We start from the raw sequence: 55,193 nt of genomic DNA, 5'->3' as shown, positions 1-55,193 counted from the left end.
GGCGCTCACCCATCCCGCAGGGGCCGGTGGCGCCAGGGTGCCGAGAAACGCCTGGAGGCACAGGCCGTAGAGCGCGATCATGGCGATGATCGCGCGCAGGCCGGCCGTCCTTGGCGAGAGATTCCGCATGATGAGGCCTTACGGCACGGGTTCTCGCGCCGTCAACGTGGCAGGTGGAACGATGGTGTCTCAGTGTGCACTCCGGTCGCGAGGGGCTGGGTGATTCTTTACCGGTCCGTTCTCGTGCAGCAGGCAGCTAAAGCGAACGATCGCTTGAGAAATGTTCGATTTCTCATCTAACTGGCGAAATCACTTTTTCTACATTGCTGCGAGGCAAGCCTTCGCAAACTGCTTTGGGGAGAGCCGGATCGGCTCCGCACGCAATCGTCAGGGGGAATGAGTTGACCACATGTGGTATCGATCCTTGTCCTCTGAGGTACAAGACCCACGGCTGCCCTTCGGGCGGGACAGGTTCCCCGTCGTCACAAGCAACTCTCGATCCCGATCTGTAAATCGGGAACGTGTCCTGTTTTACATCTCCTCTGATGACGGTCCTCACGCTGACCGTGCCTTCCCAGGGGTGATAGTCAGACTTCTTCTCGCCGGTGTATCGGATGTGTGTTACTTGGCCGACGACGACAGCATCAAATCCACCAAGGGCAATTTTATCCTGAGGCAATCGCATTACGCGGCAAGCAAAAGTTTGATTTGCACATATCAACTGGATTACTGCAAGGCCGATGGTTGAGTATAAATATTTCATGATAGTCGTCATTCGATTTCTATATTTGAGTTAATTGATGGATGTATATTGAATTTTGATTAATTAGACCAATGAATATCCTGCTTTAAAGTAAAGTGTTGCGCTCGACGACATGGCCGTCGCTTTTTGGAGATGGCTAGCGACCCGTGGGTTACCGGCGTGGGCCGAACGCAGTCCGTTGCCGGGAACATATTTCAAACCAAATCCTGCCCAGCGCAACGTGCCCGCCCGCCTCACACGCCGGCATGTTCGGCGATGTAATGGCCGATGGCGCTGGCCGCGTTGAGCATGTGGGCGCGCATGCGCCTCGCGGCGGCGTCGCCGTCGCCCTCCGCGATGGCGGCCAGGATCTCGCCGTGCTCGGTGCGCGAGGTCCGGATCCGCTCGCCATGGCGCAGCTGCGTGCGGCGAAACCCCGAGAGCCGCGTGCGCAAGGCGAGCGCCTGTTCCAGCAGGAAGCCGTTATGGGTGGCGCCGTAGAGGGCCTCGTGGAAGCCGCGGTTCAGCGTGTCGTAGGCGTCCACATCGCCCGCCTCCACCATCGCCTCCGACTGGGCATGCAGGTCCATGAGGTGGCTGCGCTCGAGCGGCGTCATCCGGTAGGTGGCGAGGCGCACGCACATCGCCTCGAATTCGGCGGTGGCCTCGAACATGTCCATGATCCGCTCCGGCGTCATCCGGGTGACGACGACGCCCCGGCGGGGCCGCAGCTCCACGAGCCCGTTGAAGGCGAGCTGGCGCAACGCCTCCCGCACCGGCGTCCGGGAAGCGCCGAAGCGGTCGGCGAGATCCTGTTCGTCCAGGGCCGTGCCCGCGCTCAGGGTGCCGGCCGCGATCTCGTCGGTCAGGGCGTTGCGGATCAGGTCGGAGAGAAGCCCCCGCTCCTCGGCGATGCCGTCCATGATCGTCGTCCCCTCCCCGCTTGCGTTGCCGGCCCGCCTTACGATGTCCCTCATCCCAGATGAGGCGGATCGTCAAGCGGGAGAGGGATGCTCCTAGCACGCCGGGAATGCCAAGGCCTTGTCACCCGGCCATCTCGTATTCTTTACAGCGACGATAACCCATATCGGTATACCCAGAATTGACTTGATCTCAGGACGGGGTACGCATGGCGCGATACGGGACGGTCCGCGACTTGTCGCTGGCCGCGCGTTCCCACGGTCTCCGCCGATGCGGGGCCGGATGACGAGAGGCGGATCGGATGACCGATTGGCGGGTGCAGCGGAAGGCCAGGGACGCGCGGATCGAGCGCGGCCGCGCCCATGCGACGGGCAAGCTCGTCGCCGCCGCCGCCGTCGTCGACCTGCTGGAGGCGGTGCTGCTGCCCGGCGACCGGGTCTGCCTCGAAGGCGACAACCAGAAACAGGCGGATTGTCTCGCCAGGGGCTTGAGCGCCTGCGACCCGGCGCGGGTCCACGACCTGCACATGGTCCAGTCCGGCATCGTGCTGCCCGAGCATCTCGACATTTTCGAGCAGGGCATCGCCCGGCGCCTGGACTATTCCTATTCCGGGCCGCAAGGCGCGCGCATCGCCCGGATGCTCTATGGCGGGCAGATCGCGCTCGGCGCGGTGCACACCTATCTCGAACTCTTCGCGCGCTACTTCATCGACCTGACGCCCAATGTCGCCCTCATCGCGGGCGTCTCGGCGGATCGTGACGGCAACCTCTATACCGGCCCCAACACCGAGGACACGCCGACGGTGGTGGAGGCGACCGCCTTCAAGAACGGCGTCGTGATCGCGCAGGTGAACGCAATCGTCGACCGGGTGCCCCGTGTCGACATCCCCGGCGACCGGGTGGATTTCGTGGTCGAGGCCGACAGGCCGTTCTACGTGGAGCCGCTCTTCACCCGCGATCCGGCGGCGGTCACCGAAACGCAGATCCTGATGGCCATGATGGCGATCAAGGGCATCTACGCCGAATACGGCATCCGCCGCCTCAACCACGGCATCGGCTTCGGCACCGCCGCCATCGAATTACTGCTGCCGACCTTCGCCGAGCGGCTCGGCCTCAAGGGCAAAATCGCCACCCATTGGGCGCTCAACCCGCATCCGAGCCTGATCCCGGCCATCGAATCGGGCTGGGTCGAGCAGATCCACTGTTTCGGCTCGGAAGTCGGGATGGACCGCTACATCCGCGAGCGGTCGGACGTGTTCTTCACCGGCTCGGACGGAAGCCTGCGCTCCAACCGCGCCTTCTGCCAGACGGCGGGGCTCTATGCCTGCGATCTCTTCATCGGCTCGACCCTGCAGATCGACCTTCAGGGCAATTCCTCCACCGTCACCACCAACCGGGTGGCGGGGTTCGGCGGCGCGCCGAACATGGGCTCCGATCCGCATGGCAGGCGCCACCCCTCGGACCCCTGGATGAAGGCCGGCGAGGAGGCCGGCGGCACCGGCGATCCGGCGCTACGCCGGGGCCGCAAGCTCGTGGTGCAGCTGGTCGAGACCTTCGGCGACAAGCTGGTCCCGGCCTTCGTGGAGCGGCTCGACGCCCTCGAACTGGCGCGCAAGCTCGATCTCGAACTGGCTCCGGTCATGGTCTACGCCGACGATGTGACCCACATCGTCACGGAAGAGGGCATCGCCAACCTGCTCCTGTGCCGGACGCTCGACGAGCGCGAGCAGGCGATCCGCGGGGTCGCCGGCTACACCGATGTCGGGCGCGGCCGCGACCACGCCATGGTCGAGGCGCTGCGCGCGCGAAAAATCATCCGCCGGCCGGAGGATCTCGGCATCGATCCCCTGGACGCCGACCGTTCGCTCCTGGCGGCGCGGTCGATCAAGGATCTCGTGCACTGGTCGGGCGGCCTCTACGAGCCGCCGGCCAAGTTCCGGAACTGGTGAGGGAGCGCCACCCCATGGAAAAGCTGACCTTCCGGCATCGGACGGCGAAGCCCCTGCCCGGCACCAAGGCCCAGGCGATCACCGGCGTGGTCGCCTCGGGCAATCTCGAAGTGCTGATGGAGCGCAGCCTCGCGCCCGACGCATGCATCGTCGAGATCGATACCGCGATCAACGGATACGGACCGGTCTGGGAGGCGGTGGTCTCCGATTTCGTGGCGCGCCGGCAGCCCGGCGGCCTGCGCATCACCATCAACGATGGCGGGGCACGGCCCGACACCGTGACCCTGCGCCTGCTCCAGGGTGCCCGGCTGATGGAGGCCGTGTGATGGCGATGAGCCCCGTCTCCCTCTCCGCCGATCCCCTCGACCAGAGCTGGTACGAGGTCAGCGCCCGCGCCCGCCTCGACGCCCTCGTCGATCCCGGTTCGTTCGAGGAGTTCCTCGGCCCCGAACAGCGGGTGATGAGTCCGCACCTGCCCGCCTTCGACCTGCCGCGCGCCTTCGACGACGGCATCGTGGTGGGACGCGGGAGCCTCGGCGGTTCGCTCGTCCTCCTGGCCGCGCAGGAGGGCCGCTTCATGGGCGGGGCCTTTGGCGAGATACACGGCGCCAAGCTCGTCGGCCTGCTGCGGGCGGCCCTCCAGGTGAGGCCGGCGGCGGTGCTGATCCTGTTCGATACCGGCGGCGTCCGGCTGCAGGAGGCCAATGCCGGCGAGACCGCCATCGCCGAGATCATGCGCGCCATCGTCGACCTGCGCAGGGCGGGCGTGCCGGTGGTCGGGCTGATCGGCGGACGCGCCGGCTGCTACGGCGGCGGCGGCCTCATCGCCGGCACCTGCTCGCGCCTCGTGGTCTCGGAGGGCGGACGCATCAGCGTCTCCGGCCCGGAGGTGATCGAGACCAACAAGGGCGCGGAGGAATTCGATTCCCGCGACCGGGCGCTGGTCTGGCGCACCATGGGCGGCAAGCACCGCCGGCTCATCGGCGGGGCGGACGCTTTCGCGGACGATACGATCCGCGCGTTTCGCGATGCCGCCCGCGAACAGATCGGCAAGGCGCCGGCCTTCGATCTCGCCACCCTGGAGGCCGAACAGGCCCGCCTCGAGGCTCGCCTCCACCGGTTCGGCGACGCCCGCGACGCCACCGAGATCTGGAGCCGCCTCGGCGTGAACGATCCGGCCGCCGTGCCGGGCTTGGACACGGACCGGTTCGACGCCCTTCTCGCCCGCCTGCCGGAGGCGCCCCATGACGCTCGCTGAAATCCTGGCCTCGCTGTTTCCCGAGGGGCATGGCGTCGAGGTCGTGGACGGCCTCATCGGCGGCGACGGGCCTTTCGGAGCGGGCCGTCTCGCGGTCGTCGGGATCGACGGCAACACCCCGCTCGGGATCGAGGGCGCCTGTCTGCTCGCCGGGCGCGTTCTCGATGTGGTGCGCCGGGGCGGCGAGACGCCGATCCTCGTCGCCGTGGATTCGGACAGCCAGCGCATGAGCCGCCGCGACGAGCTGCTCGGCCTCAACGAGTATCTCGCCCATCTCGCCAAGGCGCTGCTCCTCGCCGATGCCAGCGGCCATCCCACGATCGGCCTCGTCTATGGGCACACGGCGGCCGGCGCCTTCATCGCCACCGCCCTGGCGACGCGGGTGCTCGCCGCCCTGCCCGGCGCCCATCCGAGCGTGATGGACCTGGCCTCGGTGGCCCGCGTCACCAAGCTCCCCCTCGACCGGCTGGAGGAGATGGCGACATCCACCTCCGTCTTCGCGCCCGGCCTCGACAACATGGTGAAGGCCGGGGCGGTCCATGCCGTGCTCGACCCATCGACGCCGCTCGGCCCCCAGATCGAAGCCCTCATCGCCGGGAGTTCCACAACGGATGGCCGCGACGCCCTCGGCCATGAGCGCGGCGGGCGGCTCATGGCGCAGGACATCGCCGGGCGGGTTGTGCGGGCGGCGACGGGCGACGTGGCACCCCGTGACTGAGGACGAGGCGTCGGGGCTCGCTCGCCACGACCTCCTGCGTGTCGACCCGGCATCCTGGGAGCGCCTCCTCGCCGGGCGCGGGGATCTCGACGGCGTTCCCCATCTCGCCGAATGGGCCCGTCGCGGCTGGCCGGTCATCGTCCGACGCCGCGATCCCGGCGAGCCTGCGGACCACATCCCCGCCGGCCTGCCGCTGCCGCCTTCCGCCGGCAAGCGCCGGATCGGCCTCGCCTTGCCGGCCGCCGCCGCGAGTCGGTTTGGGCCGGTCACCTTGGAGAGCGCGCGCATGACCGCACCGGAGGCGTGGCGGCCTGTCGTCGATGACGTGCTGGCCCTCAGGAGCGAGTACGGCCTCACGCCAACCGTATTCGGAAGCCTCCTTTGGCAGACGCTCACCGGTCTTCCCTATCTCGGGGCCGGCTCCGATCTCGATCTGCTCTGGCCTCTCTCTGGCCGGGTCGATCCCCGGTTTCTGCAGGCCCTCGCGCGGATCGAGGCGCGCGCGCCCATGCGCCTCGATGGCGAGATCGTCCTGCCCGACGGGGCCGGCATCAACTGGCGCGAACTGCTCGACGCTCCCATCGGCGGAACCGTCCTGTGCAAGGGGCGGGAGAGCCTCGCCCTGCGCCCCGCCGCGTCGTTTCTCGCGGAAGCGGCGTCATGATCGCCCTCGCCCGCTCTCCGGTCAGGGACGCCCGGATTCCGCTCAGCCCCGGCGATATCGCGGAACGCGCGGTCGAGTCCCTGCGCCGCGAAGTCGAGACCTACCCGAAGCCCGGCCTCGTCAGCCATGTGGATCGCGGCAGCCATGCCGACATGGATGCCGGCACCTTTCGCGCCAGTGCCACGGCCCTCCTGCCCTATTTCGCCATGCTGGCGGATGCCGGAGCCGCAGGGGCCGGGATGCCTGCCCTTCGCCGGATCGGCATCGAGGGCGAAACCGCCATGCGGGAGGCGACGGGAGGGGTGAACACCCATCGCGGCGCCATCTTCGGCCTCGGTCTGCTCGCCGCTGCGGCGGGCGCCCTCGCCCACACGGCCTGCCGCTTGCCGCTGGGAGCGCTCGGGCGCCACGTGAGCGAGCGTTACGGCGAGGCGATCCTGGCCGGACCCGTCCTGCTCCATGCGCCGGGCGCGGCGGCGCGGCGGCGCTACGGAATCGGCGGTGCGCCCGCCGAGGCTGCGGCGGGATTTCCGGCCCTCTACATGGTCGGGCTGCCCGCCCTGCGCCGGGCGCGAGGGCTGCGGCCCGGCGACGACGAGGCCGCGCGCGTCGAGGCCTGCTTCGCCCTGATCGCCCATCTTGAGGATACCAACCTGCTCCATCGCGGCGGCGAGGCGGGCTATGCCTTCGCCCGCGCCTCGGCCACCGCCTTCCTCGCCGGAGGAGGCGTCGCGCGGGACGATTGGCGGGCACGAGCGGAGGCCGTCCACCATGCTTTCGTCGCGCGCAATCTCAGCCCCGGCGGCAGCGCCGACCTCCTCGCCATGACCCTGTTCGTCGACGGACTGGAGACGGCATGAGTCTCGCGGTCCTGCTCTCGGGCCAGGGTGGCCAGCATCCCGCCATGGTCGATCTCGTGGCCGATCATCCCGCCGCTCAGGAGATCTTCGCGGCGGCGACACCTCTCCTCGGCGCCGACCCGCGCGACCTCGCCCGGACGGGCGGCCCAGCCCTGCACACAAACCGCACCGGTCAGATCCTATGCTGCGTCGCCGGCCTCGCCGCCTGGACCGTCCTGCGAGACGGGAGCCACGGCCGTGTGGTCCTGGCCGGCTACAGCATCGGCGATCTCGCCGCCTGGGGCTGCGCGGGGCGGCTTTCGCCCGCCTCGGTCCTGCATCTGGCCGCCGCGCGCGCCGAGGCAATGGATGAGGCCAGCGGGCCGGGCTACGGGCTCGCCGGCCTTCGCGGCCTGTCGCGCGCGCGGGTCGCGGCCCTGGTCGAGGAGCACGGCTGCCATCTCGCCATCCTCAACGCCGCCGACAGCGTGGTCGCCGGCGGGGCGGTGGCCGATCTCGAAACGCTCTGTGCTCGAGCTCTCGCCTCGGGGGCGGCGCGGGCGGTGCTGCTTCCGGTCCATACCCCCTCGCACACGCCGCTCCTGGCGGCGGCCAGCGCGCGGTTTCGCGCGGAGCTGGCGCGGGCCGAGATCCTGCCGCCGTCTCGTCTCGGCCCGCCGCCGCCTCGCCTCCTCAGCGGTCTCGACGGTGCCCCGGTCTTCGATGCCGCCAAGGGGCTCGACAAGCTGGCCGAAGCGATCTCGCGGACCATCGATTGGGCGGCCTGCCTCGACGGCATTCGCGAGGCCGGGGCGCGGGCCGTCCTCGAACTCGGCCCCGGACATGCCTTGGCGACCATGGCGCGCGACGCCATGCCGGGCGCGGCCGTCCATACCGTCTCCGACTTCCGCTCCCTGTCCGGGCTCACGGACTGGCTCGCGGCGCAGGAAGGCGCGGGCTGAACCGCCCCGGCTTCCGCCGTGAACCGTATGCCCCGCCAGCGCGTTGAGGAGTCGGGCGGAGGCTTGACCATGTCGAGATGGATCTACGGGGCCGGTATCCTGAGTGCCGCGCTGGCATCGGCGATCCCCTGTGCCGCTCAGAACATGGCGCTGACACCGCCAGCACCCCGGCCGAGCACTGTCCCGAGTGAGCCCGTCCGACATCCCGAGCCTCCTGCGCGACCGCAGCTCCATGCTTTCAGCGGCGAGCTTCCGAACCAGAGGACCGGCCCGATGCGCAACCGTGTGGTCCGCGACATCTGCATCGGCTGCGACCGCTGAATCGGCGGGTCGGGCGAGGGGCGGACATCATCCAGAAACAGAACGGCGCGAAACGGATCTGCTGCGCTCCGACTGCCCCCAAGCGAGGCGTGGCGGATGGACGGAGCGGTGTGCCGAGGGTGCGCCGCCCCGTCCGTCTTCATGACCGCGCGGACGGGTCGCGCGCGAGGAGATGTCCCGAGTTCTCCGCCGGTGGTCTATGGATGTCCCAATGACATCCACCGGAGACGCGTTTGGCTAGCCGCTATGGGCTCGAGATCCGGGCTGCGACCGCTGCCGATGCGGCGGGCCTTGCTGCCCTGTTCCAGGCATCGGGACAGTCCATAGCGGTGAGCGATCTGGCCGAGCGGCTGGAGGCCTTGCGCCTTGGGAGCGGGACGGCCCTCATCGCCGTCGAATGGGGGCCGCCGAGCGGTCTCGTCGTCCTGCACTGGTACCGTTCGCTGACGGCGGCTCAGCCCGTCGCCCAGATCACCGGCCTCCTGGTCGGACCGGACGAGCGCCGACGCGGCATCGGCCGTCTCCTGCTGAAGGCCGCGTCGCAGGCCGCCCGGATGGCGGGATGCACCACCCTCGAACTCGCCGCCGCGCCCGATGAAGAGACTTTGCCGGCCTTCTGCGACAGCACGGGATTCGAGCGGGTCGGATCCTTGTTCACCCGGCCGCTGCGCAAGAAGAGCTGATACCGGTCACTCCGGGAACCGTGCGATTCACCGCGTCGTTGCTTCCAGTGATCACTTCGACCCGATCAAGGAGACCGGCATGACACGGACTCTCATCCGCACGACCCTCGCCTCGGCATTTCTCCTCGGCCTCACCGGTGCCGCCTTGGCGCGCGGCGGCACCGGCGGTGGTGGCGATGGGCTCTCGCCTTACTCGGCATTGAGCGGCAACGACCGCTCGGCCGGTGTGAACAACGGCAATTACCGCGATCCCCGCCTCGACCCCTATCTGCAGACCTATGGCCGGCGCTACGTCGCCCCCCGCCCCTATGGCGGCGCCGGCGAATACGGTTATCGGCCCTCGCGCCGGGGCTATGACGGATACGGGTACTGACGGGGCGACGCAGCCCCGCTCTCAGGCCGGAGCCTTCTGGGCGGTGGCTTTGTCGTCGCCCGGTTCGATGACGATCGGCTCCACCGTCTCCGGCATGTCCTGTGACCGGCATTCCGCCAGGATCGCGTCGGCTCCCTCCTTGCCGATGAGGCCGAGCGAGAGGGCATGGTCGGCCATGATGGTGGTGTCCCCCGCCAGCACCAGGCTGCTGCCGGCCTCGAGGATCGCCTGCGACAGGCGCTCGATCTGCTCGGCCCGGCACGGGTCGCGCGAGACGTTGCGGATGTAGACGGCGAGCACCCGGCCGGGATTCTCCGAGACGATCTTGGCATAGACTTCCGGGTCGTGCTGGCCGCTGTCTCCGATGAGGACGAAGGGCAGGTCGCCGTAGAGCGCCAGCATGTGGCGGATCAGGTCGCGCTTGTGGTCCTCGGCACGGCGCGGCAGCGGATGGCGCCAGGACAGGCCCCATTCCCGCAGGAACAGCACCGGCCCCGCCGGAATCCCGTGCTGCCGGAAGAACTCGCTGAGCATGTCGTAGATGCCCCAGGGGGCGCGGGAGACGTAGAGCATCGGGTTCGACTGGTCGCCGGTGGCGCCCGCATGCAGCGCCCGGCTCAGGGACGCCGCTCCCGGGAACGCGACGCGGTCCTCCGCATCGGCCACGAACAGCCGCCACAGCATCTTGAGCTTGTTGGCCACGCCCGTATGCATGATCGTGTCGTCGATATCGCTGATGACGACGAAACGGCAATTCTCCGGCGGGATGAACACCTGCCCCTGCGCCCGCACCGGCGGATCGGCCACGAGTTCGAGTTCGACGCTGTGCCAATGGTCCTCGCCGGCGGGCACGTTCGGCGGCTTGAGGCTCACCCGGAAATAGCCGTCGCGGTCGGTCACGGCGGTCGTCTCGGCCCCGCCGAAACGCGCGACGACGGACGCATCGGCGACCTTGCGCCTGCGGATGCGCCGGGCGATGTCGCGCAGATCGGCGGCGATGTCGTCGGCCTCGGGGTCCGGGTCGCGGCGTGCCTGCCGGAAGACCCGGCCGATCAGGAAGATCTCCCTCGTCGAGCCGTAGCCGCGATAGGCCTCGATCACCGTCCCGCCCGTCCCCTGCGCCCGGCGCACCGGTCGGGCGGCCAGCGCCAGCAGGCGCCCGCCCGCCCTGCGCCAGCGCGGCGTCGCCCGTTCGGGGGTCGGAGGAGGTGAGGTCATGGGCCGGCCCGAAGCAAGACGATCGTGATCGCGGTCAAGCCGCCGTCGGGGCCGAAGGTTGCGAGGGACCTCTCGGTTCGAGCGTCGTCACAGCCGCTCGATCTCCGCCAGCAGCGTCTCCGAGAGGGTGATCCCTTCCTCGGCGGCACGGGCGCGGGCGGCGAAGCGGCGTGTTCCGGGCAGCCGCGCGCCGTCCTGTTCCGCCACCGAGCGGGCCATCACGGCGAAGCGCTCCAGGGCATTGCCGGCAAAGGCCGTGGCGTCGATGGCGAGGATGAGCTGGCCGGTGGCGGGAGGGCCGCCCTCGGCATCGAGGAAGGACGTGGCTTCGCTGGCGAAACGCGCTCCGGTGAGGCCGGCGGCGAGCAGTTCCACCATGAGGGCGAGGGCCGTGCCCTTGGCATCGCCCAACGGCACCATGGTGCCGGCGAGCGCCGCGACGGGGTCCGTGGTCGGGTTGCCCTCAGCGTCGAGGGCCCAGCCCTCGGGGATCGCCTCGCCGCGCTGCTTGGCGGTGATGATGTTGCCGCGCGCCACCTTCGACAGGGAGAGATCGACGATGACCGGCTCCGCCCCCGGCAGCGGGCAGGCGAAGGCGATGGGGTTGGTGCCGAAGACCGGCCGGGTTCCGCCCCAGGGCGCCATGGAGGCGGGGGCGTTGGCGAACAGGATGGCGACGAGACCCCGTTCGGCCAGGGCCTCCACCGGCCGCCCGGCCGCCCCGCAATGGTGCGAGCGGCGGATGGCGGCCGCGGCGATCCCCTGTGCGCGGGCGATCTCCGGCAGGAGGGCAATGGCCGTGTCGAGGGCCGGATAGGCGAAGCCGTAGGTCGCATCGATGGCGAGCAGTCCCGGTTTCGGCCGCGCGCTCGTGACGACGGCATCGCCGACGACCTTGCCCGCCCGCACCTGTTCGCCATAGGCCAGCAGCCGCATGAGCCCGTGGGTCCGCAGCCCGTCGGCTTCCGCCGCGACGAGGGCGCGGGCGACGCTCTCGGCATTAGCAGGCGCGGTTCCGCAGCGGACCAGGGTGTCCGTGGCGAGGCGATGGGCGGCGTCGAGTCGAAGGATCGGCATGGCGTGGCCTTAAGACAGCTCTCCGTGGCCTGTCGAGGGAGAAGTCCGGCTCCGCACCGGGCATCGCCGGAGCCGGCTCTAAGCTGAACGTTCCCGATGGTATGATTTAAGACAAAGTGGCCAGTGGATAAGCTGAGCCGTGGTCGTCAGCCGGTGTGCGACGTATTCTAAAATGAAAATTTCCGGGGCGTTATTTCATTGAACCATGTGGGCAGTGCGACGTTATTAGGTCAAGTTCGTAAGACGTGAGGAAATAGACTATGCAGATCAAGACATTCGCCATCGCTGCCGCCTTCGCCGTTTCGCTGAGCGGCGCGGCCTTCGCCCAGACGGCCGCTGGCGGCGGAAGCGCCGAGGGCAACATGACCAATCCCGGCAGCGTGAAGAGCAACGGTGAGAAGGGGGCGGAGCGCATGGGCGGCGCCAACACCACCGGCTCCACCATGGCTCCGGGCATGGCGACCGACGTCCCCTCCAATGCGACGCCGGGCGCGCCGGCCGGCTCGAATGGCGGCAACGCCGCCACCGGCAGCGGTGCGGCTCCCAGCGGCAAGTAAGGTTTCGGGGCGCCCGCCACGAAGGCGGATTGCCGGATGTATGAAGATACCGCCCCGTCCGCCGAAAGGCAGGTGGGGCGCCTTCATATGGGGCCGGAAGGTGTTCGGACGGCCAGTACATTCTCTCGAAAAACATGCTCGCGATTTATCGGTGATTAACCAACTTCGCGCTGAATGGGAGGCATCAAGGTTGATGGTTCCCTAAAACGACATGGACGATCGATGTGACCTTCGCGGGGCTCCTGGCGGAGCTTGGCGAGGTCGTTCGAGGGCCGTGCGGGCAGGGTACGCGTATCCGAGTACAGCCCGCATGATCGACGATGCGTCCACCTATCGCCGCCGCCCACGCCGTTCCCGGCCGCGCAGCCGCGTTCTTCTGAAGACGGCCGTCGTCGCGCTGTTCGTCGCGACCTTTCCCCGGTTGACCGGGTTGGACACGCCCGTGCCCGCCGCGACGGCGCCCTACGCCGGCCGGCAGGTCTCCCCCGAGGCGACGCCCGCCGCCGCCGTCCGCAGCTATGCCTGGATGCTCGACCGCTCCCCCGCCTTGGGTGCGCGGACACCGGACTGGCGCGCCTCGGAGCCCATGCAGGTGGCCGGGTTCGCGGCCCCGCAAGCCTCGCCCGTCGAGATCGCCCCCGGTATCGCGCTCGCCGCCGTGGCGCCGGCCTCCTCAGACCTCGCACCCGCTTCACGGCCGCTCCAGCAGACGGCCCGCCTCGTCCAGCCGATGCCCGCCCCGGTGCCGCGCCCTTTCGACCTGAAGCCTCTCTCCCGCGAGCCGCGCCTGGCCACCCGCCGCCCGTCGTCGCGGACGGTGGTGGCGGCCCGGCAGGACGTGGAGGCCGAGCGCTCGTTCTTCGAGACGGTGTTCGGCCGGCGTGATCCCGAACGCAGCCCCGCTCCCGCCCTCGCCTATGCCTCCGCCGATACGGGCGCCATCGATCTCAGCCAGCGCCGGGTCCTCGACCGCGTGCCCGCGACGGCGGGCGGCGGGACCGCGATCTACGACATCAGCGCCAGCACGGTGACCCTGCCGAGCGGCGAGCAACTGGAGGCCCATTCCGGCCTCGGCCAGCACATGGACAACCCGCGTCTCGTCCATGTCCGCATGCGCGGGGCGACGCCGCCCGGCACCTACGATCTGACCGAGCGCGAGGCCCTGTTCCACGGGGTGCGCGCCATCCGCCTCAACCCCGTGGGCGGCAGCGCCGCCATCCACGGCCGCGACGGCATCCTCGCCCATACCTACATGCTCGGACCGAGCGGCGCGTCCAACGGCTGCGTGGTGTTCAAGGACTACAACCGCTTCCTGCAGGCCTATCTGCGCGGCGACATCCGCCGCCTCGTGGTGGTGGCCGGCCATAAGGGGGACGCGCCGGCCTCGTTCACGGCGAGGCTGTTCGGCCGCTGATCCCCGGTCGTCTCCCATCCGGTCGGTACCCGTCCGACATAATCCTGTACGCCACGAGGTTAGCCCGCGACGCGTCCTGCATGTCGCAGGCTAACTTCGTGGCGTGCCGTGACGGAGCGACAGTCCTTCCTGCCGGTACGGCGAATAACTTATGTTTGGGTATGGTATTTTTCGGCATAAATAGCCTGTCTTAATTCATACAAAACGCATTGCGATATGCTCAAGCTCGAACTTGCTTGAACCGGTGCAATCGACATTCTGGAACTCATGGACTCGGCTGGTGTTTTCCATCGGAGACCTCGGCAACGGAATTCGGCCCTGCGGCGTCATGGCCGCCAAGGGTGTTCCCGGGGCTCGTCCTGACAGTCCGGCTTCGAGAGATTGCACGATGAAAGCACTGTGTTGGCACGGCAAGGGTGACATCCGCTGCGATACGGTGCCCGATCCCCGGATCGAGGATTCGCGCGACGTCATCATCAAGGTGACGTCCTGCGCCATCTGCGGCTCGGACCTCCACCTGATGGACGGTCAGATGCCGACCATGGAGAGCGGCGACGTCCTCGGCCATGAATTCATGGGCGAGGTGGTCGAGGTCGGCCAGGGCTTCACCAAGTTCAAGAAGGGCGACCGCATCGTCGTGCCCTTCAACATCAATTGCGGCGAATGCCGCCAGTGCAAGCTCGGCAATTGGTCGGTCTGCCAGCGCTCGAACCGCAATGCCGAGATGGCGGCCGCGCAGTTCGGCTACACCACCGCCGGCCTGTTCGGCTATTCGCACCTCACCGGCGGATATGCCGGCGGCCAGGCGGAATACGTGCGCGTGCCGATGGCCGATGTGGGGCCGATGCTGGCGCCGGAAGGCGTCGACGACGAGTCGCTGCTGTTCCTCACCGATATCCTGCCCACCGGTTGGCAGGGCGCCGAGCATTGCGAGATCAAGGGCGGCGAGATCATCGCGATCTGGGGCGCGGGCCCGGTGGGGTTGTTCGCGATCCAATCCGCCAAGATCATGGGTGCCGAGCGCATCATCGTCATCGAGACGGTGCCGGAGCGGATCGAACTCGCCCGGAAATACGGTGCCACCGATATCATCGACTTCATGAAAGAGGACGTGTTCGAGCGGATCAAGGAGATCAGCAAGGGCGAGGGCGCCGACGGCGTGATCGACTGCGTCGGCATGGAGGCCACCGCCGGCCACGGCGTCGCGGGGATCGTCAGCACCCTGCAGGAGAAACTGACCTCGACCGAGCGTCCCTACGTCCTCATGGAGGCGATCAAGGCCGTGCGCCCCTGCGGGATCGTCTCGATCCCCGGCGTCTACGGTGGCCCGCTTCCCATCAATATGGGCTCCATCGTGCAGAAGGGGCTCACCCTGAAGAGCGGCCAGACCCATGTGAAACGCTACTTGGAGACGCTGACGAAGCTGATCCAGGAGGGCAAGATCGACATGACGTCGATGATCACCCACCGCTCCACCAATCTCGCGGACGGCCCCGACCTCTACAAGACGTTCCGCGACAAGAAGGACGGCTGCGTGAAGGTGGTCTTTCACCCGAACTGACGGCATCGACGGGGATATGGCCCGGAACGAGGCCATATTCCGTCATAGGCCCGGGGCTTCATCGTTATCCCCGCGCCAGGGCGTCCTGAAACTCCGCCTCCGGCAAAAGCGCCCCGCCGGTGGTCCAGACCACATGCGTCGCCCGCGCAGGTGCGGCGGCGTCGAGATAGGGCCGGATTGCGGCGAACCCCGCCGCCGCCGAGGGTTCGAGCCGCAGGCCCGGATCGGCCCAGAGGCGTTTCACCCAGGCGAACAGGTCGGCATCGGCGACCGTGACCACCGCCTCGATGAGCGGGCCGACCGTGCCGGCCACCAGCATCGAGGCACCCGCCACCGCGAGCCCATCGGCGGCGGTGCGGTTGTCGAGGCCGATCTCGTAGACGTCTACCGGGCGTGACAGGCCGGCGGCGAGCTGCACCAGCATGCAGGGCGAGGCCACCGGTTCCACGAAGATGCAGCGGATGGCGTCGCCGAACAGCAGCTTCAGTCCGAGCGTGACGCCGCCGGGCGCGCCGCCGACGCCGCAGGGGAGATATGCGCAGAGCGGATGGGCTGGATCGACCCTTATCCCGGCCTCGTCCAGTTGGCGACGCAGGTCGAAGGCTGCCGCCGCATAGCCGAGGAACAGGTCTACGGAGCTCTCGTCATCGACGAAATGGGCGTCGGCCCGTCCCTCGAAGGCCGAGCGTGCCGCCGCGACCGCGCTGCCGTAATCGCCCCGATGCTCGACCACCCGGGCGCCGATATCCCGTAGGCGCTGCTTCTTCCACGCCTTGGCGTCGTGGGACATGTGGACTTCGACCGCAAAGCCCAGCGCCCGCGCCATGACGCCGACGCTGAAGCCGAGATTGCCGGTGCTACCGACCGCGACCGTGTGCGCGCCGAACGCGTCGCGGGCTTGCGGCTCCGCAAGCCGGGCATAGGAATCCCCCGGCCGTAGCAGGCCCCTCTCGAGCCCGAGCCGCTCGGCATAGACCAGGACCTCGTAGACTCCGCCCCGCGCCTTGATGCAGCCGGTGACCGGCAGATCATGGTCGGCCTTCACCCAGACCGCGCCGCCCGTCGGACCGGCGATGGCCTGCGCGATAGAATCGGAGAGGGGCATCAGGGGCGAGTCGATGCGCCCGGTGTCGAGATCCTCGAAGAGGTGGCGCAAGAGCGGATCGAATCGGCGCCAGCGTGCCTCCGCCGCCTCCACATCGGCCAGGGAGAAAGCCTGGCTCGGCAGGAATTCGGCGGCCGGCCGGAGATGGGGATTGAGCCAGGTGGTGGGCCGGGCCTCCCGCACGCTCGCCGGGATGGCGTCGAGGGAAGGGTTAGGCGGGGTCTCGGCATCCCTGCTCATGCGGTCCGTTCTCCTGTGATCCCGATGGCCCGGGCGCCGTCGCGGCGCTCGATGGACCAGTGCCACGGCCTCGCGCAAGTCTCACCTCAGAGATCCATCGGCGCATTGTCCACCACCTCCTTCATGACGAAGAAGGTCCGCGTCTGCCGCACCCCCGGCAGCGCGATCAGGGTGTCGCTGTGCAGGCGGTTGAAATCCGCCATGTCGGAGACGCGGATCTTGAGGAAATAGTCGAAATCCCCGGCCACGAGATGGCAATCGAGCATGGTCGGCATCGCCTGGGCGGCGGCCTCGAACGCGGCGAAGCTCTCCGGCGTCGAGCGGTCGAGCACGACGCCGACGATGACGAGGGACCCCCGCCCGACCTTCTCCGGCGCGATCCGCGCATGGACGCCGCGGATGTATCCCTCGTCGAACAGGCGCTGCGTGCGGCGGTGGCAGGTGGCGGCGCTGGTATTCACCCGCTTGGCGATCTCGGCATTGTTCATGCGCCCATCGGCCTGGAGCAGGCGCAGGATCTTCAGATCGATCCGGTCGAGCGATGGCGACATGGAAGAACCTTCCGTATTTTCAGCAAAATCGATGGTCTATGCTAAGCTTGACCGGGTATGACCCGCAATCTTGGGGCATATTTCGTCGTCATTCGAGAGCACCTTTCACAAGAGTTTTGCTAGCGTTCGGTTCTCACTGATGCGAGGACGTTGCCAAGCTATGCTGTCGAAATTCGAGCGCTATCCCCTCACCTTCGGCCCGAGCCCGATCGAGAAGCTGTCGCGCCTCACCGACCATCTCGGCGGCGATGTCGAGATCTACGCCAAGCGCGAGGATTGCAATTCCGGCCTGGCTTACGGCGGCAACAAGCTGCGCAAGCTCGAATACATCGTGCCCGATGCCATCGCGAGCGGAGCCGATACGCTGGTCTCCATCGGCGGCGTGCAATCCAACCACACCCGCATGGTGGCGGCGGTGGCCGCCAAGATCGGGATGAAGTGCCGGCTGATCCAGGAAGCCTGGGTGCCGCACGAGGATGCGGTCTACGACCGGGTCGGCAACATCCTGCTCTCGCGCATCATGGGCGCGGAGACGCAGCTCGTGGATGACGGGTTCGACATCGGAATCCGCGAGAGCTGGAAGGCGGCCCTGGAGGATGTGAAGGCCAAGGGCGGCAAGCCCTACGCGATTCCCGCCGGCGCCTCCGTGCACAAGTTCGGCGGCCTCGGCTATGTCGGCTTCGCCGAGGAGGTCCGCGCGCAGGAGGCCGAGATGGGCCTGCGCTTCGACTACATCGTCGTGTGCACCGTCACCGGCTCGACCCATGCCGGCATGGTGGTGGGCTTCGCCGCCGATGGCCGCGCCCGCAACGTCATCGGCATCGACGCCTCCTGCACCCCGGCCCAGACCAAGGCACAGGTGCTCGACATCGCGCAGAAGACGGCCGCCCTCATCGGCGCCCCCGAGATCACGGAAGACGACGTGGTCCTCAACGAGGATTACGCCTACCCGGTCTACGGCGTGCCCTCCAAGGAGACCGTCGAGGCGATCCGCCTCTCGGCGCGGCTCGAGGCCATGATCACCGACCCGGTCTACGAGGGGAAGTCGATGCAGGGGATGATCGATCTCACCCGGAAGGGGTTCTTCCCCAAGGGCTCGAAGGTGCTCTACGCCCATCTCGGCGGCGCGCCGGCCCTGAACGGCTACAGCTACACGTTCCGGAACGGCTGATCGGGACGGTTCACGCCCTGCCGGGCTCCGCCGGCGGCAGGGCGGCGATGAGCTGGCTGAGGAACGCCTGCGCCGCATGCGGCAGCTTGCGGTCCCGCATCAGCTGGACCTGAATGCCGCGCCGCAGGCTCGCCTGCGATTGGATCGGGATGCAGACCAGTTCGCCAAGGCGCACCGGCGTCTGCACCGAGAGTGCCGACATCAGCGCGATCCCCTTCGTCCGCCGCACGAAGGGGAGGAGCGCCGTGAGGATGTTGGAGGTCAGCGTCGGCTCGATGGCGATGCCCTCCGCCCGGCAGGCCGTGTCGAAGACGAGACGCGCCGTGGTGTCGAGGGGCGGCATCGCGATCGGATAGGCCTGGAGTTCGTCGATCCGGATCGACGCCCGGCCGGCCAGCGGATGGTCGGGGGCCGCGAGCGCCACCATCTCCACCGTCGCGTCGTAGATCACCGTGACGAGGTTCGTCGGCGCGAGCACGAAGGTGATGCCGATATCGGCGTCGCCCGCCGCCACCACCTGCGTCACCTGAGCCGGCGGCAGGACCTGAATCTCGAACCGGATACCGGGATGGCGCGCGTGAAACTCGGCGATGGCGTTCGGCAAGAGGTCGAGGGCGAACCCTTCCGCCGTGGCGACGCGGATGAAGCCCCGCGCCAGCCCCTGCAATTCCTGGATCTCGGCCGCGACCTGCTCGGCCCGCACCAGGGTCTGGCGGGCATGCCGGGCCAGCAGCTCTCCCGCCGGGCTCAGGACCATGCCGCGGGGACGGCGCTCGAACAGGACGCAATCGAGCTCCGCCTCCAGATTGGCGATCTGCCGGCTGATCGCCGAGGCCGCGACGTTGAGCTGGGCGGAGGCCGCCGCGATGGAGCCCGTGCGGGCAACGGCGAGGAAATAGCGCAGGCCCGACATCTGCATAGGCACGCTCCATTGCCGAAACGGCACGGCGACCATCGATAAATTCTACTTGCTGCGATGCGGAATGCACAACACCATGGCACGAGGAAAAAAGCGGCAGTGCAGATCGGCTACGGGCCGCCGAGCGGCCGGTAGCGGAAGGAATGCGGATCATGGCCAGACATGTTCCCGCGGCAGGCGCCGCGCTCGCTCTCCTGCTGGGGACGTTCAGCGTGCCGGCGCTGGCCGGCAAGGCCAACGATACCCTGGTCTATGCCTCGGATACCGAGCCGGAAAACGTGAGCCCGTATCACAACAGCGCTCGCGAAGGTGTCGTGCTCGCCCGCAACGTCTGGGACACCCTGCTCTACCGCGACCCGAAGACCGGCGCGTATCAGCCGATGCTGGCCACCGCCTGGAAATGGGTCGACCCGACGACCCTCGAACTGACCCTGCGCGAGGGCGTGACCTTCCATAACGGCGACGTCTTCGGCCCCGAGGACGTGGCCTTCACCTTCAATTACGTGCTGACGCCGGAAGCCCGCACGGTGACGAAGCAGAACGTCGACTGGATGAAGTCGACGGAGGTGGTGGACGCCAAGACCGTCCGCATTCACCTCAAGACCGCCTTCCCGGCCGCTCTCGAATACCTCGCCGGACCGACCCCGATCTTCCCGGCCGCTTACTTCAAAAAGGTCGGCCTCGACGGTTTCGCCAAGGCCCCGATCGGCACCGGCCCCTACCGCATCACCAGCGTCGAGAACGGACGCGGGGTGAAGATGGAGCGCAACGCCAAGTACTGGCCCGGCAGCCCGATCGGCACGCCCAAGATCGGCAAGCTCGAATTCCGCGTCATCCCCGATGCCGACAGCCGCATGGCCGAGCTCGTCACCGGCGGCATCGACTGGATCTGGCGGGTGCCGAGCGATCAGGCCGACCAGCTGAAGGGCGCTCCCAACGTCACCGTGCTGAGCGCCGAGACCATGCGGGTCGGCTTCCTGCAATTCGACACGCTCGGCCGCGCCAAGGAGAACTCACCCCTGAAGGATCCCCGCGTCCGCCAGGCGATCTCCTACGCCATCGACCGCAAGGCGATGGTCGACAACCTCGTCCGTGGCGGCAGCCGCGTCATGAACGCGGCCTGTTTCATCGACCAGTTCGGCTGCACCGACGAGGGCGTGCCGCGTTACAGTTACGATCCGGCGAAAGCCAAGGCGCTCCTGAAGGAGGCCGGCTATCCCGACGGGTTCGAGATCGATCTCGGCGCCTATCGCGAGCGCGACTACGCCGAGGCCGTCATCGGGTATCTCCGCGTCGTCGGCATCACCGCCCGGCTCAACTACCTGCGCTACGCGGCGCTGCGCGACATGATCCGGGGCGGCAAGGTCTCCATCGCCTTCCAGACCTGGGGCTCATTCTCGGTTCTCGACGTCTCGGCCTTCACCGGCGTCTACCTCAAGGGCGGTGACGAGGACCTGACCAAGGATCCCGAGACCATCGCGGCGCTCCAGGCCGGGGACGGCGCCACCGATCCGGCCGCGCGCAAGGTGAAATATGCCGAGGCGCTCAAGCGCATCGCTGCCCAGGCCTACATCCTGCCGCTGTTCTCCTACTCGACCAACTACGCCTTCACCTCGGACCTGACCTTCACGGCGCAGCCCGATGAGTTGCCGCGCTTCTACGCGGCGAGCTGGAAGTAAGGGTCGCATCCGAGGCGCGAAGCGCGGCTCATGGAAGGCGTACCCGTTCACTCATCGCGGATGCAGCCCGCGCCGTCCCCTCTCCCCTCTGCGGGGGAGGGAGAAGCCCGCGGATCGCTCTCGGCAGAGCCGAACAATCGTCCGGACGACGAACGTCACGACCCGTAACGGACCAAAGGAACCGGCCCATGCTCAGGTTCATGCTGCAACGCATTCTCGTCGCCATCGCGGTCGCCGTGACGGTGTCGGTGGCGAGCTTCATGCTGCTGCACCTCTCCGGTGACCTCGCCACCGCCATCGCGGGGCCGGAAGCCACCTCCGCCCAGGTCGAGGCGATCCGGGTCCAGTACGGGCTGAACCAGCCGATGCTGGCGCAATTCACCGCCTGGGCGTGGAAAGCGCTGCATTTCGATTTCGGCAATTCCTTCTACTTCCGGGAAAGCGTCGTCGATCTCCTCGCCTCCCGCATGCCGATCACCCTGTTCCTCGGCGTGGTGGCGCTGGCCGTCGCCCTGTTCGTGGCGATCCCGCTCGGCGTGCTGGCGGCGGTGAAGCGCGACACGTGGATCGACCGGCTCGCTCTATCGGTCTCGGTGCTGGGGCAGGCGATGCCGAGCTTCTGGTTCGGCCTCACGCTCATCATGATCTTCTCGGTGAATCTGCGCTGGCTGCCGGTCTCGGGCAACACGACCTGGAAGCACTTCGTGCTGCCGGCCATCGCGCTCGGCTACTACGCCATGCCCGCCGTGATGCGCCTCACCCGCAACGGCATGCTCGAAGTGCTGGCCTCGGACTATGTCCGCACCGCCCGCGCCAAAGGTCTCCCACCGCGAAAGATCCTGATCCGGCATGCGCTCCGCAACGCCGTGATCCCGGTGATCGCGCTCGCCGCCGTGCAGTTCGGCTTCATGCTCGGCGGCTCCATCGTGATCGAGGCGGTGTTCTCGCTCCAGGGGCTCGGGCAGCTCGCCTGGGAATCCATCGCCCGCAACGACTTCCCCGTGGTGCAGGCGATCGTGCTGGTCCTGGCGATGATCTACATCGCCCTGACCCTGGCCGCCGACCTCCTCAACGCTTTCCTCGATCCCCGGCTGCGCCAATGACCCTTCAGCCGTCTTCCTCCCCAGTGGCTCCCGCCCTTCCCTCTGCCGACCTGCTGGTCCAGGCCGGTCCTGTGCCCGACGCGAACGCGCCGCTGCCGGCGTCGCGCTCGCCCACGGCGCTCGCCCTCCGGCGCGGCCTGCGTCACGGCGGCTTCATGATCGGCGCGATGATCCTCGGCGGGATCGTCCTCGCGGCTCTGGCCGCGCCCCTGATCGCCCCGCACGACCCCTATGCCCAGGACGTCTCGCGCCGCCTGATCCCGCCGATCTGGAACGCGAAGGGGACGTGGGACCACATCCTCGGCACCGACAAGCTCGGGCGCGACTATCTCAGCCGCCTGATCTACGGCAGCCAGATCTCCCTTCTCATCGGGATCGCGGCGGCCTGCATCTCCGGCCTGATCGGCACCGTGCTCGGCATCTGCGCCGGCTATTTCGGCGGCAAGGTCGACGCGGTGGTGAGCTACGTCGTCACCACGCGCCTCGCCATGCCGGTGGTGCTCGTGGCTTTGGCCATGGCCTCCCTGGTGGGCGGTTCGCTGAAGGTGGTGGTCCTGGTGCTGGGCCTGCTGCTGTGGGACCGTTTCGCCGTGGTGACGCGAGCCGCCACCCGCCAGATCCGCGACCAGGATTTCGTCGCGGCGGCCCGCGCCGCCGGCTTCTCGAACACCCGGATCCTGTTCCAGGAGATCCTGCCCAACATCTTCAACGCGCTCATCGTCGTGGCGACCCTGGAGATGGCGCACGCGATCCTGCTGGAAGCGGCCCTGTCGTTCCTCGGCCTCGGCGTCCAGCCGCCCCTGCCCTCCTGGGGGCTGATGATCGCCGAGGGCAAGCCGTACATGTTCTTCCAGCCCTGGGTCATCACCATCCCGGGCGTCGCCCTCCTCGTCCTCGTTCTCGCCATCAACCTCCTGGGCGACGGATTGCGCGACGTCACGGCACCCGAGGGGCGGCGCTGAGCGCTCCCCCTCGCCTCGCATTCACACCCAATTCCGCCCACCCGACACAGAGTGGATCCATGTCCCGACACGATGCGATCGCGCACGCCGCGCGCCACTACGACGGAGGCGGTTTCCGCGCCGTCCTGCAGGATGCCGTCGCCCGCCCGACCGAGAGCCAGACCACGGGGCAATTGCCGGCGCTCCGTGCCTACCTGTCCGACTTTCTCATGCCCGCCATCGCGCCGTTGGGTTTCACCGGTCGCATCCTCGACAATCCCGACGGCGAGCACGGCCCCTTCCTCATCGCCGAGCGCCACGAGGGCGACGCCCTGCCCACCGTGCTGATCTACGGCCACGGCGACACCGTGCGCGGCTATCCCGAACAATGGCGCGACGGCCTCGACCCGTGGGCGATCGTCGTCGAGGGCGACCGCTGGTACGGTCGCGGCACCGCCGACAACAAGGGCCAGCACATCATCAATCTCGGCGCGCTCGAGGCGGTGATGGCGGCGAGAGGCGGACGCCTCGGCTTCAACACCAAGCTCCTCATCGAAATGGGCGAGGAATCCGGTTCGCCGGGTCTGCGCGACCTGTGCCGGGCCGAGGCGCGCGCTCTTGCCGCCGACGTGCTCATCGCCTCGGACGGGCCACGGGTGAGCGCGGAACGCCCCACGCTCTTCCTCGGCTCGCGCGGAGGCTACACGTTCGAACTCATCGTGAACCTGCGTGAGGGCAGCCACCATTCGGGCAATTGGGGCGGCCTGCTGCGCAACCCGGGCACGGTGCTCGCCAACGCCATCGCGACCCTGGTCGACGGGCGCGGCAAGATCCTCCTCGATGCCCTGCGGCCCCCCGCGATCCCCGAGGGCGTGCGCGCCGCGCTCGCCGACATCGCGGTGGGCACCGACCCCACCGCGCCGAGGATCGACGAGGATTGGGGCGAGCCCGGCCTCAATGCGGCCGAGCGCGTCTTCGGCTGGAACACCCTCGAAGTGCTGGCCTTCAAGACCGGCGACCCCGACGGACCGCTCAATGCGGTGCCGCCCCACGCCAAGGCGACACTGCAGCTGCGCTTCGTCGTCGGCACCGACTGGGAGGGCCTGATCCCGGCAGTGCGCGCCCATCTCGATGCGAACGGCTTTCCCATGGTCGAGGTGCGGGCGGCCCGTTCCGAAGTGTTCCGTGCCACCCGCCTTCCCGTCGAGGACCCTTGGGTCGGCTGGGCGCTGGCCTCCATCGAGGCCAGCACGGGCAAGCGCCCGGCTTTGCTGCCCAATCTCGGCGGGTCGCTGCCCAACGACGCCTTCTCCGAGATCCTCGGCCTGCCGACCCTGTGGGTGCCGCATTCCTACCCGGCCTGCCTCCAGCACGGGCCGGACGAGCATTTGCTCGGGCCGATGAGCCGCGAGGCACTGATGCTGATGGCCGGCCTGTTCTGGGATCTCGGGGAGACCGGACCCGGCATCCTGGGCCAGCGCGACGCCAAACGGGAGACCTGAACCATGAGCGAGCCTGTCGTCAGCATCCGCAACCTCACCCTGGCCCTGCCCAAGGGAGCGGACCGGCCGCATGCGGTGGAGGATCTCTCCCTCGACCTGATGCCGGGCAAGATCCTCTGCGTCGTCGGCGAATCGGGCTCGGGCAAATCCATGAGCGCCTATGCGCTCACCGGCCTGCTGCCGCGTGCCCTCACGCCCGTCGGCGGCAGCATCGTGTTCGAGGGGCGGGACCTGCTCACCCTCGGCGAGCGCGACTGGCGTGCCTTGCGCGGGCGCCGCATCGCCATGGTGTTCCAGGAGCCCATGACGGCCCTCAACCCGGTCATGCGGATCGGCGACCAGATCGCCGAGATGTTCGAGGCGCACGGCCTCCTCACCAAGGCCGAGCGTCGGGCCAAGGCCATCGCGCTCGCCACCGAGGTCGGCCTGCCCGACCCGGCGCAGATCGTGCGTGCCTATCCGCATCAGCTGTCGGGCGGACAGCGCCAGCGCGCGATGATCGCAATGGCTCTGGCGCTGGAGCCCTCGATCCTCGTCGCCGACGAGCCGACCACGGCGCTGGACGTCACCACCCAGGCGCAGATCCTGAAGCTCGTCCGCGACCTGCAGCGGCGGCGGGGCATGAGCGTCCTGTTCATCACCCACGATTTCGGCGTCGTCGCGGACATCGCCGACCATGTGGCGGTGCTCCAGCGCGGCAAGCTGGTGGAATCGGGCTCCGCCGACGAGGTCCTGAGGAACCCGCAGCATCCCTACACCAAGGCGCTGCTGGCGGCGGTGCCGAGCATCGTGCCGCCGGAGCGCGCATCACGGGAGGGCGCGCCCATCGCCCTGTCTGCCATCGGCTTGACGAAAACCTACACGTCGCGTCGTGGCCTGTTCGGGCCGCCGCGCATCGTCCACGCGGTCAAGGAGGTGGCGTTCGACGTCCGGCGCGGCGAGACCTTGGGGCTCGTGGGCGAATCGGGCTCGGGCAAATCCACCACGGCGCGCCTCGCCATCCGGCTCATCGACCCGGACCGGGGCACCGTCCGCCTCGGCGCGCTGGATTACACGGCTTTGGGGCCGCGCGCGCTCCGCGCCGAGCGCAAGCGCATCCAGATGATCTTCCAGGACCCCTTCGCCTCCCTCAACCCGCGCCGGACCGTGGAGCAGATCATCACCGCCGGGCCGATCGCCCATGGCACGCCCGTCCGCGAGGCAAGGGAGCGGGCGCGGGAACTCCTCGATCTCGTCGGCCTGTCGCCCAGCGCCGCCGAGCGATATCCAAATGCCTTCTCCGGCGGCCAGCGCCAGCGCATCGGCATCGCACGGGCGCTCGCCATGGAGCCCGACGTGCTGGTCGCCGACGAGGCCGTCTCGGCCCTCGACGTGTCGGTCCAGGCCCAGGTGCTCGACCTTCTCGAGGATCTGAAGCAGCGCCTGAACCTCGCCATGCTGTTCATCACCCACGACCTGCGCGTCGCCGCCAAGATCTGCGACCGGATCGCGGTGATGCATCGCGGCGAGATCGTGGAGCAGCGGCCGACCGCCGATCTGTTCCGCCGGCCGGACCATCCCTACACGCGGGATCTGCTCTCGGCCGTGCCCGGATTGCAGATGGACGTGGCCTGACGCGCGAGAGGCGCTACTTGCGCCAGGCGTCGATCCAGGACGTCACCGGGTCGACCACGTAGGACAGGAGCGAGGTGGCCCAGCCCCTCGCCCTCGCGCCGATCGATGGCTTGCCCTGTCGACGGGCCTCGGCCTCGGCCGCCTGGGCCACCAGCATCGCCGAGACGTAACTGTTCTCCAGGGTCTTGCATTCGGCCAAAGCGGCCTTCTGCGCGGCATGGGTCGGCAGGCCGGCGGGTTGCCCGGAAAAGGCCTGCCGCACGCATTTGTGCCAGCGCCGCTCCAGGAGATCGAGATCGGCGCCTGCTGCCGGCGCGTCCTGAGCCATCGCCTCCTGAGCAAAGGCTCCCGCCGATGCCGCGACGCCCGCCACGAAGGCAGCCGCCATCAGGGCCTGAGCCGCTACCCGGCGGCCCGGTCGAGGATACGTCGTCGTCCGAGGCTCGCTAGCGGGCAAGGGCCCGCGTCTCGTCGAGGACGGCTTCCACCGCGGCGATCGCATTTTCCAGCTCCGCGATGCGGCGCAGCGTGCTGTCGGCCGGCATCGTTTCATGCTCCGCCGCTTCCAGGATCAGGGCGCGCTGACGAGCTTTGAGACGGTCCAGGAGAGATTCGAGCTTAGGCATGAACCGCACTTAACCGCACGTTGCGCGATCGACAACATTTGTTTGCACCGAAATTGACGCCCTGTTGGTGGGGAATGACCCTGAAACACAAGATTCCACCGGAGTGTGGCCAAGATGAAATAGCGCCTGCGTACTTCACCTCCGCCCCGTGCTGTCCGGCGAGGACGGCTAAGGTCGCGTGCTGAACCTTTCCCACGGCCGCGGGTTCACAAAGCCTCGAGGCAACCCCCACCCCGGAAACCGTGATCATGTCGAAGACGATGTCCGCCGACTTCAAGAGCCGCCGCGATGCCGAGACCGCAGTCGAGCACATCGTCCAGGAACACGGGATCGACCGGGGCGCCGTGACCATCGCCCCCGCCGGCGACGACAACACCGCCGGGACCGAGGCGGCGCGGGCCGATATCGAGGATGGCCGCCTGAAGGAAGGCACCGAGGGCGAGCCCGCTCTGGAGGGCGAGATCCGCGTCACCGTCGCGTTCGACGACGGGCTGACCGAGAAGGTGATGACGTCGTTCGAGACCTATGGCGGACGCGCGATCGACGCCGTCTGATCCGGCTCGACGATCAGCGCTGTGACGGCTCGACCCGACCGGAATCCAGCGGGAGGCCGGCGGTGAGCCAGAGCTTGAGGGCGTCGAAGGTCCAACGGGCGCCCTCGATCACGTGATGCGGTGGGCCTTCCTCGCCGGACCGGTCGAGGAAGGTTCGAAACGAGGCCCACATCGCCCCCGTGTCCCGCTTGCCGTAGCCTTCGTAATAGGCGCACCCGCCCGATGCGATCTCCGCCCCGAGGCTGCGGTGAAGGTGATGGGCGATGACCTGCCCGCCCAGGGTCGAGCCTTCCGTGACGTAGAGCGCGCCGAGAAGGGCGGGGCGCGTGTGGAAGGCGGTGCCCGCCGCAAAGCGCGGTAGCGCCTCGATCGTGTCCTTCGTCAGTCCGAAATGGACGAGATCGCGTTCCAGCAAGCGCAGCTTGCCGCGCGGCTGCGCGAAGGCAGGTTCGAAGCTTGCGGCGATTGCGGGCTCGAAGACCCGGTGGAACCCCCACCAGCGGCTGAGGAGAGCGAGGTATCCCTCCCGCGTCGCCATCCGCCGCCGCCAGTCGAGCCGGTGTTCCAGATCCTCGTGACGGTCACGCGTCTCCTCTCGGAGCCGTTCGCTCAATGACGGGGCCGCGGACGCATGGGCCGCGCCGCTCACGGCAGGCCGGCCGGCTCGGGCGCGCCGATCGGGGCGGTCATGATCACCCTCAGCCCCGGGTGATTGTTGGTGTTCTCGATGGTGCCGCCGAGGCGGTCGACCATGGCGTTGAGCATCCGCGTCCCGAATCCGCTCCGCGTGCCGGTCTTGCCCTGGCCCTGATCGGCGACGATCAGGCGGAAGCGGTTGCGATGCTGTTCGAGGCTGATGGCGATCGGCCCGACGGCACCGGCATAGGCGTATTTGTTGGCGTTGATGACGAGCTCGGTCAGGATCAGCCCGATGCTCACGGCGGCATCGGTGGGAATGGTCACGGGGGCGAAGTCGGTACTGAACTGATCCGTCCAGTCGGGTCCCATCGACGATTTCATCTCCGTGACGAGATCCTCGAGGTAGCGCGCGAGATCGATCATCTCGACATTGTCGTCGCTGTAGAGCCGCCGGTGGACCAGGGCCACGGCGGACAGACGGCGCTGCGCCTCGCCCAGGGACTTGCTGAGATCCGCGTTGCCCTCCGCCCTCGCCTGCAGGGACAGGAAGGCCGAGACGAGCTGAAGGCTGTTCTGGACGCGGTGGTTCACTTCCTTGATCAGGTAGTCCTTCTGGACCAGCAGGCTTTCCTTGTCCGCCACGGTGGCGCCGAGTTCGCGGTTGAGCTCGCGGATGCGCCGGGTCTGGCGCGCCTCGTACAATTCGCGGACGATGCGCTGCGCCGCCTCGATCTCGGGAAGGGTCCAGGGTTTGGCATGGCCGTGGACCTCCTCGGTCCAGGCCTCGAAGGAGGCGCGGGGGCTCAGGGTGTCGCCGACGGCGACGGCGGCCTTGTGCGGGTTGCCCGCCCAGTTCACGAGTTCGATCTGCTCGGCCCGGAACCACATCAGGATGATCGGCTCATCCCCCGACAGGACCACGGCGAGGAGACCGCTCGCCAGCGCGCGATAGGCGTCGGCACGCGGGAACCGCTTGCTGAGGGCGTGGGTGTGGAGGGCCTGCGCGCCGCCCACCGTCCGGACCCAGGCGGCGATCTCGCGCAGGTCGGCCTCGTCGGCGCAGCGTCCGGTCCGGTGGAGATCCCTGCCCTGCAGGAGCGCGAAGCCATCGGCCCCGAGCATGCGGCGCAGATCCTCGCTCGTCTCGATGAGGATGTCCGAGAGGGGCGCTTCGCCCAGGACCTTTCCGGAGACCACGTCCTCGGCGCTGCGCAGCTGGAGCCGCTCGCGGTAATCCTCGGCTTCCTCCCGCGACCTGATCTGGCGCGCGACGCTCCCCGCCAGAGCCTGGCAGGCCATCCGCTGCCCGAAGGCGAGGATGCGGGGCGTGCGGTGGTGGCAGGCGACGAGCCCCCACAGGATGCCGTCCTTGACGATGGAGATCGAGGCCGAGGCCGCCACGTCCATGTTGCGCAGATATTGAAGGTGGATCGGCGAGACGCTGCGCAGGTCGACATCGCTGAGGTCGAGCCGGGACAGCTCCTTCGGCCGGATCGGTTGCGGCACATAGGCGACGTCGGGGATCACCCGGACGCGGTTGCGGATGTAGAGCGCCCGCGCCTGTTTCGGGATGTCGGAGGCCGGGAAGTGGTGGTGCAGGAAACTGCCGAGTTCGGGGACCCGGCTCTCCGCGATGACCACACCCGCATCGTCGTCGAGGAAGCGATAGACCATCACCCGGTCGAACCCGGTGACCTCACGGAACGACGTCGCCGCCCGTTCACACAGCGTCTTGAGGTCGGCGGCCCGCTCCAGCGCGCTCCCGGCGCGGTCGAGCCAGCCGAGCAGGCTGGCGGCATCGGTCCATTGGGCGGCCTGCGGCTCGAGCTGCACCAGCCATTGGCCGTCCTGGAAGCGGGCGGTGGCATCCATCGCCGCGTGCAGGCCCTCGACCCGGCCGATCACGACGGTCTCGTCCTGCGGCGCGTCGACAAGGAGAGCGGCATGGGTCGCGCCGAGAAGTTCCGACAGCGTCCGGCCGGTCCATTCCGCGGCCAGCATTCCCTCGATGTCGCCCGCGCCGCCGACCACCCTCTGGTCTTCGGCGCCCGCGATTAGCAGGAGCCCGTGCGGCTGGATCGCCCCCGGAACATGGATCGGCTCTCGGTCGCAGACGGTCAGATCTGGGCCGAGATCCGAGACGTCACCGTCCTGGCGAGGATCCAGGGCCGGATCGGCCGTCCGGGGGGCACTCAGTTGCGTCATACGTCCATTCTGTAGCGTCTGTAGGCCGTCGGAAACCTGAACGGCCAACCTCCCGCATCCCCCGAACCGCGTGTCCGAAAGACAATCCTTCTTGGGCGGCCGAGTAGGAGCCGATTCGCCGACCCCCATCCCGCCGTGTGGAGACACGATACGGGAGGAAATCTGCCGCCCGTCGAAGGTGGGGCGAGGATTTATTTAGTGACTCTACGCAGCTTTGCCATATCGACGCCACACATAGTTTGCCAGTCTTATATGTGTACTTTCATACAAACGGAATTGTGTTGATTGAAGCTCGGCTGTACTGACGGGAGCGACTGTCCCGGATCGATGCCGATCACGCCCCCATCAGGACCGATACGTGGGCGGCCACCGAGTCGCCGAGGCCCTTCAAGTCGTAGCCGCCCTCCAGCAGCGACACGATCCTGCCGTCGCAGGTGCGGTCGGCGATCTCCATCACCTGGGCCGTGGCCCAGGCGAAATCCTCGGCCTCCAGCATCAGGTTGGCCAGCGGGTCGCGCCAATGGGCGTCGAAGCCGGCGGAGATGACGATCAGATCGGGTTTGAACGCCTCGAGACGGGTGAGGATGCGGCTTCGCATCGCCTCCTTGAAGGCGTCGCCATCGGCGAAGGGCTTGAGCGGCGCGTTGACGATGTTGCCGTGCTCGCCCTCCTCGGACACCGCTCCGCTGCCGGGATAGAGCGGCATCTGGTGGGTGGAGCAGAACAGCACCGACGGGTCCGACCAGACGATGTCCTGCGTGCCGTTGCCGTGATGCACGTCCCAATCGACGATGGCGACGCGCTCCGCCCCGTGGACTTTCCTGGCGTGAAGGGCGGCGATCGCCGCGTTGTTGAACACGCAGAAGCCCATCGCCTTGGTGCGTTCCGCATGGTGCCCCGGCGGCCGCATGGCCGAGAAGGCGTTGCGGGCCGCCCCCGTCATCACGAGGTCGACGCCTTGCACCGCCGCACCGACACCGCGCAGGACGCAATCCATGGTGCCGGGCGAGAGCACCGTATCGGAATCGAGATGGGCAAGCCCCTCGCTCGGGACCAAGCGGAGGATGGCGCGGACCCATTCCTCGGGATGGGCGAGGAACACCGATTCGAGGGCGGCGGCGTCCGGCGAGCGACGGTCGAGGCCGGAGAAGTCCGCCGTCCCGAGGGCCTCCCGGACCGCCTTCATGCGCTCCGGCCGCTCGGGATGTCCGTGCGGCGTGCGATGCTCGAACGCGGCCGCATGATGGAACAGGACGGTCATCGACATCTCCCCTCGTCAATCTGGCATTGGGTATACCAGCTTGAGCGAGGGATGACAGGAGCGCGGATCAGGCTCGCAGGCGCCGGAGGGCCTCGGCGTGGAGGCCGGCATTGGCCGCGGCCACGACCCGTCCGTCGAAAGCCGGGGTCAGGGGGCGACCGTCCCAGTCTGTCATCACGCCGCCCGCCCCTTCCACCACCGGCACGAGGGCCATGACGTCGTAGACCTGGAGCCCGGCTTCCACCACGAGATCGCAATGACCGCTGGCGAGGAGGCCGTAGGCGTAGCAATCGCCGCCGAAGCGGCGCAGGCCCACCGCTCCGCTGAGCCGTGCGAAGGCCTCCGCATCCGCGCCCACGAAGATGTCCGGGGAGGTGGCGAACAGGCGGGCCTCGGGAAGGTGCCTGTCGCTCGTCCGGGCGGGCAGAGCGCCGAACCACGCCGCGTCGCCGGTGCCGCACCAGCGTTCCCCGAGTGCCGGCATGTCGATGACGCCGACGATCGGCCGCCCCTCCGAGACCAGGGCGATGAGCGTGCCGAAGAGCGGCATGCCGGTGATGAAGCTCTTGGTCCCGTCGATCGGGTCGATCACCCAGGTGAGCGGCCGTTCGAAATCGCCGCCCTCCTCCTCTCCGAGGATGCCGTGGTCGGGATAGACGCTGCGGATCTCGGCGCGCAGCAGGGATTCGATGGCGCGGTCGGCGGCGGTGACCGGGCTCGCATCCGCCTTGGCTTCCACCGGCAGTTCGGTGCGGAAATAGTGCCGGGCGAGGGGGGCGGCGAAATCGGCGAGGCGATGGGCGAAGGCGATGACATCCGCCTTCGCCCCGTCCCCGGACGGGATCGCCAATGCGTCCACGCCCATCACAGGCGCCTCAGCCAGAGCGGCCAGTCGGGGTGATGGAACAGGGTGCGGGCCCGCATGTGCTTCCAGGTTCCGTATTTGTAATAGTCGAAATCGAGGGTGGAGACGGCCTCCTGGATCATCGCCCAGGTCGCCCATTTGAGATCGCCCAGCGCCTTCAGCACCGCGACCCGCGCGTCGATTGCGGGCGTCCAGCGGCCGAAATAGGCCTCGATCATCTCGCGCTCGATGATGTCGGGGAACGCCATCTCGTCGAACCAGAGGGCGAGCTCGTAGGCGCGCTCGTTGTTGGAGGCGTATTCGAAGTCGACCAGCAGGACCGTGTCGGACGCGTCGATCATGAAGTTGCCGGCCAGCGTATCGTTCATGCACGGCACGAGATCGAGGCCGGAGGCCGTCATGGCCGCCTTCGCCTCGGCCACGCAGCGCATCAGATGGGCCTGGTCGGCGGGGAGCCGGCCGCCCACCTCCGCCACCTGCTCCACATGCTCCTCGATCATCGCGAAGATCGTCTTCGTCAGCCCGAGCGGCGCGGAATCGTTGAAGGCCTTGAGGGCGCGCACGGCGTTGTGGCGGACGGCGGGGCGCAGGAAGTCGAGGTTCGAGGAAGCACGGTAGCCCTCGACGAAGGCGAAGATCTCGACGCCGGCCTCGGGCAGGTAGTCGATCACCTCGACGCCGTAGCCGCAGGCATGGGCGCGGCGGCTGGCTTCGTTGGCATGGTCGCGGGTGATGAACATTTCGGTGCCGCGACCGGGCATCTTCACGAAGACATCCCGCGCGTCCCCGATGGCGACGTGCCAGTTGGTGTTGCTGATGCCACCCGCCACCGGCCGGTAGCGCATCGGCCGGCCCTGCCAGGAGGCGATGCCGGCCAGCACGCCCTCCAAGGCGCGCTCGCCCTCGCTGATGCCGTCGCCCAAGCCTGTCCAACTCATCGCCGTCCAGTGCCCCCCGTCTTGAATGATCGAGTCACAGCCGGCGCAGCCAGCTTTCGAAGTCACGTGCGCCCATGGTCGTGCGCGCATGCAGGAGCCGCCAGGTTCCGTATTTGTAGAACTCGATTCCGCTGCGCGCCGAGGTGACCGCGCGGGTGACGCCCCAGAGGCCGCCCATCACGTCGTCGACGGCGCCGTAGAGGCGGCAGCGGTTGTAGAGGCGCTCGTCGAACCGGCCTGCATAATGCTCCACCGCCTCGCGCCGCTCCGGCTCGAAGGCGCAGGTCTCGTTGAGGAGGGCGCCGACATCGAACCAGGGGTCGTTGTCGCCGGCGAGGTCGAAATCGACGAGACGGACCTCGCCCTCCCCGATCATGACGTTCGAGGCGATGCCGTCGTTGTGGCAGAAGGCGAGGTCGATCCCCGACGCATGGATGGCCTCGCGGACGAGTGCCATCGTCGCCACCAGCCGGTCGGTCCCGTCGGGAAGCGGCGCGTCGGCGGCGCGGGCTTCGGCCGCGAGGCTCTCGATCCGCCCGAAGGGGCAGAATCGATGGCCGAGACGACCGTCACCATGGAGCCGCTTCTTGGCGTCCAGCACCTCGGCCAGGACCGCCCCGTCCTGAAGGTCGCCGACGCGGGCATAGCGCCAGGGCTCGGGCAGGTAGGCGAGGCCGAGCGCTCCGTCCGCCTCGTGGACCACCTCCGGGGCGACGCCAAGGCGCGCGGCCTTGCGGGCCGCCAGCCCGGCCACGGGCGTCACGTCGTCCGCCATGTCGGCGTGGCGTAGCTTGAGGAAGACCGGCTCGCCCTCGCGGAACGCGATCCGGACGCAATCCGAGGCCACGGCCCGGTGAGTCGGGGACGCCACCGGCGCTGCGGCCAGCCCATAGCGAGGCTGGCGCGCGATCCAGTCCGGCCGCGTGGCGATGACGGCCTCCACGCGGTGGTCGAAGGTGGTGCCGGCCTCGCCGTAGGCTATCATCGCTCCCCTCCGAACGCGTCGTTCGGCCGCCTGAAGAGCAAGGCCCGTTCCGGAGATCCGCCGGCGCGGCACAGGCGCCATGCGGCGAGCAGTCCCACCGAGAGCCCGGCTTCGAGATCGGCCGGCCGCGTCAGCTCGGCCTCGTTATGCGCGATGCCCCCGACGCTGGGGACGAAGACGATGCCGGTGGGGCATTGGCCGAGCAGGCTGATCGCGTCGTGGCCGGCCACGGTATCCATGCGCAGCGACCGCAGGGAGGTCTCCTCGGCGCAGGCGGCGACGAGATCGCACACGGCCTCCGGCAGGCTGCGGATCGGCCGCAGGGTCCGGCCGGGGATCGCCGCGACGACGCCTGCGCGCTCCGCCGCTTCCGTGATCGCCGCCTCTGCCATGAGGGCCGCATCGGTGAGGAGGGCATTGTCGGCCGAGCGCAGTTCCACGCTCAGTTCCACCCGCGCGGGCACCACGTTGGGGGAATTGGGCTCCACCAGGATGCGGCCGACGGAGGAATGGAAGCGGCCGGGCCAGCGCTCTGCGATCTCCCTCACTTCGGCGATGAGATAGGCTGCGGCGAGCAGCGCGTCGCGCCGGCGCGGCATCGGGGTCGGGCCGGTATGGGCCTGCTCGCCGGTAAAGACCACGTCGATCTTGGCCGCCCCCCAGTTGCGGGTGACGATGCCGATGCTCGCCTTGGCCTTCTCCAGGACGAGGCCCTGCTCCACGTGGAGTTCGAGATAGCAGGCCGGGAGCGGCGGCGGCCGGTCCGTGCCGAGGAACCCGATCCCGTCCAGGGCCTCCCGAAGGGTGATCCCGGCATCGTCGCGGCTGGACAAGGCCTCCTCGATCCGGCGCGCGCCCGCATAGGCGCCGCTTCCGAGGAGGCTCGGCCGGAAGCGCGCACCCTCCTCGCCGGTCCAGTTCACCGCACAGAAATCCGCCACGAAGGTCTCGCCAGCGCGCCGCGCCCGCATCAGGGCGGCGCCGATGGCGGCCGCCGCGACCACGCCGTAGGTCCCGTCGAAGCGGCCGGCCTTGGGCTGGCTGTCGAGATGGGAGCCCAGCATCACCAGGGGGGCGCCCGGACCGTCCGCGAGGGGGAAGATGGCGAACTGGTTGCCGACCCCGTCCACGAGGATGTCGGCACCGGCCTCGCGTGCAGAATTGGCGAAGAGGCGACGGGCCTGCCCGTCCTCGGCCGAGGCGCAGAGCCGGGTGATGCCGCCGCCCGCCGTCGCCCCGCAGGCGGAGATCTCCGCGAAGAGCGCGTGGAACGCGCGCGCCGTCGCTGCCGCGTCAGGAGCTGATGAGATCGATGTCATGCTGGGTGAAATGATCCAGGAACGGCTGCGGCGGCGGCCGGTCGGTGACGAGGGTGAGCCGTTCCGAGAGCCCAAAGGTGCAGAGGTTCGCCTGACGCCCGAACTTGCGGGAATCGGCCAGAAGCACGCTCTGGCGCGCCTGGCCCCGCAGCACCTTCCGCAGGGCGGATTCGTGCTCCTCGTAATCCATCCAGCCATGGGTGAGGTCGCAGGCCGCGATACCCATGAAGGCGATGTCGAAATAGAACCGCTGCGCGTAGGCCACCGTCTCGTAGCCCACCAGGGCGTTGTCCCGCGCCCGCAGCATCCCCGGCGTCAGGTTCACCCGCGCGGGGCCGCTGCCGAGATGGAGCGCCACGTCGATGGAATTCGTCGTCACCGTGAGGTTGCGGCCGCTGAGGCGGCGGGCGAAGGCGAGCGTCGTGGTGCCGGTATCGATGAAGACCGACATCCCGTCGCGGATCAGCCCCTCGGCATTGGCCGCCACCTTCGCCTTCTCGCGCGGGTTGGTCTTGCCCCGCTCCTGGAGCGGCCGGTCCTGGTCCAGGCGGGGCGGCACGGCGCCCCCGTGGATCCGCCGCAGGACGCCGCGCTCCTCCAGCACCTTGAGGTCGCGCCGGATGGTCTCCTCGGAGACCCGCAGATAAGCGGCCACGTCGGAGACGCCGACCCGCCCCGTCCCGTTCAGACGGGACAGGATCTCCTGGTAGCGGTGGTCGGTCAGCATCGGCGTCGGCGTCTCCCCAATCCGCCGAAGAGTAGCGATTTTGGTGAGCCGAGGCCGCAGGAAAACACGTATCCCACTGGGTGTTTCCCACGGAGATTGCAATCGCGTCGCTCGTGCCGGGGGAAGCCGCCATCGCTACCCGTTTCCGGAACCCTCCGGCGATCGGGAGCCGCGCTGGAGCCGGATGAGCGGGATCGGGCAGATCCAACGCGTCGGCCTGTCCTGTCCGATTGATCATGCCGCCAGAATCACGCTGCCTGAGCCGAGATGACGAGGGATGCCGGTGCCGCTTTCCATGACGACACGTGACGGCCGGACCTCAGCGGAAAGGTCCCCGGCGCGGGTCGCCTGTCAATCTGATTCTGACCGAAATGTGGGATTTATGAGTATTTGCCTGAATTTTCCGCCTTATGCCATCTGTGGGATCACACATGCCCGTTTCCGTGCCCGGTTTGTCCGTCCGGCTCCCGCAGGTCCGCTGCGTCAGGCTTCTTGAGCCTGCTTCTTCTGGTTGAATCTCAGTCGTTTAGCGTCGAGAACACAATCTGCCGGTGTCGTGCAAAGAATTCGGGTGAGAAATGGAACTTTTCTCGAGTGCGCTCCCCGCTGTGGCACTGGCCTTGCGGAACCCTCCCAATCTCACAATTCCCCGCGCCTGGGCTCCTCCGACGAGCACGAGACCCGAAAGGCGCGGGGAACAGCAGCAGGGGGACGTTCGACGATGCCGAGAGACGCGACAGAGAAACCCGCGAGCGCCGCCGTCGCGCGCTCCGCTCGCCGCACCGGGCTTCCGGTTCTCCTGGGCGGTGCGTTCCTCGCCGCGGGCATGCTGTGCGCCGAGGCTCAGACCGCCTCGCCCGTCGGCGAGCTCAACGCCCAGACGCAGCCGCGCACCGACCGGGACATCGCCTCGAAACCCGCCGATCCCGTGCGCACCGGGCCGCTTGCGCCCTGGGCCACCGACATGGCGGCGCGGGGACTGACCTTCGACGTCAACATCTACGATTTCTACCAGGCCAATCCGAGCGCCGGCCTGCGCACGGGCGAGCAATCGAACGCCGCCTATTTCGTGCTCAGCATGACGGCCGACATGCAGAAGCTCGCCGGCATCGCCGGTGGCTCGATCAACTTCACCCAGACCTTCTTCGGCCTCGTGCGCAACCTCAACATGGCCGGCGACATCGGCGACACCACGGTGGGCTACCAGCCGCCCTACACGCCCAACAGCACCCGCCTCTCGCTGCTGACCTATCAGCAGAAGCTCCTCGACGACCGCCTCGTGGTGGAGGTCGGCCGCACGCATCCCGACCGCTATTACGGCCTGCCGCCGTGCAACTCGATCAATTCCTGCTTCCAGGACATGTTCTACTTCAATGCCGGCTTCACCTCGCCGCTCTTCGGCGTCTGGGGCGCCAACATCGCCTACAAGCTCTCGCCGACGACTTACATCCAGGCCGGCGCCTTCAGCGTGAACCCCAACACCAACGTCCTGTCGGGCTACGATTTCGGCTACGAGCGCCTGTCCGGCGCCGTCGTGATGACCGAGATCGGCCGCAAGACCGACTACACGATGGAGGCCTATCCCGGCCGCGTCTCGCTCACCGGCTTCTACAACACCGCCGACCACGACGATAACTTCAAGACCATCGCCGGCACGTCGAAGGGCCTCAATCCGGGCACGCCGTCGCTGCAGAAATCCGGCACGTCGGGCGTCGTCCTCACCGGCACGCAGACCCTGTGGCGGGCCGATGGCGGGCGTGACGCGAGCAACCCGCATCCCACCGCGATCTCGGCCTATACCGGCACCGGCTACGCCTTCGACCCGACGATCCCGATCCGCTTCAACTCCTTCGCCGGCCTGCTGCTGCAGGCGCCCGACCAGGGCCGGCCCAACGACACCTACGGCATCAAGGCCAACTGGCAGCGGCTGAACCAGAACTATGCCGACTTCCTGTCGGATGCGAACTTCATCTCGGGCGGCACCGGCGAGCCCTATTCGCGCGACAAGTTCGTGTTCGAGGTCAACGCCCATTTCGATCTCGGCGCGGGCGTCGTCCTCGAGCCGGTGGTTCAGTACGTCGTCAACCCGAATTCCTTCTACAACCCCTATACGGCGCGGCGCGCCAAGGACGGGTTCTACGGCGGCTTCACCCTCGTCGTTCCCCTCGGCACGCTGCTGGGCCTCGCGCCGGGCTGATTCATCCGTCCGAGACGCGGCACCGTGTCTCGCGACCGACGACAGGGCTACGGATCCGCCGCCGGTCTCGCAGATCGGCGGCGGATCCGTTCTCGTTTCGGGGCGGCTGCGCGCCGGAAGAAGGCAGGCGGGTCCGGGGCGGGTTGAACCACCGATCCCGTCGCGGCAGAAGGTCGGCATTGCGCGCATCGCGTCGTTCGGACGTCAGGTCCCGTCATGCTCGAAACGAACACGTCCCCGCCCGCGCCCGGCGCCGGACACAGGACGGAACTGGTCTACGAGGTTCTCAAGGCCGACCTCGTCGAGGCGGGTCGCACGACGTTCCGGGCCCAGATGCGACGACCGCGCCTGCGCCTGTTCCTGATCGGCTGCGCGGCCATGATGGTGGTCTTCGGTTTCGCCCAGAACGACGTCGTCGGCTTCGTCAGCTGGGTCATCATCGTCTGCCTCGTCGCGCTCCTCCTGCCGCACGCGATCACCAGGGTACTGATCCCCTGGCAGGCCGGCATGACGGTGAGGCGGGACGAGCGGTTCCGGCATCCCTGGCGCGCGGTCATCGCGCCGGAGGCCTTCACCATCGCCACCTCGCAGGGGGAGACGCGCTATCTCTGGAGCGCGTTCACCTCCCGCCTGTCCTCCCCGGACATGACGCTTCTCATGCTGGGAACGCGGGTATTCGTGCCGATCCCCGGCCGGGTCCTCTCCCCCGACGACCTGGCGGCGATCGACGCCCATATGGCGGAATCGCGGCCGGCCCCCGCCGCCGCGTCGCCGGCCTGATCCGGGGGAGCCCGACCGCGGTCCGCGCCGTCGCCGAGACGGCCGGGATCGCACCGGGGATCCTGCGCAAAACAGCGTATGGCGCATCGGCCCCGCCCCCGGCATCGAGGGTGCACATCTTCGAGGAATCCGCCATGCCCGCCGTCGACGCCCTCTACCGCTATCCGATCAAGGGTCTGTCGGCCGAGGCCCTGACACGCCTGAGCGTCACCCCGCAGGACGGGCTCGCCCATGACCGGGAATACGCCCTGGCGCTGGGGACCACCCCGTTCGATCCGGAGAAGCCGGAGCCCCTGGACAAGGGCTTCTTCCTGATGCTGCGCAACAACACGGCGCTGGCGGCCCTTTCGACGCGGCTCGACCCCGAAAGCCATCGCCTGACGATCCGGCGCGACGGGGAGGAGGTGTTCGCCGCCGACTTGTCCACCGAGGCCGGGCGTGCCGGGACGGAGGATTTCTTCGCCGATTACCTCGGCGAGGAGACTCGCGGGCGACCCCGCCTCGTGCGAGCCGAGAACCACAAGTTCACCGATGCCAGCGTGCTCTCACCGGTGATGATGCGGGCGATTTCGGTGGTGAATCTCGCCTCGGTGCGGGCGCTGTCCGAGGCGACGGGGAGAGAGCTCGATCCCCTGCGCTTCCGCGCCAACATCCATCTCGACGGGCTGGAGCCGTGGCAGGAGCTCGATTGGGTGGGGCGCGCGCTCAGCATCGGCCCGGTGCGTCTGCGCGGCCTCGCCCGCACGCCGCGCTGCGGCGCCGTCAACGTCAACCCGAAGACCGCCGAGCGCGACGCGAACCTGCCGAAGGCCATCATGAAGCATTTCGGGCATGTGGACCTCGGGATCTATCTCGAGGTCGTGGAGGGCGGCACGATCGCCACGGCGGATGGTGTCACCCTCGGCTGAGGGAGGTCCAATCTCTCTTGTGGGCTTCTCGATTCAGAAATCTGGTCGAGAGCCATTGCCTCTGTTCAAGAGGGTTCGTCATGAGGCGTCACGGGTCCCCTCTCCTTCCAGGAGAGGGGACCCGTGTTGCCCGCGAGAGGTGCGACAATCGTAGCCCACAAGGGGGAGGAGGGCCTCGGGTCAGGCGCGCTCCGTCCTCAGCTTGGCCTCACCAGGCTCGGCGCCTTGCGGTAGCCGGTGGCCGCCTCGTAGGCATAGGCGAAGCCCAGCAGGTCGGCCTCGCTCCACATCCGGCCCACGAAGATCAGGTTGAACGGCGAGCCGCTGGCATAGGCCCCGGCCGGCAGCGTCACGCCGGGCAGGCCGGCGATGTTGATCTCGCAGACCGTGGTCTCGTTGATGGCGAGGCCGCCATGCAGGGGCGGCAGTTCATCGCGCATCTGCGGGAAGACGAGCCCGTCGAGGCCGTTCTCGTCCATCACTTGGTTGAAGATGTCGAGATAAGCCTCTCTGAGGGCGAGGAAGTTCGACAGATCGGGCGGCTGCGTCGGATCGGCCAGGATCGCCTCGAAGACCGGATATTGGTGCAGGTAGCGCAGCACGCCCTTGGGGCCGAACGCATCCTCCTCCGCCGTCGCCTCGGCGAAGGACGCGACGCTCCGCAGCGCGGCGCTCCCCCCGAGGCGCTGCAGGTAGAGATGCAGGTCGTAGGGGACGGATTCCATGCCGCGGGCATCGAAATAGTTCAGGCCCTCGGTGGGCTCGGCGATGGCCGCGAAGCCCGTGCCGGCGAAGGGATCGGCGACCAGGGTCGCGCCGCAGGCGGTGATCTCGCTCTGCGCCCGCGCGTAGAGGTCCGTCGCCTCCGCCGAGAGCGGCAGGTCGCGCCAGCCGGGTCCGAACAGGCCGAGGCGCTTGCCCTGCAGCCCGTTCCTGTCGAGCTTCGAGGTGTAGCCGCCCTTGGGCCGCTTGCCGATGCCAGCCACGGTCTTGGGGTCGGCGGCGGTGTAGCCGGCCAGCACGTCGAGGGTCAGCGCCGCGTCGCGCACGCAGCGGGCGATGGGGCCGACCACGTCGCGGGTGCTGCCGGCCAGGGGCACCACGCCGGCATTGGGGACGAGGGCGAAGGTCGGCTTGATGCCGACCAGCCCCTGCGCCGAGGCCGGGTTCTGGATCGAGCCGCCGGTCTCCTCGGCGAGGCCGAGCACCGCGAGGCTGGCGCCCACCGCCGTGGCCGTGCCGGCGCTGCTGCCGCCGGGCAGGCAATCGGGCGCCGCCGAATTCAGGGTCGGTCCGGCCCAGCTGTCGTTGGCGTGGCTGCCGGTGGCGCTGAGGACGGGGACGTTGGTCTTGCCGAGCATGACGCAGCCGGCCGCCCGCATCCGCGCCACGACGGGCGAGTCGGTCTCGGGGATCAGGTCGACGCCGCCGGCCTTGGCGCTGAGGAAGCGCCAGCCCGCCGTGGTCGGCAGCCCGGCCATGTCCATCGGGTCCTTGATCACCACCGGCACGCCGGCCAGCGGTCCCAGCGCCTCGCCGGCGGCGCGGCGCGCGTCGATGGCGCGGGCGTCGTCCAGCGCCTGCGGGTTCATGACGATGATGGCGTTGTAATGCGGGTTGTAGGCGGCGATCCGGTCGAGGAAGGCCAGCGTCAGCGCCTCCGAGGTGACCCCGCTGGCGAAAGCGTCGGCCACGTCGGCCAGGGTCATCTCGACGATGTCGAGGTCGGGGCTTGGTGTCGGGGCGGCGGCCATCGCGCAATGTCTCCTTGGTTGGAATGGATGGAAGGACTGTACGGGCTGAGGCCGGCGGCCTCACTCCATGCCGACGAATTCCTCGATCATCGCCCGGTCGCGGGCGATCTCGGGCGGGATCTCGCGGGTGACGACGCCCTTCTGCAGGATCAGCACCCGCTCGGAGAGGCCGGCGATGAAGGTGAGGTTCTGCTCGACGAGCAGGATCGTCAGGCCGCGCGCCCGGCCGATCGCCTGCAGCGTCTCGATGATCTCCTCGATGATCGAGGGCTGGATCCCTTCCGTCGGCTCGTCGAGGAGGAGGATGCGGGGATTGCCGCAGAGGCAGCGGGCCAGCGCCAGCAATTGCTGCTCGCCCCCCGACAGCGCCCCGCCCGGCCGGTCGAGATAGGCCTTCAGCCGGGGGAAGACGGAGAGGCTATCCGCGATGGTCTCGTCCTCGTCCCTGTCGGAGAGGAGGCAGCCCATGCGCAGGTTCTCGCGCACGCTCAAGGTCGCGAAGATCTCCCGACCCTGCGGCACGAACCCCATGCCGAGCCGTGCTCGCGCCGTGGGCGAGCGCCGGGCGATGTCCTCGTCCCCGAGGCGGATGCGGCCGGCGGTGACGGGCAGGTAGCCCATCAGGGTGCGCAGCAGGGTCGTCTTGCCCATGCCGTTATGGCCGAGGATGCCCACGAACTCGCCCTCCCCCACGGTGAGCGAGACGCCGCCGAGGATCGGGATGCGGCCGTAGCCGGAATGCAGGCCCTCGACGGACAGGAGCGCGGGCTTCGCCGCCGGGACGGCGTTCGGGCAGGCGGAGAGCGGTATCGGCGGGATCGCGTTCATCGTGCGGCTCATGCGGCCTGCTTGCCGAGATAGACGTCGCGGACGCGCTGGTCGGCCAGCACCCGTTCCACGCTGTCTTCCATCAGGATGCGGCCCTGGTTGAAGACGGTGACGGTCCTGGCGATCATCCGGATGAAGGGCATGTCGTGCTCCACCACGATGAGGGCATGGGTGCGGTTGATCTCGCGGATGAGCTCGGCGGTGCGGTGGACCTCGTCATGGGTCATGCCGGCGGCGGGCTCGTCGAGGAGGATCAGCTCCGGTTCCTGGGCCAGCACGGTGGCGATCTCGACCCATTGGCGCTGGCCGTGGGCGAGCTGGCCGACATTGCGTTCGGCGATGGCCGTGAGCTGGAGCCGGGTCAGGGTCTCGTCGACGATGGACCGCGTCCGGGCGATGGACTTGCGCCGCCCGGCCGCCACGAACACGTTCTCGCGCACCGACAGGCCGTTGAAGACGTTGGGCACCTGGGTCTTGATGCCGACCCCGAGCCTCGCGATCCGGTGCGGCTCGGCCCCGGTGATGTCCGTGTCGCGGAAGCGGATGCGGCCCTCGGTGGGCGTCAACTGTCCGGTGAGCATCTTGAAGAAGGTGCTCTTGCCCGCGCCGTTGGGGCCGATGAGGCAGCGCAGCTCCACCTCGCCGAGGGTGAAGTCGACATTGCCCACCGCCGTCACACCGCCGAAGCGCATGGTGACGCCCTTGGCCTCGACGAGCGGGCGAAGCGGCGGGCGGACCGGGGAAGCCGGCGCCGCCGCTGTCGTGGTGATGCTCATGGCCGGACCTCCCCTGCCAGCGCCTCGCGGGCGGGATCGGCGGGTTTGCCCGCTCTCGCCTCGACGATTTTGGCCTTGAAGAGCTTGGCGGGGAGTTCGGGGATCCGCATCAGCAGGGTCCTCACCACTGGCAGGAGCCCCTGCGGGATCAGCAGGACGAACGCCACGAGGACGATGCCGAGGCCGAGATTGGAATCGACCACGTTCTGCGAGCCGGCCTCGATGATGAGCCACTGGATCAGCACCGCGCCGAGCATCGGCCCGACGAGGGTGCCGAGGCCGCCCACCAGCACGAAGATGATCACCTGCGCCGACATCGACAGGCCGAACACGGTGGGGCTGATGAAGCCGCCCCAATTGGCGTAGAGGCAGCCCGCGAGCCCGGCGACGGCGCCTGAGATCATGAAGGCGAGGAGCTTGTACAGGCGCGGATCGTAGCCGATGAGCTGCGCCCTGGTCTCGTTCTCGCGGATCGCCACCACGACACGGCCGAAGCGGCTGGCCAGCACCCAGCGCAAGGTGGCGTAGACCAGGATCAGCGCCCCCATGGCGGCGTACCAGACGCCGTCGTTGTCGAGCGGGTTGCCCGCGTCGCCGAGCTTGTTGAGGGCGGGGATCGCCGGGATGCCGTTGAACCCGCCGAGTTCCGCCTCGCCGATCCGGTACTGGCTGCCGGAGGTGGTGTTCACGAGCTGGAACAGGATCACCGAGACGGTGAGGGTGATGACGCCGATATAGGCGTCCGAGATCCGGCCGTAGAACATGAAGTAGCCGAGCAGCCCCGCGAACAGGGTCGGCACCAGGATGGCGATGAGGATGGGCAGCGTGCTGTCGCCCATGTTGATGACGGAGACGGCGTAGGCGTAGCCGCCGAGCCCGAGGAAGGCGGCCTGCCCGAAGGACATCACCCCGCCATAGCCCCAGATGAAGCCCTGGCTCAGGGCGAACATGGCGAGTGCTGCAAAGCCCGTGGCCTGGACGAGGCCGAACGTGTCGAGGGCGTGCGGCGCCCCGAACAGGATGCCGAGCATGACGCCGAGGGTGACGAGGAACCCCATGGCGGAGCGGCGGGCGACGGGATTCATAGGCTGCGCCTCAGGTAGCGGCCGGTGATGCCCTGCGGCAGCACGCGGATCAGCAGGATCGCGGCGACGAGGAGGGCGACGTCGCCGATGACGGGCGTGGTCCTGAACGAGACCAGTTCGTTGATGACGCCGAACACCGAGGAGGCGAGGCCCGTGCCCGTGACGATGGCGGGGCCGCCGCCCAGCACGGTGATGAAGGCGCGGGAAATGTAGGCCGCTCCCATGGACGGGGAGACGCCCGAGATCGGGGCGAGCACGCCGCCGGCGAGGCCGGCCAAAGCCGCGCCGAGGCCGAAGGTCGCCATGTAGATGCGGTCGGGCGACACGCCCATGGCGGCGGCCATGCGCGGGTTCTGCATGGTGGCGCGCAGGATCAGCCCGAACTTCGTCATGCGCAGCAGGAGGAACATGCCCGTCAGCACGGCGAGCGCCGTGGCGACGATGACGAGGCTGTAGAGGCTGGCGCCGTAGCGGCCGATCTCGAAGCTCCCGACCGGCGTCGAGACGCCCCGCACGACGTTGCCGTAGAGCGTGGTGATGAGGCCGATCAGCCCGAGGCTGATGCCCCAGGTCGCCAGCATCGTGTCCATCATCCGCCCGTAGAGGAAGCGGATGACGGTGCGTTCGAGGATCAGCCCCACCGCCCCCACCACCAGGGGCGGCAGGACCAGCATGGCGATCCAGATGTTCACCCCGGCGCCGTTCGCCATCACGGCGGTGTAGGCGCCGAGCATCATGAACTCGCCATGCGCCAGGTTGATGATGCGCATCATGCCGTAGATCACCCCCAGACCGAGGGTGATCAGGACCAGGGTGGCGATGCCGGTGGCGACGTTGAAGGTCAGGAGCCCCGCGAGATCCATGAAGAGGCGCCTCAGCCCTTCAGATCGGGCGTGAACTGCTTGTTCATGCGCGGATTCTTGACGAGGTCGCAGGCGCCGCCGGTATCGGCCGGGAACGAATCCGGGAAGGTCGCCAGCTGCTCCCATTTCCGGTCCTTGGGCCGGGCCAGGTAGGTGTTGCGGATGGTGTGGTGGGTGCCCGGATCCATCGTCACCTTGCCCGTGGGCGAGTCGATGCTGATGCCGCTCTCCAGCGCCGCCACGACGGCGTCGCGCTCGATCGAGCCGGCCTTCTTCACCCCCTCCGCCCAGAACATGATGCCTTCGTAGGTGGCGGTGTCGAGCTCGCTCAGATCGGTGACGTCGGCGCCGAACTTCGCCTGCATGCCGGCGACGAAGGCCTTGCTCGCGGGCGTGTCGAGGTCGTTGTACCAGCCGTAGCAGGTGAGGATGCCGTTGGTGGTGGAGGTGTCCATGGTGGTCAGCTCGTCGCCGAGGCCGAACACGCTGGCGCCCATGGGGATCTTGCCCTTCATGCCGGCGGCGTCCCACTGGCGGTAGAAGCCCGAATGGTTGGCGCCGACGAGGGCGGAGAGGACGATCTCCGGCTGGGCCTGCTGGATGCGGCTGATGGCGGAGGAGAAGTTCGTGACGTCGAGGGGGAAGAAGTCGGTGCCGGCCACGGAGCCGCCGCCATCCTTCATGAACTTCGTCATCCAGCTCGCGGTGATGTGGCCGTAATTGTAGTCCGCGGCGACGATGTAGGCCTTCTTGCCCCAGTTCTTGAGGGCGTAATCGACGATGTGGTTGACGGTCTGGGCCGGGGTCGAGCCTGTGCAGAACACGTTGCGGTCGCAGACGCCGCCCTCGTACTGGGTGTTGTAGAAGTAGAGGGTCTTGGAACGGCCGAAGATCGGCCGGATCGCCTCGCGGGACGCCGAGGTGATGCCGCCCTGGATGACGTCGACCTTGTCCTTCAGGGCGAGGGTCTGGGCGTATTGCGTATAGAGCTGCATGTTGGACTGGGTGTCGTAGGCGATCAGCTTGATCGGCCGTCCGAGCAGGCCGCCGGCCTTGTTGAGGAGCTCCACCGTGTATTCGGTGGTCTCGATCATCCGCTTGCCTTCGAGCCCGAGCGCCCCGGTCCCGTCGAGGAGGCTGCCGAGCTTGATCGGCTCCGCCGCGAGGCCGTTGCGCGCGAAGAACGGCATCGCCACCGCGCCGCCCGCCCCTGCCAAACCGAGCTTGAGCGCATGGCGACGGTTCATCGTGCCCTTGGTCATCGATATCACTCCGCTTCGTGCCGTCTGCACGGACGATCGCCGCCGGCCGCGCGGGAGTGACGTAACAAGATCGATGCCAACAAAACTCACATTACGGGCAAGGTCGGGCGAGCGCGCCGGATGCCTCCTCCATAGGCACGCGAGGCGCGGTTTCGCCTCGCCTCAAGGCACGAAAGCCACAGATCACGCACGTGCCGCATCGGCGCGGAGAGCGTCCCGCGTGGCCGGTCAGGCGGCGCGCACGGTGGCGAGGAACCGGGCCACCTCCGTGCCGAGATGGTCGGATTGCTGCGACAGCGCCGAGGCCGAGGCCAGGACCTGGCTCGCGGCGGCGCCGGTCTCCTCGGCCGCGTTCGCGACGCTGGCGACGTTGGCGGTGACCTGTCCCGTCCCCATGGCCGCCTGGGACACGTTGCGGACGATCTCCTGGGTGGCGGCGCCCTGTTGCTCCACGGCGGCGGCGATGGAGGTGGCCACGGTGCTGATCTCGCCGATCCGCGTGGTGATGGTTCCGATCGCCGAGACCGCCTGCCCCGTCGAGGCCTGGATGCGGCCGATCTGGTCGCCGATCTCCTGGGTCGCGCGGCTGGTCTGGCTGGCGAGCTGTTTCACCTCGGCGGCGACCACGGCGAAGCCCCTGCCCGATTCACCGGCCCGCGCCGCCTCGATGGTGGCGTTCAGCGCCAGCAGGTTGGTCTGCCCGGCGATCTCCGAGATGATCGACACCACGTCGCCGATCCGGCCCGCCGCCAGGCTGAGTTCCTCCACGAGGGAGGCGGTCCGTGCCGCCTCGTTCACCGCGAGGGTGGCGAGATTGGCCGATCCATCGACCTGACGGCCGATTTCCTGGACCGAGGAGCCGAGCTGTTCGGCGGCCGCCGCCACGGTGTTGACGTTGGAGGCCGCCTCTTCCGCCGCCGCCGCCACGGTCAGGGATTGCGAGGCGGTGTGCGTGGCCGTCGCCGTCATCGCGCGCGCGGTGTCCTGGAGTTGGCCCGCCGCCGCCGCCACGGTGCCGACGATGCCGCCCACGGCCCGTTCGAAATCCCCCGCCAGCCTGTGCATGGCGGCCTGCCGCTGGGCTTCGGCGCCGGCGCGCGCGAGCACGGTCTCTTCCTCCAGGGTGCGCATCTCGATGAGGCGCGTCTTGAACACCTGCACCGCATCCGCGATCGTGCCGATCTCGGTCCCCTCCCCCTGGCGCGGGATCGCCACGGACAGGTCGCCCGAGGCCAGCGCCTGCATCGGCTCGACGACCGAGGCGATGCCCCCGGTGACGCCGCGGATGATCCAGAACGCGAGCAGGGCCGACAGGACGAGGCCGCCGAGGCCCGCGCCGAGGACGAGGGTTTCGGTGCGGTCGAAGGCCTGCCGGCTGGCGAGGCGGGACGTCTCCGCCACCTCGTTGTTGATGGCCACGAGCCGGTCCGCCAGGGAGGTGCACAGGCGCTGGAGTTCGGTGGACTTCCCCTGCAGCCGCTCGAGCCCATCCTCGTTCATCCCGCTGCGCGAGAGATCGAGGATCGCCTTGTTCTCCTTCTGGTAATCGAGCCAGGTCGTGGTGAGCGTGTCGTAGACGGCCTTCTCGCCGGGGGAGGTGGCCAGACTCGCATACTCGGCCAGGATGCGGGTGACCTTGCCCTGACGGTCGATGATCTCGGCATCGTAGCGCGCCTTCGAATCCGGATCGATCGCGCCGAGATGGCGATAGATGCTGATCGCGTAGCGCCCGATCCAGCCGGAGATCTCACCGGCCTTGGCGACGCTCGGCAGAGCGTCCGATTGCACGCTCACCAGATGTCCGTTGATCGTCCGGGTGGCGGTCAACGCCACGGCCCCCAAGCTCACGAGGAGCAGCGTCGTGATCGAGAAGGCGCCGATGAGGCGCGCGCGCAGGGAAAGGCGGCTCAGCATGAAAAGCGTTCCGGTGACGGGAAGCCATCTCTGGATGGTATCCGACCGGAAGGTGCGCAAAATATCTAAATAATTCTTAAAGCGGAGCGGTGGCCTTTTTCGAGATTTGTGGCCAAAACCCAGGGCACATGACCGCGCGTTGTGCATTTTGACTATCATCGTGCAAGAATTGCCCGAATTTAGTCATGCGCTCATGCATTTCTGACATGAGCGTTATGTGCGGGTGATGCAGTTACGGGCAAGATCGTCTTGCCGTTCGCTCACGCTTGCTGGGGCGGGAGGGAATCGCCGCCCTCCGTCGCCTCGGCCCTCGCCGCACGGTCCCGCTCGGCCCGCAACTCCTTCTCGGCCATGAGCCAGAACTCGATCTCGAACCCCATCGGCTGGTGATTGCGCTCCCAGAGTTCATAGGCGCGCCGGCGGATCTGATCGAATGTCGGCCCGGTGGCGCGGGCCGTCGCATCCCGCATCATCTGTGCCGTGCCTCGTGCCGATCCTGCCTCATCCGAACCCTGTTTCAGCATTCCCCGCCGGCCTCGTTTCGCGTCTGTCGCGTGTGATGTGGATGGGGCCATGGCATGGCCTCGGCGCCGGGACATTCACACATGGCAAGAGCGAGACGATTTCGGGCCATTCCCCGCGACGGCTCCCCGATCGACAACGATCCACCTCGAACCAGGGCGCCTCGGCGCCGTTGTCGCACATGCAAGAGGCGGGCGCGCGCCCGCGGGAGGGGGATGGAGCGTACGGGAGGGCTCTTTCCGCGCGTCCTCCACCCGGGCGGGTCGCAGGACGAGAACGGGCCGTCGGACGTGAAATCCCCCGCCCCTTCGGCGAGGGCGGGTGTGCTCGGAAGCACGTGATGGCGCGTGCGAGGTGGATCGACGCGTCCCGCGCCGCGCGGTCGATGATATGGCCTCGTTCCACGCGGGAGCAGGATCGGCTCCGTGCCGATCGTCCACCGTCGCCGATACGAGAGCATGTTCCACCTGATCTTCGGTTTGCCCTGCCTGTACGTCATCACCAGGGTGCTCTGGCCCCTGCCATGGCCGCTCGCCGTGAAGGCCGGCGTCGCTGTCCTGCTGCTCATCGCCTCGCAGTACCATCTGTGGAGCCGCCTCTCGTCCGGCTCGGTCTTCGCGCCCGAGTTTCCCCGGCTGTTGATCGTGCTGTTCAATTGGGCCTTCGGGGCGATCGTCCTCCTGGCGGCGATGCAGCTGGCCCTCGACGTCGTGGCGCTGGCCTCCAGGGTCATGCCCGGCGGAGGCTGGGCGATCCCGGCCGGCTGGCGCTACGCCGAGGCGGCGCTGGCCATGCTCCTGTCGGCGGTGGCGGTGCAGCAGGCGGTGCGGGTGCCGCCGCTCAAGAACGTCACCGTCGAGATCGAGAACCTTCCGGCCGGCTTCGACGGCTTCACCCTGCTCCAGCTGACGGACCTGCATCTCAGCCGCCTGTTCCCGGCGGCCTGGGCGCGGGAGGTGGTGACGCGATCCAACGCGCTCGGCGTCGATCTCGTGGTGGTCACCGGCGACCTGATCGACGGCGCCCTCGCATCGCGTCGCGCCGATGTCGAACCGTTGCGGGATCTCCGTGCCCCGGATGGGGTCTGGGTGATCCCCGGCAACCACGAGTATTTCTTCGACTATGCGGGGTGGATGCGCCGCTACGACGAGCTCGGCATGGGCGTTCTGGAGAACCGGCATACAATCCTCAGGCGCGGTGCAAATGCCTTGGTCCTCGCGGGCGTGACCGACCTGTCGGCCTCGCATTCGGGCCGGCCGGTCCACGACCTCGACGCGGCTTTGGCCGGTGCGCCGCCCGATGCCCCTATCGTCCTCCTCGACCATCAGCCGAAGGATGCGGCGCGGGCGGCCGCCAAGGGGGTGGCCCTCCAACTCTCCGGGCACACGCATGGCGGGATGATCTGGGGCCTCGACCGGCTGGTCGCGCGCGCCAATGCCGGCTTCGTCTCCGGCGCCTACGCGGTCGGCGCCATGACGCTCTACGTCAACAACGGCACGGGGCTATGGCCCGGCTTCGCCTTGCGGCTCGGGACATCGTCCGAGCTGACGCGCATCACGCTCCGGGGCAAGCCGCGATGCTAAGGCTGAGCGCGACCGCGTTGGGGGGGCAGTTCTGGTGGTGAAAATCTGACGTTTGGTCCACGCTGCCGGGGCTGCGTTCGATCCATAGCGGAAATCGGCTTCGGCGCTATTATCTCCTGATCGCGACGCCGCTCGCGCATGCCACCATTCCCAGGTCGCAAGGGCCATTAGCGTTACTAGACGTGGGCAGTCGCATGTTTTTCTTGATTATATTGATCGCTCACATATGCATAAATTCGATTTCTACATTATATATTATATATAAAAATGCTTCATGGAAATTAATACTGCTGTCCATGGTTGTAAATATTTTATCTTATATATTGGTTCACTATAGCTCATTGCCGCATGTGATAGTATCAAATAAATCAGGAGCGCTAAGGGCTTCGGGGGGAATGTTTATGGATCAAATGGCGCTATTGTTAACAGCGTATATTTTAGTAATTCAGGGAGTTTTATTTGGTTATAAGAAAATCATGGTGCGGAAATCGGAATAGCAGTCGGTTTACTCACAGTTTGGCACGCCTAGAGCGCTCTCCGCCGAAGTGGATGCCGGTTCGGCGAAAAAGAGCGCGGCACAACAAAGGCCTAGAGATGTGCCCCGACCCAACGTGGTCGGGCGCAGCTCTAGTGGCCAAAATCTAGACGCTTGGTACCGTCCGCTCCCGACCCATTGCGGCCGTATAGCTTTCAGAGAACCTTACGCGCCAGGGATGTGAGCGAGAGGGCAGATGCAGATTGGGCTGAACCTTCGAGGAGACCTAACGAAGCTGGGGAACCAAGAACTCGAAGCTCGACTTGAGGAGCTCTTCGTCGAGCGTGAAGCCTTGTCAGCGACTTGCGATAACTTCGCCTCGGTTGGGAACAGGTGGCTATACGATAGAGGTCTCGGGATGCCGTTCGGAAGAGGCCTCATCCGAGCACGGCTCTTCTATCGAATAGCTGCCACCTTATATGGAGGTTCTCATAGGCGCGGCCTCGGTCGTCTTTATATGATTGATTGCGAAGTGAGAGACCTGTTGGACGAGGTCAAGCGCCGCATTCGAGATTGCGCGTCGAAGGGCCTATAATAAGGTCCATTATCCACCCACTTCGGACGCTCAGGGCGGGGACCATCCGTCGGGTTTTGGCCACGAGACGGTCGTTGTGCCGCGCTTTTTCTCCCCAAACCGGCATCTACGTCGGCGAAGTGCACTCTAGCCGATGAGGACGACGGCCTTGCGCTCGTAGGATCGCCCGTCGATCTCGCCGGCGATGAAATGCGCCACGTCGGCCCGGGAGATCAGGCCGTTCCGCCAGGAAGAGGGTTCCGTCAGGACCTTGTAGCGTCCCGTGGCCGAGCCGGGCGTCAGCACGCCGGGGCGGACGAAGGTCCAGTCCAGGCCAGAGCGGCGGATCCGCATCTCCTGGGCGTCCTTGTCGTCATAGGCCCGCCCGAACACGAGGCGGAAGGGGATGCGCTGCAGCAGGCCGATGGCGTCGCGGCTGTCGCCGGTGCCGAAGCCCGTGACAGAGAGGATGCGCCGCACGCCGGCTGTCTCCATGGCCGGCACCAGCACGTTGGTGGCGGCCGAGAACAGGGTCACCGGCCCGAGCAGGTTCTTCGCCGGCACGCCCAGGGCCTGCACCACGACGTCAATGCCCTCCAGGGCGGAGGCGATATCGGCGGCGTTCAAGGCGTCGCCGGGGAAGCGTTCCAGCCCCTGGCCCGACAGCGACATGCTCGCGGCGGACCGGGCGAAGGCGCGCACGCGATGGCCGGCCGCCAGGGCCGCCTTCACGGTTTTCAGGCCGATGCCCTGGCTGGCGCCGATGACGAGGACGTGGGCCATGTCCGGTTTCCTGGTGGGTGAGGTGAAGGGGGACGGAATGGTCGCTCAGGCGACCGGGACGTGCATCGCGAAGCCGAGACCGGCCTCGTCGATCCGGCGGGTGAAGTTTCCGCCCAGGCTGCGCTCGATGGTCTGTTTCAACAGCCGGGATCCGAAGCCGCCGCCATCGGACGCGACCGCCCCCGAGGACGCCGAGGTCTCGTTCCAATCGAGCGTCAGCGTGCCGTCCGCAACGCGGCCCGTCACCGTCAGCGTGCCGCCTCCCGACAGGGCACCGTACTTGGCCGAGTTGGTGGCGAGCTCGTGCAGGATCATGGCGTAGTCGTTGACCTTGTCGGGAGGCGCCACGGCGGCCTCCTCGACGTCGATCGCGATGTTGCCGCCGTCGAGGTAGGGGGACAGGATCCGCTCGGCCAGCGTCCGCAGCCTGACGTTGCCGTGGTCGCCGGCCTGTGCCCGCGTGGCGAGGGTTGTGGCTTCGTGCAGCACGCCGAAGCGTTGCGACAGGTCCTCGGCGAAGTGCGGAGTCGACGTGGCGCCCCGGGCGACGATGGCGGTCAGCGCCCGGGCGACGGAGAACATGTTCGAGACGCGATGGGCGAGCTCCGCCGTCAGGAGGTGCTCGGCCTCTTCGGCGCGTTTCTGCCGGGTGACGTCGAGAAAGATGGCCTGGACCCATTCGCCGACCTTGCCGGCCTCTCCACCCACGCCGCGGGCGGAGACCCAGCGTGCGTGAGGGCCGTCGCCGATGCGGAAGTCGAAGCTGTAGGGATGGGAATCCGCCTCGCTCGCCGCCCAATCGCGCATCATCGCGCTGCGGTCTTCCGCGTTCACGCGCTCGAACAGGTCGTCGATGGGGACGACGGACTCGGAGGTTCCCCAGAACTCGCGGCAGAGCCCATCGAGCTGGGCCAGCCTACGCGTCGGTGACCAGGCCCATAGGGCGACACCGCCACGATGGATGGTGTCGGTAAAGCTCGCCAGCGTCCACTCGTAGCCAGTCGACGTCACATCCTCGGCCATGCAGTTCCTGATCGATCCCTGAACATGGGCGATGCCGATCGCATCGCCGGGGGGACAAGCCGCACGGCCGTAATTTGCTCCCTCACGCCATCGTCATCATACAACCGCGGCGATCGTTTCTCCTTGCGAAACCGCAAGCGGTCGGACCGCCCCCATCCTCCCCGGCGTTCGAGGCTTCAGGTCGGGCCGATTCCCGGTTCGACGAGGAGGGGCAGGTGGTCCGTGGCCCGGCCCGACGACATGGTCGATCCGCAACAGCGGCCAGCCGCTCGGAAGGGTGGCGGAGCGGACCTTTGCCCGGCGATCCACCTCGCAGGCGGCGATGACGGATGCCGTGGGACAGGACGCGGACGCCGATCGAACGGGAGGGCACGGACCGTGACCGGCGCGCGCGCCCGCGAAAGAGGATGCCGCTGCGGCGCTCAATCGTCGTCGTCGTCGACGGGGGATCCGGAGGGGATCGGGCTGCCGTTCTCGACCCCGTTCTCGAACATGCCGGGCGGACCGTCGAAGCCGACGACGCCGTCCGGATTGTCCGGCGACACGTTGGGGTCCACCGGCGGCGGCATGGTCCGGTCGAGGCGGCGCTCGATGCGTTCCTCGCGGCGCAGATCCTGGGTGATCGGCACGTCGCGGGGGCTCTGGGCCAGGGCCTCGGCGGCCGGGGACGCCGCGAAGAGCCCCAGCAGGATAGCGGATCCGAACTTCATCTCATGCCTCCAGGCGCCGTGTCGGCTCCGTCGCCAGAGGTTATCGAGCCGTGGGCAATAAAGACCAGTCAATTTCCATGCTGAAGAACGATTAAAACAGGCTCGCGAGGACTGTAATTTGCGCCGATGCGGGCGAGCGCTTCTCGAATTCTGCGCGCATGCATGGTCGTCCGCGTATCGGGCGGGACAGCGCGGGTGAGACCGCGCCCGCCTCCGGTCGACCGGCGGATGTGGGGCCGCCGCTGCGCCCGCCCGCCCATTGCTAAGCTCCGTCCATCGGCGTCGGGTCGGGTCGGTGGAACGCTCTTCCCGTCGATGACCGAAGGCGCGCCGCGTCCCGATCGTTATCCTCGTTCGCGGATGACACCCGAGACATCAGGACGAAACAGACACCTGGGACGTTGTCCTTTTCGGAAAGGGAGATCTGAATGGACACGAGCCTCATTGCCATGAACGACGAAGCCAACCGGATCGGCTCCGAGCGACTTCTGACGCAGCTGCGCGAGGAGGGGCTCGTCTATCGTCTCTGGGTGACAGGCACGGCGAAGGGAAGCCGCCTGCACATGCAGGTCAACGGGCTCGACGACGAACTCGAAGGCCGCCTCGTCCGCGTCCTCAGGGGCCGGGGCATGCAGCTCGATATCCAGCCGCTGACGTCGTAGGCAGGCCGGCCCGCCGCTCACGCTCCACGACGTGTCGCCGAGGCGGCGCGGGGCCGGTCCAGCGAGGCGGAGACCGCCCAGAGCGCCAACCCGCCCAGCGCCAGGGCGACGCCGACCCAGCCGGTGGAGGGCAGGCCGAACCCGGCGGTGAGGGCGAGGCCGGCGAGCCAGGGGCCGAGGGCATTGGCGAAGTTGAAGGCCGAGTGGTTGAGCGCGGCAGCCAAGGTCTGCGCGTCCTCGGCCACGTCCATCAGCCGGGTCTGCAGGATGGTGGCGAGGCCGCCGCCGCAGCCG

General features: G+C 68.1%; 53 protein-coding genes (2 of these 53 cut by a window edge). 24 read left to right on the top strand and 29 right to left on the bottom strand.

Annotated elements, in window-relative coordinates:
- A protein-coding gene (locus tag ASF34_RS18895) for a hypothetical protein (RefSeq protein WP_056163470.1) crosses the window boundary here: on the bottom strand, positions 1-129 show its start. The gene continues 234 nt to the left of window position 1, outside the view; only the first 129 of its 363 coding nucleotides appear in the window; its start codon is at positions 127-129; its stop codon lies beyond the left edge, outside the window.
- Between the two features lie 867 nt (positions 130-996).
- Positions 997-1,665: a GntR family transcriptional regulator gene (locus ASF34_RS18890; protein ID WP_056163467.1), complete on the bottom strand. Its 669-nt coding sequence runs from the start codon at positions 1,663-1,665 to the stop codon at positions 997-999.
- Between the two features lie 299 nt (positions 1,666-1,964).
- On the opposite strand from ASF34_RS18890, the gene mdcA reads away from it, so the two are divergent.
- The 9 genes from mdcA (at position 1,965) to ASF34_RS18845 (ending at position 9,429) form a co-directional block, all read left to right on the top strand.
- On the top strand, positions 1,965-3,611 hold the full coding sequence (mdcA, locus tag ASF34_RS18885; protein WP_056163463.1) for a malonate decarboxylase subunit alpha: 1,647 nt from the start codon (positions 1,965-1,967) through the stop codon (positions 3,609-3,611).
- Between the two features lie 14 nt (positions 3,612-3,625).
- On the top strand, positions 3,626-3,937 hold the full coding sequence (mdcC, locus tag ASF34_RS18880; protein WP_018043363.1) for a malonate decarboxylase acyl carrier protein: 312 nt from the start codon (positions 3,626-3,628) through the stop codon (positions 3,935-3,937).
- Positions 3,937-4,869 carry a biotin-independent malonate decarboxylase subunit beta gene (locus tag ASF34_RS18875; RefSeq protein ID WP_056163461.1) on the top strand — a complete coding sequence of 311 codons (933 nt, stop codon included), beginning with the start codon at positions 3,937-3,939 and terminating at the stop codon, positions 4,867-4,869. Before mdcC ends, ASF34_RS18875 begins: the two co-directional genes overlap by 1 nt.
- Positions 4,856-5,587 (top strand): biotin-independent malonate decarboxylase subunit gamma, encoded by a 732-nt coding sequence (gene mdcE / locus ASF34_RS18870; RefSeq protein WP_056163456.1) that lies wholly within the window; start codon positions 4,856-4,858, stop codon positions 5,585-5,587. The genes ASF34_RS18875 and mdcE overlap by 14 nt, the downstream gene beginning before the upstream one ends.
- Positions 5,580-6,251 (top strand): malonate decarboxylase holo-[acyl-carrier-protein] synthase, encoded by a 672-nt coding sequence (mdcG, locus tag ASF34_RS18865; RefSeq protein WP_056163453.1) that lies wholly within the window; start codon positions 5,580-5,582, stop codon positions 6,249-6,251. Before mdcE ends, mdcG begins: the two co-directional genes overlap by 8 nt.
- The gene (mdcB, locus tag ASF34_RS18860) at positions 6,248-7,111 is read left to right on the top strand and encodes a triphosphoribosyl-dephospho-CoA synthase MdcB (protein ID WP_056163451.1); all 864 of its coding nucleotides are present in this window, start codon (positions 6,248-6,250) and stop codon (positions 7,109-7,111) included. Before mdcG ends, mdcB begins: the two co-directional genes overlap by 4 nt.
- Positions 7,108-8,052: an acyltransferase domain-containing protein gene (locus tag ASF34_RS18855; protein WP_056163448.1), complete on the top strand. Its 945-nt coding sequence runs from the start codon at positions 7,108-7,110 to the stop codon at positions 8,050-8,052. The genes mdcB and ASF34_RS18855 overlap by 4 nt, the downstream gene beginning before the upstream one ends.
- A gap of 554 nt (positions 8,053-8,606) precedes the next feature.
- Complete coding sequence (locus ASF34_RS18850) at positions 8,607-9,056, top strand: GNAT family N-acetyltransferase (protein ID WP_056163445.1); 450 nt, start codon at positions 8,607-8,609, stop codon at positions 9,054-9,056.
- A 79-nt stretch (positions 9,057-9,135) separates the two neighbouring features.
- Entirely contained in the window at positions 9,136-9,429 is a 294-nt protein-coding gene (locus ASF34_RS18845) for a hypothetical protein (RefSeq protein WP_018043356.1), read from the top strand.
- Between the two features lie 21 nt (positions 9,430-9,450).
- Here ASF34_RS18845 and ASF34_RS18840 read toward each other — a convergent pair whose 3' ends face one another.
- Both ASF34_RS18840 and ASF34_RS18835 read right to left on the bottom strand, forming a co-directional pair.
- The gene (locus tag ASF34_RS18840) at positions 9,451-10,647 is read right to left on the bottom strand and encodes an App1 family protein (protein WP_056163441.1); all 1,197 of its coding nucleotides are present in this window, start codon (positions 10,645-10,647) and stop codon (positions 9,451-9,453) included.
- 87 nt (positions 10,648-10,734) lie between these two features.
- Positions 10,735-11,724: an Ldh family oxidoreductase gene (locus tag ASF34_RS18835; RefSeq protein WP_056163438.1), complete on the bottom strand. Its 990-nt coding sequence runs from the start codon at positions 11,722-11,724 to the stop codon at positions 10,735-10,737.
- Positions 11,725-11,984: 260 nt separating this feature from the next.
- Between ASF34_RS18835 and ASF34_RS18830 the strand changes: the two genes are divergently transcribed.
- The 3 genes from ASF34_RS18830 (at position 11,985) to ASF34_RS18820 (ending at position 15,256) form a co-directional block, all read left to right on the top strand.
- The gene (locus tag ASF34_RS18830) at positions 11,985-12,281 is read left to right on the top strand and encodes a hypothetical protein (protein WP_018043353.1); all 297 of its coding nucleotides are present in this window, start codon (positions 11,985-11,987) and stop codon (positions 12,279-12,281) included.
- A 310-nt stretch (positions 12,282-12,591) separates the two neighbouring features.
- Positions 12,592-13,695: a tlde1 domain-containing protein gene (locus ASF34_RS18825; protein WP_056163435.1), complete on the top strand. Its 1,104-nt coding sequence runs from the start codon at positions 12,592-12,594 to the stop codon at positions 13,693-13,695.
- A 388-nt stretch (positions 13,696-14,083) separates the two neighbouring features.
- Positions 14,084-15,256 (top strand): zinc-dependent alcohol dehydrogenase, encoded by a 1,173-nt coding sequence (locus tag ASF34_RS18820; protein ID WP_056163432.1) that lies wholly within the window; start codon positions 14,084-14,086, stop codon positions 15,254-15,256.
- Positions 15,257-15,320: 64 nt separating this feature from the next.
- Here the strand turns inward: ASF34_RS18820 and ASF34_RS18815 are convergent, their stop codons facing one another.
- Both ASF34_RS18815 and ASF34_RS18810 read right to left on the bottom strand, forming a co-directional pair.
- Positions 15,321-16,601 carry a D-serine ammonia-lyase gene (locus ASF34_RS18815; RefSeq protein ID WP_056163429.1) on the bottom strand — a complete coding sequence of 427 codons (1,281 nt, stop codon included), beginning with the start codon at positions 16,599-16,601 and terminating at the stop codon, positions 15,321-15,323.
- Positions 16,602-16,687: 86 nt separating this feature from the next.
- On the bottom strand, positions 16,688-17,152 hold the full coding sequence (locus ASF34_RS18810; protein WP_056163426.1) for an Lrp/AsnC family transcriptional regulator: 465 nt from the start codon (positions 17,150-17,152) through the stop codon (positions 16,688-16,690).
- 160 nt (positions 17,153-17,312) lie between these two features.
- On the opposite strand from ASF34_RS18810, the gene ASF34_RS18805 reads away from it, so the two are divergent.
- Complete coding sequence (locus ASF34_RS18805) at positions 17,313-18,323, top strand: 1-aminocyclopropane-1-carboxylate deaminase (RefSeq protein ID WP_018043348.1); 1,011 nt, start codon at positions 17,313-17,315, stop codon at positions 18,321-18,323.
- A 10-nt stretch (positions 18,324-18,333) separates the two neighbouring features.
- Here the strand turns inward: ASF34_RS18805 and ASF34_RS18800 are convergent, their stop codons facing one another.
- Positions 18,334-19,242, bottom strand: coding sequence for a LysR family transcriptional regulator (locus ASF34_RS18800; protein ID WP_026175857.1), 909 nt, complete (start codon positions 19,240-19,242; stop codon positions 18,334-18,336).
- Between the two features lie 143 nt (positions 19,243-19,385).
- On the opposite strand from ASF34_RS18800, the gene ASF34_RS18795 reads away from it, so the two are divergent.
- The 5 genes from ASF34_RS18795 (at position 19,386) to ASF34_RS18775 (ending at position 26,081) form a co-directional block, all read left to right on the top strand.
- Complete coding sequence (locus ASF34_RS18795) at positions 19,386-20,921, top strand: ABC transporter substrate-binding protein (RefSeq protein ID WP_056163423.1); 1,536 nt, start codon at positions 19,386-19,388, stop codon at positions 20,919-20,921.
- A 188-nt stretch (positions 20,922-21,109) separates the two neighbouring features.
- On the top strand, positions 21,110-22,024 hold the full coding sequence (locus tag ASF34_RS18790; RefSeq protein ID WP_056163420.1) for an ABC transporter permease: 915 nt from the start codon (positions 21,110-21,112) through the stop codon (positions 22,022-22,024).
- Entirely contained in the window at positions 22,021-22,986 is a 966-nt protein-coding gene (locus ASF34_RS18785; protein ID WP_200913330.1) for an ABC transporter permease, read from the top strand. The genes ASF34_RS18790 and ASF34_RS18785 overlap by 4 nt, the downstream gene beginning before the upstream one ends.
- Positions 22,987-23,045: 59 nt before the next feature.
- Positions 23,046-24,467, top strand: a complete 1,422-nt coding sequence (locus tag ASF34_RS18780; RefSeq protein WP_056163416.1) for a M20 family metallopeptidase — start codon at positions 23,046-23,048, stop codon at positions 24,465-24,467.
- A 3-nt stretch (positions 24,468-24,470) separates the two neighbouring features.
- Positions 24,471-26,081 carry an ABC transporter ATP-binding protein gene (locus tag ASF34_RS18775; protein ID WP_056163413.1) on the top strand — a complete coding sequence of 537 codons (1,611 nt, stop codon included), beginning with the start codon at positions 24,471-24,473 and terminating at the stop codon, positions 26,079-26,081.
- Positions 26,082-26,094: 13 nt separating this feature from the next.
- Here the strand turns inward: ASF34_RS18775 and ASF34_RS18770 are convergent, their stop codons facing one another.
- Together ASF34_RS18770 and ASF34_RS18765 are read right to left on the bottom strand one after the other, a co-directional pair.
- The gene (locus tag ASF34_RS18770) at positions 26,095-26,469 is read right to left on the bottom strand and encodes a hypothetical protein (RefSeq protein WP_056163411.1); all 375 of its coding nucleotides are present in this window, start codon (positions 26,467-26,469) and stop codon (positions 26,095-26,097) included.
- 58 nt (positions 26,470-26,527) lie between these two features.
- Positions 26,528-26,707, bottom strand: a complete 180-nt coding sequence (locus tag ASF34_RS18765) for a hypothetical protein (protein ID WP_018043340.1) — start codon at positions 26,705-26,707, stop codon at positions 26,528-26,530.
- 248 nt (positions 26,708-26,955) lie between these two features.
- Here ASF34_RS18765 and ASF34_RS18760 point away from each other — a divergent pair, with 248 nt between their 5' ends.
- Positions 26,956-27,261 carry a hypothetical protein gene (locus ASF34_RS18760; RefSeq protein ID WP_018043339.1) on the top strand — a complete coding sequence of 102 codons (306 nt, stop codon included), beginning with the start codon at positions 26,956-26,958 and terminating at the stop codon, positions 27,259-27,261.
- Positions 27,262-27,274: 13 nt separating this feature from the next.
- On the opposite strand, the gene ASF34_RS18755 is transcribed toward ASF34_RS18760, so the two are convergent.
- From ASF34_RS18755 to ASF34_RS18720, 8 genes are all read right to left on the bottom strand, one after another.
- Positions 27,275-27,874, bottom strand: coding sequence for a biliverdin-producing heme oxygenase (locus ASF34_RS18755; RefSeq protein ID WP_244479045.1), 600 nt, complete (start codon positions 27,872-27,874; stop codon positions 27,275-27,277).
- A 32-nt stretch (positions 27,875-27,906) separates the two neighbouring features.
- Positions 27,907-30,105 (bottom strand): histidine kinase dimerization/phosphoacceptor domain -containing protein, encoded by a 2,199-nt coding sequence (locus ASF34_RS18750; RefSeq protein ID WP_056163402.1) that lies wholly within the window; start codon positions 30,103-30,105, stop codon positions 27,907-27,909.
- A gap of 334 nt (positions 30,106-30,439) precedes the next feature.
- A complete protein-coding gene (locus ASF34_RS18745) occupies positions 30,440-31,366 on the bottom strand; it encodes a histone deacetylase family protein (protein ID WP_056163720.1) in 927 nt (308 codons plus the stop codon).
- A gap of 67 nt (positions 31,367-31,433) precedes the next feature.
- Positions 31,434-32,231, bottom strand: a complete 798-nt coding sequence (locus ASF34_RS18740; protein ID WP_018043335.1) for an inositol monophosphatase family protein — start codon at positions 32,229-32,231, stop codon at positions 31,434-31,436.
- Entirely contained in the window at positions 32,231-33,169 is a 939-nt protein-coding gene (locus tag ASF34_RS18735; RefSeq protein WP_056163399.1) for a phosphotransferase, read from the bottom strand. Before ASF34_RS18735 ends, ASF34_RS18740 begins: the two co-directional genes overlap by 1 nt.
- Before the next feature lie 34 nt (positions 33,170-33,203).
- Positions 33,204-34,154 carry a phosphotransferase family protein gene (locus ASF34_RS18730; protein WP_056163396.1) on the bottom strand — a complete coding sequence of 317 codons (951 nt, stop codon included), beginning with the start codon at positions 34,152-34,154 and terminating at the stop codon, positions 33,204-33,206.
- Entirely contained in the window at positions 34,151-35,473 is a 1,323-nt protein-coding gene (locus ASF34_RS18725) for a Zn-dependent hydrolase (RefSeq protein WP_056163393.1), read from the bottom strand. Before ASF34_RS18725 ends, ASF34_RS18730 begins: the two co-directional genes overlap by 4 nt.
- A complete protein-coding gene (locus tag ASF34_RS18720; protein WP_056163390.1) occupies positions 35,448-36,200 on the bottom strand; it encodes a DeoR/GlpR family DNA-binding transcription regulator in 753 nt (250 codons plus the stop codon). Before ASF34_RS18720 ends, ASF34_RS18725 begins: the two co-directional genes overlap by 26 nt.
- Positions 36,201-36,921: 721 nt before the next feature.
- Between ASF34_RS18720 and ASF34_RS18715 the strand changes: the two genes are divergently transcribed.
- From ASF34_RS18715 to ASF34_RS18705, 3 genes are all read left to right on the top strand, one after another.
- Positions 36,922-38,397, top strand: coding sequence for a carbohydrate porin (locus ASF34_RS18715; protein ID WP_056163389.1), 1,476 nt, complete (start codon positions 36,922-36,924; stop codon positions 38,395-38,397).
- A gap of 216 nt (positions 38,398-38,613) precedes the next feature.
- Positions 38,614-39,177, top strand: coding sequence for a YcxB family protein (locus ASF34_RS18710; protein WP_056163386.1), 564 nt, complete (start codon positions 38,614-38,616; stop codon positions 39,175-39,177).
- Between the two features lie 134 nt (positions 39,178-39,311).
- Positions 39,312-40,085: an MOSC domain-containing protein gene (locus ASF34_RS18705; RefSeq protein ID WP_026175852.1), complete on the top strand. Its 774-nt coding sequence runs from the start codon at positions 39,312-39,314 to the stop codon at positions 40,083-40,085.
- Positions 40,086-40,282: 197 nt separating this feature from the next.
- Here ASF34_RS18705 and ASF34_RS18700 read toward each other — a convergent pair whose 3' ends face one another.
- The 8 genes from ASF34_RS18700 to ASF34_RS18665 all read right to left on the bottom strand — a co-directional run bounded on the left by ASF34_RS18700 (position 40,283) and on the right by ASF34_RS18665 (position 49,040).
- A complete protein-coding gene (locus tag ASF34_RS18700; protein ID WP_056163383.1) occupies positions 40,283-41,839 on the bottom strand; it encodes an amidase in 1,557 nt (518 codons plus the stop codon).
- 60 nt (positions 41,840-41,899) lie between these two features.
- Positions 41,900-42,679, bottom strand: a complete 780-nt coding sequence (locus ASF34_RS18695) for an ABC transporter ATP-binding protein (RefSeq protein WP_244479044.1) — start codon at positions 42,677-42,679, stop codon at positions 41,900-41,902.
- Positions 42,676-43,443, bottom strand: a complete 768-nt coding sequence (locus tag ASF34_RS18690; protein WP_056146833.1) for an ATP-binding cassette domain-containing protein — start codon at positions 43,441-43,443, stop codon at positions 42,676-42,678. The genes ASF34_RS18695 and ASF34_RS18690 overlap by 4 nt, the downstream gene beginning before the upstream one ends.
- Positions 43,440-44,528 (bottom strand): branched-chain amino acid ABC transporter permease, encoded by a 1,089-nt coding sequence (locus ASF34_RS18685; protein WP_056163380.1) that lies wholly within the window; start codon positions 44,526-44,528, stop codon positions 43,440-43,442. Before ASF34_RS18685 ends, ASF34_RS18690 begins: the two co-directional genes overlap by 4 nt.
- Entirely contained in the window at positions 44,525-45,391 is an 867-nt protein-coding gene (locus tag ASF34_RS18680; protein ID WP_018043323.1) for an ABC transporter permease subunit, read from the bottom strand. Before ASF34_RS18680 ends, ASF34_RS18685 begins: the two co-directional genes overlap by 4 nt.
- 11 nt (positions 45,392-45,402) lie before the next feature.
- A complete protein-coding gene (locus ASF34_RS18675) occupies positions 45,403-46,653 on the bottom strand; it encodes an urea ABC transporter substrate-binding protein (RefSeq protein ID WP_147833176.1) in 1,251 nt (416 codons plus the stop codon).
- A 228-nt stretch (positions 46,654-46,881) separates the two neighbouring features.
- Positions 46,882-48,567: a methyl-accepting chemotaxis protein gene (locus tag ASF34_RS18670; RefSeq protein ID WP_056163378.1), complete on the bottom strand. Its 1,686-nt coding sequence runs from the start codon at positions 48,565-48,567 to the stop codon at positions 46,882-46,884.
- 260 nt (positions 48,568-48,827) lie between these two features.
- Complete coding sequence (locus tag ASF34_RS18665) at positions 48,828-49,040, bottom strand: DUF2934 domain-containing protein (RefSeq protein WP_018043320.1); 213 nt, start codon at positions 49,038-49,040, stop codon at positions 48,828-48,830.
- A 507-nt stretch (positions 49,041-49,547) separates the two neighbouring features.
- Here ASF34_RS18665 and ASF34_RS18660 point away from each other — a divergent pair.
- Positions 49,548-50,672: a metallophosphoesterase gene (locus tag ASF34_RS18660; RefSeq protein ID WP_056163375.1), complete on the top strand. Its 1,125-nt coding sequence runs from the start codon at positions 49,548-49,550 to the stop codon at positions 50,670-50,672.
- A gap of 1,196 nt (positions 50,673-51,868) precedes the next feature.
- Here the strand turns inward: ASF34_RS18660 and ASF34_RS18655 are convergent.
- From ASF34_RS18655 to ASF34_RS18645, 3 genes are all read right to left on the bottom strand, one after another.
- On the bottom strand, positions 51,869-52,504 hold the full coding sequence (locus ASF34_RS18655; RefSeq protein WP_056163369.1) for an NAD(P)-dependent oxidoreductase: 636 nt from the start codon (positions 52,502-52,504) through the stop codon (positions 51,869-51,871).
- 45 nt (positions 52,505-52,549) lie between these two features.
- A complete protein-coding gene (locus ASF34_RS18650; RefSeq protein WP_056163366.1) occupies positions 52,550-53,527 on the bottom strand; it encodes a sensor histidine kinase in 978 nt (325 codons plus the stop codon).
- Between the two features lie 422 nt (positions 53,528-53,949).
- On the bottom strand, positions 53,950-54,237 hold the full coding sequence (locus tag ASF34_RS18645; RefSeq protein ID WP_018043316.1) for a hypothetical protein: 288 nt from the start codon (positions 54,235-54,237) through the stop codon (positions 53,950-53,952).
- A gap of 428 nt (positions 54,238-54,665) precedes the next feature.
- Between ASF34_RS18645 and ASF34_RS18640 the strand changes: the two genes are divergently transcribed.
- Positions 54,666-54,899 carry a hypothetical protein gene (locus ASF34_RS18640; protein ID WP_018043315.1) on the top strand — a complete coding sequence of 78 codons (234 nt, stop codon included), beginning with the start codon at positions 54,666-54,668 and terminating at the stop codon, positions 54,897-54,899.
- Positions 54,900-54,916: 17 nt separating this feature from the next.
- Here the strand turns inward: ASF34_RS18640 and ASF34_RS18635 are convergent, their stop codons facing one another.
- Positions 54,917-55,193: the final stretch of an MFS transporter gene (locus tag ASF34_RS18635; protein WP_056163363.1), read on the bottom strand. The gene runs 962 nt beyond the window's last position; 277 of the gene's 1,239 nt are visible here — the last part of the coding sequence; its start codon lies beyond the right edge, outside the window — the gene reads right to left on this strand; the stop codon is at positions 54,917-54,919.

The sequence above is a fragment of the Methylobacterium sp. Leaf106 genome (genome assembly GCF_001422895.1).
Lineage (GTDB): Bacteria > Pseudomonadota > Alphaproteobacteria > Rhizobiales > Beijerinckiaceae > Methylobacterium > Methylobacterium bullatum.
Note: the sequence above shows the minus strand (reverse complement) of the source record. Positions and strands in the feature narration are given on the sequence as shown.

Excerpts from the sequence above, each read along its gene's own strand:
- ASF34_RS18700 (WP_056163383.1), bottom strand. The coding sequence starts at position 41,839 with ATGGCCGCCGCCCCGACACCAAGCCCCGACCTCGACATCGTCGAGATG.
- ASF34_RS18760 (WP_018043339.1), top strand. The coding sequence starts at position 26,956 with ATGTCGAAGACGATGTCCGCCGACTTCAAGAGCCGCCGCGATGCCGAG.
- ASF34_RS18810 (WP_056163426.1), bottom strand. The coding sequence starts at position 17,152 with ATGTCGCCATCGCTCGACCGGATCGATCTGAAGATCCTGCGCCTGCTC.
- ASF34_RS18875 (WP_056163461.1), top strand. The coding sequence starts at position 3,937 with ATGGCGATGAGCCCCGTCTCCCTCTCCGCCGATCCCCTCGACCAGAGC.
- ASF34_RS18800 (WP_026175857.1), bottom strand. The coding sequence starts at position 19,242 with ATGCAGATGTCGGGCCTGCGCTATTTCCTCGCCGTTGCCCGCACGGGC.
- mdcA (WP_056163463.1), top strand. The coding sequence starts at position 1,965 with ATGACCGATTGGCGGGTGCAGCGGAAGGCCAGGGACGCGCGGATCGAG.
- ASF34_RS18675 (WP_147833176.1), bottom strand. The coding sequence starts at position 46,653 with ATGACCAAGGGCACGATGAACCGTCGCCATGCGCTCAAGCTCGGTTTG.
- ASF34_RS18750 (WP_056163402.1), bottom strand. The coding sequence starts at position 30,105 with ATGACGCAACTGAGTGCCCCCCGGACGGCCGATCCGGCCCTGGATCCT.
- ASF34_RS18745 (WP_056163720.1), bottom strand. The coding sequence starts at position 31,366 with ATGACCGTCCTGTTCCATCATGCGGCCGCGTTCGAGCATCGCACGCCG.
- ASF34_RS18815 (WP_056163429.1), bottom strand. The coding sequence starts at position 16,601 with ATGAGCAGGGATGCCGAGACCCCGCCTAACCCTTCCCTCGACGCCATC.
- ASF34_RS18685 (WP_056163380.1), bottom strand. The coding sequence starts at position 44,528 with ATGAATCCCGTCGCCCGCCGCTCCGCCATGGGGTTCCTCGTCACCCTC.
- ASF34_RS18730 (WP_056163396.1), bottom strand. The coding sequence starts at position 34,154 with ATGATAGCCTACGGCGAGGCCGGCACCACCTTCGACCACCGCGTGGAG.
- ASF34_RS18650 (WP_056163366.1), bottom strand. The coding sequence starts at position 53,527 with ATGGCCGAGGATGTGACGTCGACTGGCTACGAGTGGACGCTGGCGAGC.
- mdcE (WP_056163456.1), top strand. The coding sequence starts at position 4,856 with ATGACGCTCGCTGAAATCCTGGCCTCGCTGTTTCCCGAGGGGCATGGC.
- ASF34_RS18780 (WP_056163416.1), top strand. The coding sequence starts at position 23,046 with ATGTCCCGACACGATGCGATCGCGCACGCCGCGCGCCACTACGACGGA.
- ASF34_RS18645 (WP_018043316.1), bottom strand. The coding sequence starts at position 54,237 with ATGAAGTTCGGATCCGCTATCCTGCTGGGGCTCTTCGCGGCGTCCCCG.
- ASF34_RS18840 (WP_056163441.1), bottom strand. The coding sequence starts at position 10,647 with ATGACCTCACCTCCTCCGACCCCCGAACGGGCGACGCCGCGCTGGCGC.
- ASF34_RS18640 (WP_018043315.1), top strand. The coding sequence starts at position 54,666 with ATGGACACGAGCCTCATTGCCATGAACGACGAAGCCAACCGGATCGGC.
- ASF34_RS18660 (WP_056163375.1), top strand. The coding sequence starts at position 49,548 with ATGTTCCACCTGATCTTCGGTTTGCCCTGCCTGTACGTCATCACCAGG.
- ASF34_RS18785 (WP_200913330.1), top strand. The coding sequence starts at position 22,021 with ATGACCCTTCAGCCGTCTTCCTCCCCAGTGGCTCCCGCCCTTCCCTCT.
- ASF34_RS18795 (WP_056163423.1), top strand. The coding sequence starts at position 19,386 with ATGCGGATCATGGCCAGACATGTTCCCGCGGCAGGCGCCGCGCTCGCT.
- ASF34_RS18710 (WP_056163386.1), top strand. The coding sequence starts at position 38,614 with ATGCTCGAAACGAACACGTCCCCGCCCGCGCCCGGCGCCGGACACAGG.
- ASF34_RS18740 (WP_018043335.1), bottom strand. The coding sequence starts at position 32,231 with ATGGGCGTGGACGCATTGGCGATCCCGTCCGGGGACGGGGCGAAGGCG.
- mdcC (WP_018043363.1), top strand. The coding sequence starts at position 3,626 with ATGGAAAAGCTGACCTTCCGGCATCGGACGGCGAAGCCCCTGCCCGGC.
- ASF34_RS18665 (WP_018043320.1), bottom strand. The coding sequence starts at position 49,040 with ATGATGCGGGATGCGACGGCCCGCGCCACCGGGCCGACATTCGATCAG.
- ASF34_RS18805 (WP_018043348.1), top strand. The coding sequence starts at position 17,313 with ATGCTGTCGAAATTCGAGCGCTATCCCCTCACCTTCGGCCCGAGCCCG.
- ASF34_RS18835 (WP_056163438.1), bottom strand. The coding sequence starts at position 11,724 with ATGCCGATCCTTCGACTCGACGCCGCCCATCGCCTCGCCACGGACACC.
- ASF34_RS18680 (WP_018043323.1), bottom strand. The coding sequence starts at position 45,391 with ATGGATCTCGCGGGGCTCCTGACCTTCAACGTCGCCACCGGCATCGCC.
- ASF34_RS18655 (WP_056163369.1), bottom strand. The coding sequence starts at position 52,504 with ATGGCCCACGTCCTCGTCATCGGCGCCAGCCAGGGCATCGGCCTGAAA.
- ASF34_RS18690 (WP_056146833.1), bottom strand. The coding sequence starts at position 43,443 with ATGAGCATCACCACGACAGCGGCGGCGCCGGCTTCCCCGGTCCGCCCG.
- ASF34_RS18775 (WP_056163413.1), top strand. The coding sequence starts at position 24,471 with ATGAGCGAGCCTGTCGTCAGCATCCGCAACCTCACCCTGGCCCTGCCC.
- ASF34_RS18790 (WP_056163420.1), top strand. The coding sequence starts at position 21,110 with ATGCTCAGGTTCATGCTGCAACGCATTCTCGTCGCCATCGCGGTCGCC.
- ASF34_RS18735 (WP_056163399.1), bottom strand. The coding sequence starts at position 33,169 with ATGAGTTGGACAGGCTTGGGCGACGGCATCAGCGAGGGCGAGCGCGCC.
- ASF34_RS18855 (WP_056163448.1), top strand. The coding sequence starts at position 7,108 with ATGAGTCTCGCGGTCCTGCTCTCGGGCCAGGGTGGCCAGCATCCCGCC.
- ASF34_RS18705 (WP_026175852.1), top strand. The coding sequence starts at position 39,312 with ATGCCCGCCGTCGACGCCCTCTACCGCTATCCGATCAAGGGTCTGTCG.
- ASF34_RS18725 (WP_056163393.1), bottom strand. The coding sequence starts at position 35,473 with ATGACATCGATCTCATCAGCTCCTGACGCGGCAGCGACGGCGCGCGCG.
- ASF34_RS18890 (WP_056163467.1), bottom strand. The coding sequence starts at position 1,665 with ATGGACGGCATCGCCGAGGAGCGGGGGCTTCTCTCCGACCTGATCCGC.
- ASF34_RS18845 (WP_018043356.1), top strand. The coding sequence starts at position 9,136 with ATGACACGGACTCTCATCCGCACGACCCTCGCCTCGGCATTTCTCCTC.
- ASF34_RS18695 (WP_244479044.1), bottom strand. The coding sequence starts at position 42,679 with ATGAGCCGCACGATGAACGCGATCCCGCCGATACCGCTCTCCGCCTGC.
- ASF34_RS18820 (WP_056163432.1), top strand. The coding sequence starts at position 14,084 with ATGAAAGCACTGTGTTGGCACGGCAAGGGTGACATCCGCTGCGATACG.
- ASF34_RS18765 (WP_018043340.1), bottom strand. The coding sequence starts at position 26,707 with ATGCCTAAGCTCGAATCTCTCCTGGACCGTCTCAAAGCTCGTCAGCGC.
- ASF34_RS18670 (WP_056163378.1), bottom strand. The coding sequence starts at position 48,567 with ATGCTGAGCCGCCTTTCCCTGCGCGCGCGCCTCATCGGCGCCTTCTCG.
- ASF34_RS18770 (WP_056163411.1), bottom strand. The coding sequence starts at position 26,469 with ATGGCGGCTGCCTTCGTGGCGGGCGTCGCGGCATCGGCGGGAGCCTTT.
- mdcB (WP_056163451.1), top strand. The coding sequence starts at position 6,248 with ATGATCGCCCTCGCCCGCTCTCCGGTCAGGGACGCCCGGATTCCGCTC.
- ASF34_RS18830 (WP_018043353.1), top strand. The coding sequence starts at position 11,985 with ATGCAGATCAAGACATTCGCCATCGCTGCCGCCTTCGCCGTTTCGCTG.
- ASF34_RS18715 (WP_056163389.1), top strand. The coding sequence starts at position 36,922 with ATGCCGAGAGACGCGACAGAGAAACCCGCGAGCGCCGCCGTCGCGCGC.
- ASF34_RS18825 (WP_056163435.1), top strand. The coding sequence starts at position 12,592 with ATGATCGACGATGCGTCCACCTATCGCCGCCGCCCACGCCGTTCCCGG.
- ASF34_RS18720 (WP_056163390.1), bottom strand. The coding sequence starts at position 36,200 with ATGCTGACCGACCACCGCTACCAGGAGATCCTGTCCCGTCTGAACGGG.